Origin of the sequence: Flavobacterium sp. (assembly GCF_017744675.1) — a bacterium.
Classification (GTDB): Bacteria; Bacteroidota; Bacteroidia; order Flavobacteriales; family Flavobacteriaceae; genus Flavobacterium.
In genome coordinates, this window is record NZ_JAGIAV010000009.1 from 1 (window position 1) to 57,671 (window position 57,671).

48 protein-coding genes and 4 tRNA genes (1 of these 52 running past the window's edge) are annotated in these 57,671 nt (G+C 34.4%); 38 read left to right on the forward strand and 14 right to left on the reverse strand.

Annotated features, from left to right (window positions below):
- Nucleotides 1-136: 136 nt before the first annotated feature.
- From J7574_RS22490 to J7574_RS22500, 3 genes are all read right to left on the reverse strand, one after another.
- Complete coding sequence (locus J7574_RS22490; RefSeq protein WP_290974299.1) at nucleotides 137-1,906, reverse strand: aromatic amino acid hydroxylase; 1,770 nt, start codon at nucleotides 1,904-1,906, stop codon at nucleotides 137-139.
- A gap of 136 nt (nucleotides 1,907-2,042) precedes the next feature.
- Nucleotides 2,043-2,489 (reverse strand): hypothetical protein, encoded by a 447-nt coding sequence (locus J7574_RS22495; protein ID WP_290974301.1) that lies wholly within the window; start codon nucleotides 2,487-2,489, stop codon nucleotides 2,043-2,045.
- A 72-nt stretch (nucleotides 2,490-2,561) separates the two neighbouring features.
- Nucleotides 2,562-2,975: a group III truncated hemoglobin gene (locus J7574_RS22500; RefSeq protein ID WP_290974303.1), complete on the reverse strand. Its 414-nt coding sequence runs from the start codon at nucleotides 2,973-2,975 to the stop codon at nucleotides 2,562-2,564.
- 377 nt (nucleotides 2,976-3,352) lie between these two features.
- On the opposite strand from J7574_RS22500, the gene J7574_RS22505 reads away from it, so the two are divergent.
- Nucleotides 3,353-5,515, forward strand: a complete 2,163-nt coding sequence (locus J7574_RS22505) for an RICIN domain-containing protein (RefSeq protein ID WP_290974305.1) — start codon at nucleotides 3,353-3,355, stop codon at nucleotides 5,513-5,515.
- Between the two features lie 77 nt (nucleotides 5,516-5,592).
- Here the strand turns inward: J7574_RS22505 and ilvA are convergent, their stop codons facing one another.
- The 4 genes from ilvA to J7574_RS22525 all read right to left on the reverse strand — a co-directional run bounded on the left by ilvA (nucleotide 5,593) and on the right by J7574_RS22525 (nucleotide 10,423).
- Nucleotides 5,593-6,837, reverse strand: a complete 1,245-nt coding sequence (gene ilvA / locus J7574_RS22510) for a threonine ammonia-lyase IlvA (protein ID WP_290974307.1) — start codon at nucleotides 6,835-6,837, stop codon at nucleotides 5,593-5,595.
- A gap of 276 nt (nucleotides 6,838-7,113) precedes the next feature.
- Nucleotides 7,114-7,656, reverse strand: a complete 543-nt coding sequence (locus tag J7574_RS22515; RefSeq protein WP_290974310.1) for a DUF4136 domain-containing protein — start codon at nucleotides 7,654-7,656, stop codon at nucleotides 7,114-7,116.
- Nucleotides 7,657-7,704: 48 nt separating this feature from the next.
- Nucleotides 7,705-9,681, reverse strand: a complete 1,977-nt coding sequence (locus J7574_RS22520) for a urocanate hydratase (protein ID WP_290974313.1) — start codon at nucleotides 9,679-9,681, stop codon at nucleotides 7,705-7,707.
- Nucleotides 9,682-10,240: 559 nt separating this feature from the next.
- On the reverse strand, nucleotides 10,241-10,423 hold the full coding sequence (locus J7574_RS22525; RefSeq protein WP_290974316.1) for a DUF5522 domain-containing protein: 183 nt from the start codon (nucleotides 10,421-10,423) through the stop codon (nucleotides 10,241-10,243).
- A 114-nt stretch (nucleotides 10,424-10,537) separates the two neighbouring features.
- On the opposite strand from J7574_RS22525, the gene J7574_RS22530 reads away from it, so the two are divergent.
- From J7574_RS22530 to hemL, 4 genes are all read left to right on the forward strand, one after another.
- Entirely contained in the window at nucleotides 10,538-10,873 is a 336-nt protein-coding gene (locus J7574_RS22530) for a hypothetical protein (RefSeq protein WP_290974319.1), read from the forward strand.
- Nucleotides 10,870-11,775, forward strand: coding sequence for a 1-aminocyclopropane-1-carboxylate deaminase/D-cysteine desulfhydrase (locus J7574_RS22535; protein ID WP_290974322.1), 906 nt, complete (start codon nucleotides 10,870-10,872; stop codon nucleotides 11,773-11,775). Before J7574_RS22530 ends, J7574_RS22535 begins: the two co-directional genes overlap by 4 nt.
- On the forward strand, nucleotides 11,768-12,673 hold the full coding sequence (locus J7574_RS22540) for a glucosaminidase domain-containing protein (RefSeq protein ID WP_290974325.1): 906 nt from the start codon (nucleotides 11,768-11,770) through the stop codon (nucleotides 12,671-12,673). The genes J7574_RS22535 and J7574_RS22540 overlap by 8 nt, the downstream gene beginning before the upstream one ends.
- 71 nt (nucleotides 12,674-12,744) lie before the next feature.
- A complete protein-coding gene (gene hemL / locus J7574_RS22545) occupies nucleotides 12,745-14,031 on the forward strand; it encodes a glutamate-1-semialdehyde 2,1-aminomutase (RefSeq protein WP_290974328.1) in 1,287 nt (428 codons plus the stop codon).
- A gap of 45 nt (nucleotides 14,032-14,076) precedes the next feature.
- Here the strand turns inward: hemL and J7574_RS22550 are convergent, their stop codons facing one another.
- Nucleotides 14,077-14,808, reverse strand: coding sequence for a DUF4890 domain-containing protein (locus J7574_RS22550; protein WP_290974331.1), 732 nt, complete (start codon nucleotides 14,806-14,808; stop codon nucleotides 14,077-14,079).
- 154 nt (nucleotides 14,809-14,962) lie between these two features.
- Nucleotides 14,963-15,379, reverse strand: a complete 417-nt coding sequence (locus tag J7574_RS22555) for a hypothetical protein (RefSeq protein ID WP_290974334.1) — start codon at nucleotides 15,377-15,379, stop codon at nucleotides 14,963-14,965.
- A 193-nt stretch (nucleotides 15,380-15,572) separates the two neighbouring features.
- On the opposite strand from J7574_RS22555, the gene J7574_RS22560 reads away from it, so the two are divergent.
- Both J7574_RS22560 and J7574_RS22565 read left to right on the forward strand, forming a co-directional pair.
- Complete coding sequence (locus tag J7574_RS22560; RefSeq protein WP_290974337.1) at nucleotides 15,573-16,595, forward strand: 2-hydroxyacid dehydrogenase; 1,023 nt, start codon at nucleotides 15,573-15,575, stop codon at nucleotides 16,593-16,595.
- Between the two features lie 54 nt (nucleotides 16,596-16,649).
- Entirely contained in the window at nucleotides 16,650-17,246 is a 597-nt protein-coding gene (locus J7574_RS22565) for a hypothetical protein (RefSeq protein ID WP_290974340.1), read from the forward strand.
- A 263-nt stretch (nucleotides 17,247-17,509) separates the two neighbouring features.
- On the opposite strand, the gene lysS is transcribed toward J7574_RS22565, so the two are convergent.
- Entirely contained in the window at nucleotides 17,510-19,210 is a 1,701-nt protein-coding gene (gene lysS, locus J7574_RS22570) for a lysine--tRNA ligase (protein WP_290974344.1), read from the reverse strand.
- Nucleotides 19,211-19,565: 355 nt separating this feature from the next.
- Between lysS and J7574_RS22575 the strand changes: the two genes are divergently transcribed.
- The 4 genes from J7574_RS22575 (at nucleotide 19,566) to J7574_RS22590 (ending at nucleotide 22,931) form a co-directional block, all read left to right on the forward strand.
- Nucleotides 19,566-20,291 (forward strand): hypothetical protein, encoded by a 726-nt coding sequence (locus J7574_RS22575; RefSeq protein ID WP_290974347.1) that lies wholly within the window; start codon nucleotides 19,566-19,568, stop codon nucleotides 20,289-20,291.
- A gap of 96 nt (nucleotides 20,292-20,387) precedes the next feature.
- Entirely contained in the window at nucleotides 20,388-21,131 is a 744-nt protein-coding gene (locus J7574_RS22580; RefSeq protein ID WP_290974350.1) for a hypothetical protein, read from the forward strand.
- 5 nt (nucleotides 21,132-21,136) lie between these two features.
- Nucleotides 21,137-21,835, forward strand: coding sequence for a lipoyl(octanoyl) transferase LipB (lipB, locus tag J7574_RS22585; RefSeq protein WP_290974353.1), 699 nt, complete (start codon nucleotides 21,137-21,139; stop codon nucleotides 21,833-21,835).
- Between the two features lie 244 nt (nucleotides 21,836-22,079).
- On the forward strand, nucleotides 22,080-22,931 hold the full coding sequence (locus tag J7574_RS22590) for a nuclear transport factor 2 family protein (RefSeq protein WP_290974356.1): 852 nt from the start codon (nucleotides 22,080-22,082) through the stop codon (nucleotides 22,929-22,931).
- Between the two features lie 30 nt (nucleotides 22,932-22,961).
- On the opposite strand, the gene J7574_RS22595 is transcribed toward J7574_RS22590, so the two are convergent.
- Complete coding sequence (locus J7574_RS22595) at nucleotides 22,962-23,627, reverse strand: ribonuclease HII (RefSeq protein WP_290974359.1); 666 nt, start codon at nucleotides 23,625-23,627, stop codon at nucleotides 22,962-22,964.
- A gap of 663 nt (nucleotides 23,628-24,290) precedes the next feature.
- Between J7574_RS22595 and J7574_RS22600 the strand changes: the two genes are divergently transcribed.
- From J7574_RS22600 to J7574_RS22630, 7 genes are all read left to right on the forward strand, one after another.
- On the forward strand, nucleotides 24,291-27,578 hold the full coding sequence (locus tag J7574_RS22600; protein WP_290974362.1) for a SusC/RagA family TonB-linked outer membrane protein: 3,288 nt from the start codon (nucleotides 24,291-24,293) through the stop codon (nucleotides 27,576-27,578).
- A gap of 3 nt (nucleotides 27,579-27,581) precedes the next feature.
- The gene (locus J7574_RS22605) at nucleotides 27,582-29,096 is read left to right on the forward strand and encodes a SusD/RagB family nutrient-binding outer membrane lipoprotein (protein ID WP_290974365.1); all 1,515 of its coding nucleotides are present in this window, start codon (nucleotides 27,582-27,584) and stop codon (nucleotides 29,094-29,096) included.
- A 340-nt stretch (nucleotides 29,097-29,436) separates the two neighbouring features.
- On the forward strand, nucleotides 29,437-31,332 hold the full coding sequence (locus J7574_RS22610) for a putative porin (protein WP_290974368.1): 1,896 nt from the start codon (nucleotides 29,437-29,439) through the stop codon (nucleotides 31,330-31,332).
- Between the two features lie 47 nt (nucleotides 31,333-31,379).
- Complete coding sequence (locus tag J7574_RS22615) at nucleotides 31,380-32,741, forward strand: pyridoxal-phosphate dependent enzyme (RefSeq protein WP_290974371.1); 1,362 nt, start codon at nucleotides 31,380-31,382, stop codon at nucleotides 32,739-32,741.
- Nucleotides 32,742-32,819: 78 nt separating this feature from the next.
- Nucleotides 32,820-33,302: a 3'-5' exonuclease gene (locus J7574_RS22620; RefSeq protein ID WP_290974374.1), complete on the forward strand. Its 483-nt coding sequence runs from the start codon at nucleotides 32,820-32,822 to the stop codon at nucleotides 33,300-33,302.
- A 74-nt stretch (nucleotides 33,303-33,376) separates the two neighbouring features.
- The gene (locus J7574_RS22625) at nucleotides 33,377-34,648 is read left to right on the forward strand and encodes a DUF2851 family protein (protein ID WP_290974377.1); all 1,272 of its coding nucleotides are present in this window, start codon (nucleotides 33,377-33,379) and stop codon (nucleotides 34,646-34,648) included.
- A 69-nt stretch (nucleotides 34,649-34,717) separates the two neighbouring features.
- The gene (locus J7574_RS22630; RefSeq protein WP_008466940.1) at nucleotides 34,718-34,945 is read left to right on the forward strand and encodes a PspC family transcriptional regulator; all 228 of its coding nucleotides are present in this window, start codon (nucleotides 34,718-34,720) and stop codon (nucleotides 34,943-34,945) included.
- Nucleotides 34,946-34,995: 50 nt separating this feature from the next.
- On the opposite strand, the gene J7574_RS22635 is transcribed toward J7574_RS22630, so the two are convergent.
- Nucleotides 34,996-36,468 (reverse strand): APC family permease, encoded by a 1,473-nt coding sequence (locus J7574_RS22635; protein WP_290974390.1) that lies wholly within the window; start codon nucleotides 36,466-36,468, stop codon nucleotides 34,996-34,998.
- Nucleotides 36,469-36,718: 250 nt separating this feature from the next.
- Between J7574_RS22635 and J7574_RS22640 the strand changes: the two genes are divergently transcribed.
- The 20 genes from J7574_RS22640 (at nucleotide 36,719) to J7574_RS22735 (ending at nucleotide 55,380) form a co-directional block, all read left to right on the forward strand.
- Complete coding sequence (locus J7574_RS22640; protein ID WP_290974393.1) at nucleotides 36,719-37,606, forward strand: helix-hairpin-helix domain-containing protein; 888 nt, start codon at nucleotides 36,719-36,721, stop codon at nucleotides 37,604-37,606.
- A 13-nt stretch (nucleotides 37,607-37,619) separates the two neighbouring features.
- A complete protein-coding gene (locus tag J7574_RS22645; protein WP_290974396.1) occupies nucleotides 37,620-38,759 on the forward strand; it encodes an acyl-CoA dehydrogenase family protein in 1,140 nt (379 codons plus the stop codon).
- A 248-nt stretch (nucleotides 38,760-39,007) separates the two neighbouring features.
- Complete coding sequence (rpsU, locus tag J7574_RS22650) at nucleotides 39,008-39,202, forward strand: 30S ribosomal protein S21 (RefSeq protein WP_026730435.1); 195 nt, start codon at nucleotides 39,008-39,010, stop codon at nucleotides 39,200-39,202.
- Between the two features lie 91 nt (nucleotides 39,203-39,293).
- Nucleotides 39,294-40,187, forward strand: a complete 894-nt coding sequence (locus J7574_RS22655; protein WP_290974404.1) for a tyrosine-type recombinase/integrase — start codon at nucleotides 39,294-39,296, stop codon at nucleotides 40,185-40,187.
- A gap of 32 nt (nucleotides 40,188-40,219) precedes the next feature.
- Nucleotides 40,220-40,522 carry a ribosome-associated translation inhibitor RaiA gene (gene raiA / locus J7574_RS22660; protein ID WP_008466930.1) on the forward strand — a complete coding sequence of 101 codons (303 nt, stop codon included), beginning with the start codon at nucleotides 40,220-40,222 and terminating at the stop codon, nucleotides 40,520-40,522.
- A gap of 90 nt (nucleotides 40,523-40,612) precedes the next feature.
- Nucleotides 40,613-40,686: transfer RNA gene (locus tag J7574_RS22665), tRNA-Thr, on the forward strand.
- A 58-nt stretch (nucleotides 40,687-40,744) separates the two neighbouring features.
- Nucleotides 40,745-40,825: transfer RNA gene (locus J7574_RS22670), tRNA-Tyr, on the forward strand.
- An 87-nt stretch (nucleotides 40,826-40,912) separates the two neighbouring features.
- Nucleotides 40,913-40,984 (forward strand) — tRNA-Thr (locus J7574_RS22675).
- Between the two features lie 55 nt (nucleotides 40,985-41,039).
- The gene (gene tuf / locus J7574_RS22680) at nucleotides 41,040-42,227 is read left to right on the forward strand and encodes an elongation factor Tu (protein WP_012024011.1); all 1,188 of its coding nucleotides are present in this window, start codon (nucleotides 41,040-41,042) and stop codon (nucleotides 42,225-42,227) included.
- A 55-nt stretch (nucleotides 42,228-42,282) separates the two neighbouring features.
- Nucleotides 42,283-42,353, forward strand: a tRNA-Trp gene (locus J7574_RS22685).
- Between the two features lie 18 nt (nucleotides 42,354-42,371).
- Nucleotides 42,372-42,569 (forward strand): preprotein translocase subunit SecE, encoded by a 198-nt coding sequence (secE, locus tag J7574_RS22690; RefSeq protein WP_008466927.1) that lies wholly within the window; start codon nucleotides 42,372-42,374, stop codon nucleotides 42,567-42,569.
- 11 nt (nucleotides 42,570-42,580) lie between these two features.
- On the forward strand, nucleotides 42,581-43,132 hold the full coding sequence (gene nusG, locus J7574_RS22695) for a transcription termination/antitermination protein NusG (RefSeq protein ID WP_008466925.1): 552 nt from the start codon (nucleotides 42,581-42,583) through the stop codon (nucleotides 43,130-43,132).
- A gap of 67 nt (nucleotides 43,133-43,199) precedes the next feature.
- Nucleotides 43,200-43,637 (forward strand): 50S ribosomal protein L11, encoded by a 438-nt coding sequence (rplK, locus tag J7574_RS22700; protein ID WP_008466923.1) that lies wholly within the window; start codon nucleotides 43,200-43,202, stop codon nucleotides 43,635-43,637.
- Between the two features lie 13 nt (nucleotides 43,638-43,650).
- A complete protein-coding gene (gene rplA / locus J7574_RS22705) occupies nucleotides 43,651-44,340 on the forward strand; it encodes a 50S ribosomal protein L1 (RefSeq protein WP_008466920.1) in 690 nt (229 codons plus the stop codon).
- Between the two features lie 22 nt (nucleotides 44,341-44,362).
- Nucleotides 44,363-44,866, forward strand: coding sequence for a 50S ribosomal protein L10 (gene rplJ / locus J7574_RS22710; RefSeq protein ID WP_290974443.1), 504 nt, complete (start codon nucleotides 44,363-44,365; stop codon nucleotides 44,864-44,866).
- A 91-nt stretch (nucleotides 44,867-44,957) separates the two neighbouring features.
- Nucleotides 44,958-45,329, forward strand: a complete 372-nt coding sequence (gene rplL, locus J7574_RS22715) for a 50S ribosomal protein L7/L12 (RefSeq protein WP_008466917.1) — start codon at nucleotides 44,958-44,960, stop codon at nucleotides 45,327-45,329.
- 266 nt (nucleotides 45,330-45,595) lie between these two features.
- Complete coding sequence (gene rpoB, locus J7574_RS22720) at nucleotides 45,596-49,408, forward strand: DNA-directed RNA polymerase subunit beta (protein ID WP_290974446.1); 3,813 nt, start codon at nucleotides 45,596-45,598, stop codon at nucleotides 49,406-49,408.
- 259 nt (nucleotides 49,409-49,667) lie between these two features.
- Nucleotides 49,668-53,975, forward strand: a complete 4,308-nt coding sequence (rpoC, locus tag J7574_RS22725) for a DNA-directed RNA polymerase subunit beta' (RefSeq protein WP_290974449.1) — start codon at nucleotides 49,668-49,670, stop codon at nucleotides 53,973-53,975.
- A gap of 10 nt (nucleotides 53,976-53,985) precedes the next feature.
- Nucleotides 53,986-54,297 (forward strand): DUF3467 domain-containing protein, encoded by a 312-nt coding sequence (locus tag J7574_RS22730; RefSeq protein WP_290974452.1) that lies wholly within the window; start codon nucleotides 53,986-53,988, stop codon nucleotides 54,295-54,297.
- 330 nt (nucleotides 54,298-54,627) lie between these two features.
- Nucleotides 54,628-55,380: a hypothetical protein gene (locus J7574_RS22735; RefSeq protein WP_290974455.1), complete on the forward strand. Its 753-nt coding sequence runs from the start codon at nucleotides 54,628-54,630 to the stop codon at nucleotides 55,378-55,380.
- A gap of 59 nt (nucleotides 55,381-55,439) precedes the next feature.
- Here J7574_RS22735 and J7574_RS22740 read toward each other — a convergent pair whose 3' ends face one another.
- Complete coding sequence (locus J7574_RS22740; protein WP_132989548.1) at nucleotides 55,440-57,032, reverse strand: peptide chain release factor 3; 1,593 nt, start codon at nucleotides 57,030-57,032, stop codon at nucleotides 55,440-55,442.
- A gap of 222 nt (nucleotides 57,033-57,254) precedes the next feature.
- Nucleotides 57,255-57,671 carry the 3' portion of an alpha-amylase gene (locus J7574_RS22745; protein ID WP_290974460.1) on the reverse strand. It continues 1,023 nt past the right edge of the window, so the window shows 417 of its 1,440 coding nt (coding positions 1,024-1,440); the start codon falls outside the window, past its right edge; the stop codon is at nucleotides 57,255-57,257.

The following is a 57,671-nucleotide window of genomic DNA, read 5'->3' on the forward strand; positions in this document are numbered from 1 at the left end:
AGTGTGATTTCTCCTTCGTCGAAATGACAAAACAAACAAAATAACTTTGCGACTTAGCGCCTTTGCGAGATTAAAAAAAATCAGCAGAATCAGCTTAAATCAACAAAAATCTGCGTAAAATAAAAAACTTCGCGTCTTAGTGACTTTGTGGCAAATGCGAACTATTAAAAATCAAATCCAATCCACCAGAAATTAAATGGGCAATTTCAGGACGTCTTTCTTTCAATTGATCCAGATAAACCAACACTTCTTGCAAAAGTTGTTTTTCATTTGAATCTTTTAAAACCTCAGCAATTTCAACAGCTAAAAGCCAATCGTTTGCGTGATTGTTTTTTAGTTTTTCAAAAACAGATTGCAATTCAGTTTGCGAATTTTTATTGTTTCGAATGTCGCGGACAGTTGCATATAAATGCTCTAATTCGTCGCGTTCCTCTGTATGTTTTGCTTTAATCGTTTTAGTGGAAGGAACAATATTGATCAAATCAAAACTATTGACATCTGCAGGACCAGAAAAAGCAGAAATTACTTTTTTGCCAATTGCCATATCGTAATTGCCCCATTCAGGCTGAAACAAAATCGTTTCTCCATGTGTTACAGTACAATTTTTAAAACTAATTAAAATGATTTCTCCGTGTAAGTTTCTAGAACCTGTAATAATTTCACCCTCAACTATAATATTGCCTTCAAACTCCAATTTTACCGTTTCATTTTCTACAATTCGGTACGCTTGCAAATCCTTCGGACTCATATCTTCAATAGCAAGATTAAAGCCTTTCAGTTTTCCAATTGGACTTCCAAATCCGTGTGGATGTGTAAGAGTTCCGTGACCTACTAATTCTTTTTCGCGGTAAGAAAGAGCCGTTTTTCCTGTAGTTTGAATATAAACCGGTTTTCCTTCTTCTTCAATTACATTAGTAAAAACTCCTGAGATTTGTAAGCCTGTACTCAATTCAATTGTTCCTAAAGCATTCGATTGAATCAGTTTCTTAATTCCGGATAAACCTCCAGTTCGTAAAGCCATTTTGTTAGCAAACTCTTCCAGAATCAAACTCAAATGAGAGAAAGTTGGCGTTACATAAAGTTGCGGTTGCAGCTGCGTAATATCAAAATTCTGATTGGCTGCAGAAATATCATAAGGGATTTTCTTCACATTATCAGTCATGCAGTGAGCGCTTTCGCCAATAGAAGAAAGTAATCCGGCACCATAAATTTTCGGGTTTTCAACCGTTCCAATCAAACCGTATTCTACTGTCCACCAATGCAGATTTCTAATTTGAGCCATTTCAGACAATTCGCCCATATCATTTTGCAAATCAGCAACTACTTTTTCAGCGGCATCAATTTTTTCTTGTGGCGTATCTTCAGCTTCCTTCAAAATCGAAAGCAAACGAATCGCTTCGTACATCTGATAATCTTTATGAGAAGAAATCGCTTTGCATCCAATTTCACCAAAACGTCTTAAATATTCAGCATATTCTGGATTGGCAATAATAGGAGCGTGGCCAGCACCTTCGTGAATGATGTCTGGAGCAGGAGTATATTCAATGTGTTCTAATTGTCTAATATCTGAAGCAATAACCAAAACGTTATAAGCCTGGAATTCCATAAAAGCATTTGGCGGAATAAATCCGTCAACGGCAACTGCAGCCCAACCAATTTCGCTTAGAATTCGATTCATGCCATACATACTCGGAATAGAATCGACTTCAATTCCTGTTTTGCGTAAACCTTCCAAATAAGAATGATGTGCGACTTTAGAAAGATAATCAACATTTTTGCGCATAACATATCTCCAAACCGCTTGATTGATAGGAGTGTAATCGCTATAATCTTGAGGTTTAATAAATTGCTGTAAATGCTTAGGCAATCGATCTAATAAAGGGTTGGTTTCAATATTTGGATTCATTTCGAAAACGATGTAGATTAGATTGTAAAATTACGAATTTACAGCTCGATTTTTTATCATCCATCACAAAATTTTTATTCGAAAGTGTATTTTATTGCGTTTTATTGATTTTATAGCCTGAGAAGAAAAGTGTTTTTTAGCAGTCGTGATTTTCGTAATTCACTTTTTCCATTGTGCTTTCGTGGCTTTCAATTTCCTTTTTAGTCATTGTAGCTTCTTTCAGCTCAACTTTCAGCTGTTTTTTAGTGTCTGGACTAATCCATAAACCTGAAAAAGTATTTCCTGTTTTTTGCAAAATGAAAACACCGCTAAATCCATGCTCCACCATTATAAACTCATTTTCTTTTTTCTTGTTTTGAGTAATATCAAGCTGGATCCAATTTTTAGATTTATTTAAACGATACATCGAAGTATACATCAAATCGGCAGTACAGGGATTTTCTTCTGTTTTAATGTAAATCGTTACAGGAGTTTTTCCATCGACAGTTCCTTTGTACAAATTAGAAACCGAAGTCTGAGATTGTGCCGATAACTGATTTAAGAATGAGCAACAGATTGCAATAAAGAAAATTACTTTTTTCATAATTAAAAGAATATAGATTTGGGTTTAATTCATTTAATCAAATATATAGTTCTGTTTTTTATTTGGAAGAAATTATTTAAGATTTTTTGATGCGTTTCTCATTTCATTCTCGGCGTTTCTAAAATATTCAATTTTGTGGCTGAACATGAAGGCCATATTGGTAGCGCGCATTTTGGCTTCTTCGGTTATAGGGCCAGCAAATTGAGCATCGATTGTGGAATTGAAAATGGCAATCCAGCGGTCAAAATGCGTTTTGTCTACAGGTAGTTGTTTATGCGGAGGAAATGGAGTTCCAGAATAAGCTCGAACGTCAAACAAAATGGTCTGCCAAAAATTGTACATTTTTTGCAAATGTGGTTCCCAACGATCTTGCAGTTTATCATTAAAAATAGGACCAATTAAATCATCTTTTCGAACATTCGCATAAAAGCTGTTTACCATTTGCTGAATGTCTTCTATTGTAGATATATCTTTTAAAGCTGTCATTTTTTATTGCATTTTATAGTAAATGCAAAAATACAATATATCTTTCTTTTGCTTCCCTGATAATTGTCATATGTCCTTTGAATGCTAGTAAAATGACAATTTGTAAGGATTTGTATAGATTTTACAATTTATGATGAGTTATTCTGTTTTTTGCGGGTAAGTTTTTTATGGTTTATTGTTTTTTAAAATATTGTATTTCAGTATTTTGAAAAACAATAAGATGAGTTTTTGTTATATCGTTTTTTTTAATTTGATGTGTATTTGTAAAGTTGGTTAATTGAGAATATTGTAAAAATACTCATAATATTGTGATGTTTTAGTAAAATAAAACTGAATAAATAAGAAAAACTAATTATCAAACCAAAAACCACAAAAGAATGCACAAAACTACTCAAACACCTACAAATCGGGTATGTAAAGCGGTTAAATTGCTATGTTGCAGTTCGCTTTTATTTATGAACAGCTTAAATGCTCAGACGGTAACTTCTTGGATAACTTCAGGAGATCAGACGAAACTTCTTCAACAGCAAGCTACAGTAAGCTTCGGAACCAATTCTGGAACGAATCCATCGACAGTAACAGTAAATGCAGGAACTACTTATCAAACCATGGATGGGTTTGGTTACACACTTACCGAAGGAAGCTGTGAAGTCATTTCTGGAATGGCAGCCACGCAGCAAAATCAATTGTTGAATGATTTATACAATCCAACAACAGGATTAAATGCAAGTGTGGTTCGTATCAGTATTGGAGCTTCAGATTTAAGCAGTTCTTCTTACAGCTATAACGAAACTTCAGGAGATACGAATATGAATAATTTCAGTTTGAACGGACCTGATTTAACGTATTTGGTTCCAATCATTAAAAAAATCTTACTGATTAATCCAAACATCAAAATCTTGGCAACACCTTGGTCTCCGCCAAGATGGATGAAAACCAATGGCTCTTGGGTTGGAGGTTCACTGCAAACGCAGTATTATGCGGCTTATGCGAAATATTTCGTAAAATATTTTGATGCTATGAAAGCACAAGGTATTAATATTTGGGCAATTACACCACAGAATGAACCAGAAAATCCAAACAACGAGCCAAGTATGCTGATGAATTCTACAGAACAGAAGAATTTTATTAATCAACAGCTTGGGCCACAGATGGCTGCTGCAGGTTATGGCAATATAAAAATCATTGCTTTTGATCATAATTGCGATAATACGGCTTATCCAATTGATGTTTTAAACAACAGTTCGTATGTTGATGGAGCAGCATTCCATTTGTATTTAGGAAATATCTCTGCGATGTCAACTGTAAAAACACAGACCAATAAAAATGTTTATTTTACAGAACAATATACCGGATCAGGAGGAAGTTTTAGCGGAGATTTTGGCTGGCACATGCAAAATGTTGTTATTGGAAGCACAACAAATTGGTCAAAAACAGTTTTAGAATGGAACGCGGCCAACAATTCAAGCTATGGTCCGCGCACTCCGGGCGGATGTACTACCTGCTTGGGCGCAATTACGGTTAATAATAGTACAAGTTATACCAAAAATGTGGCGTACTACATTATCGGGCAGATTTCAAAATTTGTAAAACCAGGCGCGGTGCGAATTGGAGCTTCAAGTTCAAGCGGAAGTATTCAGTCGGTTGCTTTCAAAAATACTGACGGAACAACGGCGCTTGTAGTGTACAATTCAGGCGGATCATCTAATACAATTAAAGTCGTTTCTGGATCATCAGCATTTGATTATGCTGTTCCAGCTTCATCTGCGGTTACCTTTACTTGGGGTACTGCAACGCCACCAGTTACAGAATTTCCGGGTTATTACAACATTATTTCAAGAAACAGCAATAAAGGTTTAGACGTTGCTGATAACGCTACTACAAGCGGAGCGCGCATTCAGCAGTATGATGTTACAAACGGAGGAGGAAGCAATCAGCGTTGGAAATTTGTGTCTGATGGAAGCGGTAATTACTACATTATCGTAAAATCTACAGGAATGTATCTGGCTGTTGAAAATAACGGAACAGCGGATGGTTTAAAAGTGCAACAGAAAACATTCTCATCTTCAAACGAATTTAAATGGACGGTAACAAGTCTTGGATCAGGATATTATAAAATTATAAATGTAAACAGCGGTAAATCTCTAGATGTTGAAAATGTTTCTACGGCAAATGGTGCCAATATTCAAGTTTGGGCTTACACAGGAGGCTTAAACCAGCAATGGCAGTTTGTTCAGGTTGAAACAACGGCAAAAAGTGCACTAGCTGTTGAAAATGTTGCTGTTGAAAATACAAGTCCGAATGATATGATGATTTTTGTTGATGAAACAGACGATGCTTTAAAAATTGACACCAATCATGAAGGAGCTGGAGAGGTACAGGTATTCAATATTACTGGACAGCCTGTTTTAAAGAAGAATGTAAATTTTGTAAAAGGAAATCAAGCTAAAATAGAAATTTCTCGATTGCCAAAAGGCGTTTATGTTGTAAAAGTAAGCGACAGTAAAGGTTCGTATTCGAAAAAAATCTTGAAGCAATAATTACATCCACAATTCAATTAGTAATTTGTATTGAATTTGAAAAGGCTGTCATCCCATCTGACAGCCTTTGTTTTTTATTATCCAATTAACTGAGTAAACAAATCTTGATTGTCATTTAAGTATTGAAATTCAAAACCATTTTCGGTCATTTTTAATTTAATCGGCATAATATCGTTTTTGTTTTTCAATTCTAAACCAACTACAACAGAACCCACTTCACGACTGTTTTTCTTAGCAAATTGAAAATAAGTGATGTCGTCATCAGGTCCTAGAATATTATTTACGAATTCTTTTAAAGCTCCTGGGCGTTGCGGAAACTGAATCATAAAATAATGCATCAAACCTTCATAAAGCAATGAGCGTTCTTTTATTTCGGCTGTTCTTTCTATATCATTATTGCTTCCGCTTACGATGCAAACGACATTTTTTCCTTTAATTTTTTCTTTATAAAAGTCCAAAGCGGCAATTGTCAAAGCGCCAGCAGGTTCTACAACCATGGCTTCTTCATTGTACAATCTTAAAATGGTGGTGCAGACTTTTCCTTCTGGAACTAGAATAATATCTTCTAAATTATAACGACAGATTTCGAAAGTTTTGTCTCCAACTTGTTTCACAGCCGCACCGTCTACAAACTTATCGATTGATTTTAGCGGTGTATTTTTATTTTCCTCGATCGAAGTTTTCATTGAAGGTGCACCTTTTGGTTCAACTCCAATGATTTTGGTATGCGGACTCAAATGTTTAAAGACTTCAGATAGCCCAGATGCCAGTCCGCCGCCACCAATTGGAACAAAAACATAATCGATTGGTTCTTTAAAACTTTCCAAGATTTCTAATCCGACAGTTCCTTGCCCAGCGATTACTTTTTCATCGTCAAAAGGGTGAATGAATGTTTTGTGGTTTTTGATGGCATCGGCAGTTGCAGAGGCGTACGCGTCATCAAAAGTATCTCCAGTTAGAACAATTTCTACAAACGATTTTCCGAATAATTGGACTTGTTTTACTTTCTGTTTTGGAGTGGTTTTTGGCATGTAGATTTTGCCATGAATTTTCAGAAGATTACACGAATAAGCTACACCTTGCGCATGATTTCCTGCACTGGCGCAAACAATTCCGTTTGCTTTTTCTTTTTCGTTTAACGAAGAAATTTTATTGTATGCGCCCCGAATTTTGTACGAACGAACAATTTGCAAATCTTCTCTTTTTAATAAAATAGTAGATTCAAATTCGTCTGAAAGGTTCAAGTTTTGTGTAAGCGGAGTAGCAGCAACTACATTTTCGAGATGCTTTTGGGCATTAAGTACTTCTTCAAATAAACTCATGATGTTTTGTTTTTTGCCACGAATTACACAGATCCACACAAATTTTTATTTACAATTTGAAAAAGCAATTCGTGCTAATTTGTGTAATTCGTGGCGACTTTTTAATTATCCTTAAAATAAAAAACCTCCCAATTGGGAGGTTTCTATACATTATATTTTTACATACTTATATAACACCTCGCCACTACTGCTGAATTGCAATAATGCTAATAATAGCGATAATAATGTTATTAAAGTTTTTCATTTTTTAGCTGATTGAATAGCAAATGTAAATAATTATTTTTTTACTGGCGGATATTGAGCTAAAATTTTGGTAACAAATTCAGTAATTCTAGCATCTTTTTTATCTATTCCATTGTACAAAGTACCAATTCCTTGGCCTTGCCAGATCATTTCTTTTTTCTTAGCGTCAATTAAATCAATAAACAAAGTTCCTTCGGTGTATCTAGAAACAGATGTTCCTCCGTACATGTAAGGATTCCATCCATAGCCCCATCCGTAGCCATAACCATAACCCCATCCAGCATAATATTGATTAACATCAACTTGTTCTTTAGATTTGGTAAAAATGTTTATTAGCAAATCTGGGTTTTCACTTTTAGTAAAACCTTTGGCCTCCATTTGCACATCGATTGCTTTTAAGATTCGTTTTTTATCCAAATCAGAAATTTCGACCTTATCAATTCCGGGCTTAAAAAAAGCGTACGTTTTATAAGGTGTAAAATCTACCGTTTTGTCATAATCAGAATAAGCACTTACCGAATCGCATGAGGCAAGTAATAAAAGTAAAAGAATCGGAATAAATTTTAATGCTTTCATATGTTTAATATTTAATGTTCTCATTTTGCTGAATAAGAATGCTTTGGTTTAAAGTAGGCTTTCGTCAACTAAATTTGGCAAAGTCACTTTTAATAAAGGCTCAACTTCCATGGCTCTTTTGATAGCAAAAACAGCACCTTCATTTCGAGCCCAACTTCTTCTTGAAATTCCGTTGTTAACATCCCAGAAAAGCATTGAAGCTAAACGCTTTGAAGCCTCTGTAGAACCATCAAGAACCATACCAAATCCGCCGTTTATAACCTCTCCCCAGCCAACTCCACCACCATTATGAATAGAAACCCAAGTTGCTCCTCTAAAGCTGTCTCCAATCACATTATGAATCGCCATATCGGCTGTAAAACGTGATCCGTCATAGATGTTTGAAGTTTCTCTATAAGGCGAGTCAGTTCCAGAAACGTCATGATGATCGCGCCCTAAAACCACAGCACCAATTTCGCCTTTTGCAATGGCTTGATTAAATGCTTCAGCAATCTTGATTCTTCCTTCTGCATCAGCATACAAAATACGAGCTTGAGAACCTACAACCAGTTTATTTTCTTGCGCGCCTTTAATCCACTTAATGTTATCCTGCATTTGCTGCTGAATTTCATTAGGAGCAGTCTCAGCCATTTTTTCTAAAACTTCACACGCAATCGCATCTGTTTTTAATAGATCTTCTGGTTTACCCGAAGTACAAACCCAGCGGAAAGGCCCAAATCCATAATCGAAACACATTGGTCCCATAATATCCTGAACGTAACTCGGATATTTAAAATCGATATTATTTTCTGCCATTACATCTGCCCCTGCACGAGAAGCTTCTAATAAAAAGGCATTTCCATAATCAAAAAAGTAGGTTCCTTTTGTAGTGTGCTTGTTGATGGCATCGGCATGGCGACGCAAACTTTCTTGAACTTTTTCTTTGAATAAATCTGGATTTTCAGCCATCAATTTGTTAGCCTCTTCAAACGAAATTCCAACTGGATAATAGCCTCCAGCCCAAGGATTATGAAGCGAAGTTTGGTCTGAACCTAAATCAATTTTGATGTTTTCCTGATCAAAACGTTCCCAAACATCAACCACATTTCCTAAATAAGCAATTGAAACGGTTTCTTTTTTAGCTTTCGCCAACGCCACTCTGGCAACCAATTCGTCTGTAGAAGTTACCACTTCGTTAATCCAGCCTTGGTCGTGACGGATTTTAGTAATCTTTGGATTCACCTCAGCACAAACCGTAATACAGCCTGCAATATTTCCTGCTTTTGGCTGCGCGCCCGACATTCCGCCAAGACCGGAAGTTACAAATAAATTTCCTTCTGGATTTTGTTTTATTTTTCTGAAACCATTCAAAACCGTAATCGTAGTTCCGTGAACAATTCCTTGTGGTCCAATATACATATAACTTCCCGCAGTCATTTGCCCATATTGCGAAACTCCCAAAGCATTCATTCTTTCCCAATCGTCAGGTTTAGAATAATTTGGGATAACCATTCCGTTTGTAACCACAACTCTTGGTGCTTCTTTATGCGAAGGGAATAATCCCATCGGATGTCCAGAATACATCGTTAACGTCTGCTCATCTGTCATTTCAGACAAATATTGCATCGTCAGTAAATATTGTGCCCAGTTTTGGAAAACAGCTCCGTTTCCTCCGTAGGTAATCAATTCATGCGGATGCTGAGCCACAGCGTAATCCAGATTGTTCTGGATCATGTGCATAATGGCTTTTGCCTGCAAAGATTTTCCTGGATATTCGTCAATTGGTCGTGCGTACATTTTGTAATCTGGTCGAAGACGATACATGTAAATACGCCCGTAAGTTTCTAATTCTTCCGAAAATTCAGGAAGTAATTCAGCGTGATGTTTTGGATCAAAATAACGCAAAGCATTTTTTAGCGCCAGCTTTTTTTCTTCTGCCGAAAGGATTTCTTTTCGTTTCGGAGCATGATTAATAGCCGGATCGTAAGCCTGCTTTGGAGGTAATATAGAAGGTATTCCTTGTTGTATTTGTTCTTTGAAAGTCATTTTTTAAGATGCTGAGTTGCTAAGAATCTAAGCTACTAAGTCGCTAAGGTAGCTTTGTTAGATTAACAACAGATTAATTTTTTGTTTTTTTAATTATGTCGCCCGCTGGGGCTTTAATGTGACAGACTGCTAATTGATGCTATAAATATGTCGCTCCTAACGGAGTTTATAAAAAATATCCAATCCAAATTTAAAGCCTTGGAAAGACGAAATATTTATAGAAATCATAATCACCCATAAGAAGCTCCAGCGGAGCGAAATATTGATTAGGAAAATTAAATTCTCAATTGGAATTTGGACCCGAGCGACAGCAAACAGGCGAATCAATTTAAAAAATGAAATTTATTTTTAATTATCTAATTTTCAAATCGCCACATTTTCTAATTTAAAAAAACTAGGGATAACGGATATCCGACCTGTGATAGGATTTGTGGATTTTAATCCTGAATTTTTGTGAATGGATATCCATTTTATGATTTTAGATTGTTGGTTTTAGATTGGAATTTGGAATTTTCAAATTTGGAATTTAATTTTCAAAATTATCAAATTGTCATATTTTCTAATTGCGTTTGCGAATTTCTCCTGTTCTTTTGTCAAATCCGTAAGGACAATGGCGACAGCCACTCTTGCAGCAGTAACCCCGTTTTAAATGATATTTTTCGGTAAAGCATTTATAACCTTCGGGTGTATAATAAAAATCTTCGCCTTCGATTAATTTATTTTCATTACTTTGCTCTTTCATAAATCTGCTTCGTGTTCTTTTCTGATAAATTAAAATCAAAAATAAAAATATTTGATTATGATTTTATTGAAATCGAACAATTTTATAGCTACAAATTTATAAATTTTACAGCCAATGTTTCTGATTGTTGCTAAATATTTAATTCCGAAAGGATATCGAGGAATGGCTGTATTTCCTTTTGTTTTGATGAAATATGATTTTGATAAAGCAAATGGAGTTTTTGTCAATCACGAAAAAATACATTTGAGACAACAGTTAGAAATGCTAATTCTTCCATTCTTTATTTGGTACATTTTGGAATTCTTTATTCGGCTAATTCAATATAAAAACAAAGATTTGGCTTATCGAAATATTAGTTTTGAAAGAGAAGCTTACGCCAAAGAAACCGATTTGAATTATCTGAAAAAGCGATCATTTTTTCAGTTTCTGAATTACATTAAATTAAAATGAAGGTTTTCAATCAATTCATAAATATTAGTTTTCCGAATGATATTTCGCTGACAATAAAGCGTGAAGATCTCATTCATCCTTTTGTTTCGGGAAATAAATTCAGAAAACTAAAATACAATCTGCTTCAGGCGAAAGCCGAAAATAAAACCACTTTATTAACTTTCGGTGGAGCATTTTCCAACCATATTGCAGCGGTGGCTTATGCAGGAAAAGAGCAAGGATTTAAAACTATAGGCATCATTCGCGGAGATGAACTTTTGGATAAAATTGAAGAAAATCCAACCTTAAAATTCGCTCAAGAAAACGGAATGCAATTTGAGTTTGTTTCAAGAGAAGAATATCGTTTAAAAAGTGAAGCCTCTTTTATAGAAAAGCTAGCTGTCAAATTTGGAGATTTTTATCTGGTTCCTGAAGGTGGCACAAACGAATTGGCTGTAAAAGGCTGTGAAGAGATTTTGACAAACGAAGATTCGGTTTTTAATTACGTTTGCTGTGCTGTAGGAACAGGCGGGACAATTTCGGGACTAATTAATAGTTCGCTGCAAAATCAGAAAATTTTGGGCTTTCCAGCGTTAAAAGGTGACTTTTTAAACGATGAAATTCGTATTTTTGCAAAAAAAGATAACTGGAATTTAATTTCTGACTATCATTTTGGAGGTTATGGCAAGATAAATTTAGAACTAATTCAATTTATTAATGCTTTTTTTGAAAAAACAAAAGTGCCCTTAGATCCAATTTATACAGGAAAGATGGTTTTTGGCGTTATAGATTTAATCAGCAAAAATTATTTTCCTGCACATTCAAAAATTTTACTCATTCATACAGGCGGATTGCAGGGAATTGACGGAATGAATATAAAGTTGAAGCAGAAGAAATTACCAATACTCAAAACCAATGATTAAAAAAATTGTATTACTTCTCGTAATATTAGCTTTAGCAAGCTGCTCTTCTAGTAAGCCTGCCATCGCGACGACTAAAAAAGCGGCCGCAGTTCAAACCCGAACGGCATCGGCAAAAAGAAGTACTCCTGTTAAGCCAATTGGCAAAAATTACCCTTCTACAAATAACACAACTGAGGTTATTCAATCTACTTCGAAAACAGTTGTTACCAGCGATTTAATTAATAATTATGTGTTGCAATACAAAGATATTGCAATGGGAAACATGAAAACGTACGGAATTCCAGCAAGTATTATTCTAGCTCAGGGAATTTTGGAATCTGGTGCGGGTCGAGGAGATTTAGCCGTAGATGCGAATAATCATTTTGGAATAAAATGTCATAATGACTGGTTGGGAGAAAGTGTTCGTCACGACGATGATTCGGCTCAAGAATGCTTTAGAAAATATCCTCAGGCTTCAGAATCATATAGAGATCACGCACTATTTTTGGTTGGGAAAAAGCGATATGCAAGTTTATTTACTTACGAAAAAGACGATTATAAAGCTTGGGCAAAAGGGCTTAGAGTTTGCGGCTATGCAACAGATCCGAAATATCCAGATAAGCTGATTAGTTATATTGAGCGTTACAATCTGCATCAATATGATTGTCAAGTTACAGGAAGAAATTATGTGCCTATAAATACTTCAACTTCGGCTCCAGCAAAAAAATCATCTTATGATGTAGCTTCTGATCCGAAAATCAATATGGCTCCATACGATCCGAATTTATATGAAGTTCAAAAAGGAGATACTTTGTATTCCATTTCAAAGAAATTCAATTTATTGGTTGAGGATTTAAAAAAGAAAAATAATCTGACTGATAATGCCATTTCGATAGGGCAAAGACTGAAAGTGAAGTGATTTTTTAGTCTCAGTGACAGTTTACAGCCAATCTAAAATCTAAAGTCTAAAATCAGAAATCTAAAATTATAATGTTATATAAAAGAAGTAGTCAGCTTTTTGCTGAAGCAGAAAAAGTAATTCCGGGAGGAGTAAATTCACCAGTAAGAGCATTTAAAGCCGTTGGCGGAACTCCGATTTTTGTAAAAAGTGCTAAAGGTGCTTATTTATATGATGAAGACGGAAATAAATTAATCGATTATATTAACTCTTGGGGGCCAATGGTTTTAGGCCACGCTTATGAGCCGGTTGTTGATGCTGTAATCGAAAAAGCAAAGCTAGGAACTTCATTTGGTATGCCAACAGAATTGGAAACAGAGATTGCAGCTTTGGCTGTTTCTATGGTTCCAAATATTGATAAAATTCGTTTTGTGAATTCGGGTACAGAGGCTTGTATGAGTGCAATTCGTCTGGCTCGCGGATTTACAAAAAGAGATAAAATTGTAAAATTTGCAGGCTGTTACCACGGACATTCAGATTCATTTTTGATTCAAGCAGGAAGTGGAGCGGTTACTTTTGGTTCTCCAAATAGTCCTGGAGTTACACAAGGAACGGCAAAAGATACTTTATTGGCAAAATACAATGATTTAGAGAATGTAAAAACTCTAGTAGAGGCTAATAAAGGAGAAATTGCGGCGATTATTATTGAAGCAGTTGCAGGAAATATGGGCTGTATTCCGCCTCAGGAAGGTTTCTTGCAAGGTTTAAGAGATTTGTGTACTGCAAACGGAATCTTATTGATTTTTGACGAAGTAATGACAGGTTTCCGTTTAGCTCGTGGTGGAGTTCAGGAATTATATGGCATTGATGCTGATATCGTAACTTTTGGAAAAGTTATTGGTGGAGGATTGCCAGTTGGAGCTTTTGCGGCACGTGAAGAAATTATGAATCATTTAGCGCCTCTTGGGCCAGTTTACCAAGCAGGAACATTATCTGGAAATCCATTAGCAATGGCTGCTGGATTGGCAATGTTGAAAGCACTTGATTCTGACAGAGAAATTTTTACTCGTTTAGAAGAAAAAACAGCTTACTTAGAAGCAGGAATCGATAGAGTTTTAAAAGCAAATAACGTTGTTTTCACCATCAATAGAGTAGGTTCCATGATTTCGGTTCACTTTGATGCAAATCCAGTTACCGATTTTCAAACTGCAGCAAAAGGAGATAACGAAACGTTCAAGAAATTCTTCCACGGATTATTGCAAGAAGGAGTTTATATCGCGCCATCTGCATACGAAACATGGTTTATTACAGATGCATTGACATATGAAGATTTAGATTTTACAATCAATGCGATTGATAAAGTATCAAAAACATTTTAATACAAAAAGGAGGCTTTAAGCCTCCTTTTCTTTTTTAGAACCAGATTATTTTTTGTTTGTTCTGTATTCTTTCATTTTGTCTTGATGCTCTTTTTGAATTGCAGTCCATTTTTGGTATTGGTCTGTAGTCAAAATAGATTTCATTTTAGCATCATACGCTTTATGATCTGCTTCCATTTGTTTTTTCATGGCTTTTTTTTCAGCGTCGGTTGGCTGAGCCGTAGAATCTCTTCTGCTTTTTCTAAGCATCGCCATTTTTGTGCTTCTGTCAGATAAAAGTTCACTCACTTGTTTTTGCTGTTCTGCATTTAAGTTTAAATCTGTTGTCAGTTTTTGCAAATGTGCTTGATCGCGTTCTTGAGGCGATTTGTGATCTTTACCTCTGTGATGGCCCTTATGTTCTTTTTTCAGTGCCGTCCATTTAGTATATTGGTCAGCAGTTAAAATCGATTTCATTTTAGCATCAGTAGCTGCTTTTTCTGCATCCATTTGTTTTCTGAAAGCCGCTTTTTCTTCAGCAGTTGGAGGCGTTTTGCTATCTTTTCTACTTTCTTTAAATTTCTCCGCTTTGGCACTTTTTTCTGCGATGAGCTGTTTGACTTGCTCTTGCTGTTTTTTATCTAAATTTAAATCAGAAGTCAATTTTTGCAAACGTTTTTCGTTACGCTGCTCTGGAGTTAATTTTTCTTGTTGATCTTGTGCCGGCTTCTGATTGATGTCTTGCGCAAAACTTACCATTCCAACGAATAATAAAGCTGCAATAAATAATTTTTTCATTTTTCGTCTATTTAAAGGTTTATAGCAATTAGACTTTGATCAAATTATTAAGTTTAATGGCGTTTTGAGGTTTATCTTTTATTTAACAGAAACTATTAAGGAAAGTTTAAAGAATGTTTAGAAACAAAAAAGAGGCTTAATCTGCCTCTTTTTATTAGTTACTGTCTTTTCTATATTCCTTCATTTTCTCTCTTGCCTTGTCTTTGTTTTCTTCCTGGATAGCTTTCCATTTGGTATATTGGTCGGCATTCAAAATCGCTTTCATTTTGGCATCATTTGCATCTCTTTCAGCCAGTAATTCATTTTTAAAAGCTTCTCTTTCTGCAGCAGTTGGTTTAGTGCCACTTTCTTTTTGTTCTTGGCGTGCTGCTCTTAATTTTTCAGCTTTTGCACTTCTGTCTGCCAAAAGCTGTTTTACCTGTGCTTGCTGATTAGCATCAAGATTTAATTCGGTGGTTATTTTTTGAAGTTGTTTTTCGTTGCGCTGTTCTGGCGTCAATCTTTCTTTTTGTGTTTGTGCAAAACTTGCTATTCCAACAAATAGCATAGCTGCGATAAATAATTTTTTCATGTTAAGTTTTTTAATTGTTATACGAGTTAGACTTTTTTTGATGAAACAAGTTTAATTTGAATTTTAAAAATTATATTTTATTTAACAAATTGATTTGTAATGTCTTAAAACGTCTCTTATAAGAGTAATAGTATAGAAATAATTGCTTATTTTTAAGGAACGAACAATTTTACAAATTATAGAATAAAAGATTATGGCCATAAATGCATCATTACAGAACAAAATCGCTTTTTTCTCGACTCAGCCGTACGACAAAACGTTTTTCAATAAGTACAATGAAGACTTTGGTTTTCAATTAGATTTTTTTGAGACGCAACTTAATCCGCAAACAGTTGCTTTAATTGAAGAATGTGAGATTGTTTGTGTTTTTGTAAATGATATTGTAAATGAAATAGTTATCAAACAATTGGCAGAAAAGAAGGTGAAAATAATTGCTTTGCGCTGTGCCGGATTTAATAATGTTGATTTAGAAGCTGCCAAAAAACAGAATATAAAAGTATGCCGAGTTCCTGCGTATTCGCCACAAGCAGTTGCAGAACACGCTATGGCTATGATTTTGACTTTAAACAGAAAAACACATAAAGCTTACAATAGAGTTCGCGAGCAGAATTTCTCTTTAAACGGACTATTAGGTTTCGATTTGTTTGGAAAGACGGTTGGAATTATTGGAACAGGAAATATTGGAAAAGCATTTTCTAAAATCGTATTGGGTTTTGGCTGTAAGGTTTTAGCGTATGATATTGTGGAAAGCGAAGAAATGAAAAATGATGGCGTTTCTTTTGTAGGCTTAGAAGAAATTTTCAAATCAAGTGATATTATTTCGTTGCATTGTCCGTTAAACGATCAGACAAAACATGTAATCAATAAAACTTCGCTTACTTTTATGAAAGACAGTGTAATGATTATTAATACAAGTCGTGGTGGATTAATAGAAACATCGTCTGTAATAGAAGGATTAAAAGAAGGCAAAATTGGTTATTTAGGAATTGATGTATACGAGCAAGAAGAAAAACTATTCTTTAGAGATCTTTCTGCCGATATTATTCAAGACGATGCTATTCAACGATTAATGAGTTTTCCGAATGTTTTGGTAACCGCGCATCAGGCATTTTTTACTAACGAAGCTCTAACTCAGATTGCATTGGTGACTTTTAATAATATAAAATCATTATTGGTGCAGAATGATATTGAGAATAAGGCTGCGTTATTGGTGTAATTCAACAAAGAAACCCGACAGGTTTTAAACATAAAAGAATTTAAATATCTGATCATGAAAAATAAAATTTTAATTCTAATCGGAATTCTGGTTTTGTCTTCTTGCCAAAACAAAGACAATTCAAAAAATATTGTCAAAACTATTGTTCAAGATACGTTGTCTAAAACTCTGGGAGGAACTGCAGATTTAAGTGAAGTTTCTGAAAAAGATAATAAAGCAGTAGCATTAATTCGTAAACAATTGCAGGTTTTATTGAAGAAAGATTTACCCGTAATGTCCAAAGGTCAAAGATTCTTCTATTATGATGCTTTCGATTTAAATAACGATCAGCAAAATGAATATTTTGTTGGTTTCTCCAATTCGTATTTCTGCGGAAGTGGAGGCTGTTCAGGTTATATTCTAAACAATAATGGAAAGGTGATCAATTCGTTTACTGTAACCGATTTTCCAATTTTAGTTACAACCAATTCTTCAGAGAAATTTTATAATCTGCTAATGCAAAGCAGAGGAACATTCTATCTCGTAAAAATGAAAAACGGAAAATATCCATCCAATCCTTCAGTACAAGAAAAATGGAAAGGTCAAGTCCCAAAAGAAACTACTTCTGTTTTAGATATTCAAGGAAAAAAATTGGAGAGGTATTCGTTTTAAATAACAATTTTTAATGTTCCGTAGGAATATCGAGTTGGTAAAAAAAACGGAATATCACTGTTTTGTGTCCTGTAGGGACACCTCTTACTTCGGAATAACTTTGCGAATCAAACGTTCCTACGGAACGTATTACCCTAATGTAAACTTGATTCTACCGACGAGACATTCCTACGGAATGAGGAATTTTTTAAATAAAAAACCCGACAGGTTTTAAAAACCTGTCGGGTTTGAAATATAATTAAAGTCCAGTTAAGCTTTAAAATTTACCCCACCAATTCAACAAATTTAAACTCACCATCAACAACAACTTTAGTCAAACCGTGTTTCGATAAGTTTTTCATAGACGCATCCCATTTTTTACCGCTTAAATTAGCTGTAATTTTAAGCTGTCCTAAATCCATTTTGTTTTCGTTTCCTTTCAATAAATCAACAATAAATTTCTCTTCATCAGAAAGTTCAACTGTTTGTTTTTTCTCAGGACGCATTTGTGGGAACAATAAAACTTCTTGAATAGAAGCATTATTTGTTAAATACATAATCAAACGGTCCATTCCAATTCCCATTCCAGAAGTTGGAGGCATACCGTACTCAAGAGCTCTTAAGAAATCTTCGTCGATAATTCCGTTTGCTTCATCATCACCTTTTGCAGCCAAACGCATTTGATCTTCAAAACGCTCTCTTTGGTCAATTGGATCATTCAGCTCAGAATACGCATTTGCGATTTCTTTTCCACAAACCATTAATTCAAAACGCTCTGTCAAATCTGGATTATCACGGTGCTCTTTACAAAGCGGCGACATTTCTTTTGGATAATCTGTAATGAAAGTCGGCTGAATATAATTTCCTTCACATTTTGCTCCAAAAATCTCATCAATTAATTTTCCTTTACCCATTGTCTCGTCAACCTCAATTCCCATTCCGCGAGCTGCTTCAAACAACTCTTGTTCTGTTTTTCCAGAGATATCAAAACCAGTAAAATGTTTGATAGAATCGGTCATCGTAACACGAGCATAAGGCGCTTTAAAGTTGATTTTGTGCTCGCCAAAAGTAACTTCGCTAGTTCCGTTAACAGCAATTGCGCAATGCTCCAATAAACCTTCAGCAAATTCCATCATCCAGTTGTAGTCTTTGTAAGCTACATATATTTCCATTGCAGTAAACTCAGGATTATGTGTTCTGTCCATACCTTCATTACGGAAGTTTCTAGAGAACTCATAAACACCTTCAAATCCACCAACAATTAATCTTTTCAAATATAACTCATTCGCAATACGCATGTAAAGCGGAATATCAAGCGAGTTGTGGTGCGTAATAAATGGTCTTGCCGAAGCTCCACCAGGAATTGACTGTAAAACAGGAGTGTCAACTTCCAGATATCCTGCATCGTTAAAATAACCACGCATTGCAGTAAATAACTTGGTACGTTTGATAAAAGTTTCTTTAACCTGCGGATTTACAGTTAAATCTACATAACGCATTCTGTAACGCAATTCAGCGTCGTTAAAAGCATCATGTACATTTCCTTCCTCATCAACCTTTGGCAATGGTAACGGACGTAACGTTTTGCTCAAGAAAGTAAAACCAGTTACGCGAATACATTTTGCACCAACTTGTGTAGTAAACAATTCACCTTCAATACCAATAAAATCTCCTAAATCAGTTAATTTTTTGAATACTTGGTTGTACAAAGTTTTATCGTCACCTTCACACAAAACATCGCGATTTACGTACAATTGAATACGTCCTTCGCTGTCTTGTAATTCAGCAAAACAAGCTTTACCTTGATCACGAACACTCATCAAACGACCAGCAACGATAACCTTCTTACCCTCTTCAAACGTTTCCTTTATCTGCTTCGAAGTGTGATTTACAGGAAAAAGATTAGCCGGATAAGGATTGATTCCTAAGTTGCGTAAGTTTTGAAGTTTTTCTCTTCTGATGATTTCTTGTTCTGATAATGCCATTTTGTGCTATTTTTTTTCGTGTGCAAAGATAGTTTTTAAGTCGCAAAGTTGCAAAGTCATAAAGTCTAAAGTTTTAGAAAAGAGTAATGTTTTTTATTAGGAGCAGAAAAAGACGTTTTTTCAGGAACATTTTGTCCCGCTATCCGCTATATCTTTTTCTTGCTAAAGAAGCAAGAAAAAGGATACCGCTTCTATCGGGGCTAGTTTAGAGGTTTTGTTTTTTATAAGAAGCCTGAGTTGGAGTCTTTATAAGAAGCGAAATAGTACCATCATGCTAATCAATTTTTATTTACTTTAAAATGTAAGAAATAAGCTAAAAAAATATTATATCTTTACTTCTCATAATCTTTAAAAAATGAAGTACATATCTTTTTTTCTACTGCTAATTTCTTTTGGAAGCTGTCAAATTACAGAAAACCTTACAATTAATTCAGATGGAGGCGGTACATTAGAAATGGAGCAGCTTAGAGAAGAAAACAGTTATATGCAATTGGCTGGAGAAGCGTATTCTAAAGAAAACGTTTTTAAAGACATCACTTATATTTTTAAAGATTACATCAGCAAATATAGTGAGAACTTCGTCAAGTACAAGCCAGAAGAGCAACAGTTGTTTCAAAAATATGCCGACGTAAAAGTGAACATCAAAAGGAGTTCTTTTGAGAAAGAATTTAGAACCGTTTTTACTCTTCATTTTAATAAAGTTTCAGAAATTCCAGATTTATTTAAAACGGAAGATTATGTTTCGGATATTGAGCATAATTATGCTTTAACGGCAGAAAACCATTATTTCAGAATCGGATATGATTTTGATGGGAAAGTATTCAAACGTTCTGTTTCGATTATAAACATAGCCGAATTCGAAAAAGCAAAAGGAGAATCAGAAAACTTCAAAGCCAAATATGGAGCTTCAAAATTGACACAATCTTATGTTTTAAAATATCATTTTCCAAAAAATATTCACTCGGTCTCAAATTCAAGAGCAGTTATCAGTTCAGACAAAAAAACAGTAACGTTAGAATTTCAACTTTCCGATTTTGTTCAAAATCCTGAAAGCACCAATCTTGAAGTTGTATTACAGTAAAAAGGTTTGTTGGTTTTAAAATAAACTTAGCAACTTAGAATCTCAAACTTTAGTGCCTTAAAAAAGTTCGTATATTTGATAAAAAATTGTACAACGATGAAATTATACCAATTACTTAGTTTTTCTTTTTTAATAGCGACTTTAACAAGTTGTACTTTTACTGAAAACATTACTATTAACGATAACGGAAGTGGAAAATTCTCTGTAGATATGGATGGTTCTCCTATAATGGAGATGGCAGGTGATCAGATTGCGGGGCAAATGGGAGAAAATAAAAAAGATATAGATACTACTTTTACGTTCAAACAAGTATTTGAAGAAAAAAAAGACAGTATTGCTAAGTTGTCACCAGAGACACAAAAAGAACTTAAAAAATTGGAAAATTTTGTGGTATCAACAAAATTGAGCTCTGAGAAAAAACAGTTTTTAATGAACATGGGAACTGATTTTAAAAACGTAAACGAGCTTCAGGATATTTTACAAACATTAGGCACGCTTCAAAAATTAGAAGGAGGTTCAAACCCTATGGGAAGTGGTTTTGGAGATAATGGCAGTAAGCTAAGTTATACTTATGACGGAAAGAAATTTACAAGAAAAGCGGTTGTCGATATGCAAAAAAAAGCTGCAAAAGCAAAAGACACCACTGCAGATATGTCAAAAATGATGTTTGCTTCGTCGAGCTATATTGTAAAATATCACTTCCCAAAAAAGATCAAGAAAGTTTCTAATCCAAGTGCTTTGTTTAGCGACGATCGAAAATCAATTATAATTCAATACTCTTTTACGGATTATATGGAGAATCCCGACAAACTTAACTTTGATGTTGAGTTTGAAAAATAATTAAAATGAACAAAAAAATCCAACTTCAGGATCTGGGCAAAAAAGACTATAAATCGACTTGGGAATATCAAGAAGAAATCTTTAAAGATATAGTCGATTTAAAAATCAAGAATAGAAGAGAAGAACTAGATCTGCCAACGCCAAATTACTTATTGTTTGTTGAGCATCCTCATGTTTATACTTTAGGGAAAAGCGGTGATCTAGAAAACTTATTATTAAACGAAAAACAGCTCGAAGCCAAAGGGGCGACTTTTTACAAAATTAATCGTGGAGGCGATATCACTTATCATGGACCAGGACAGATTGTAGGTTATCCGATTCTTGACTTAGAAAATTTCTTTACCGATATTCATAAATACTTGCGTTTGCTAGAAGAATCAATTATTCTAACATTAGCCGAATACGGATTAGAATCGGGAAGAAGCGACGGAGAAACTGGAGTCTGGCTTGGAGTAGGAACTCCGTTTGCACGTAAAATTTGTGCAATGGGCGTTCGCGCTTCACGTTGGGTTACCATGCATGGTTTTGCTTTAAACGTCAATGTCGATTTAGGATATTTTGATAATATCATTCCATGTGGAATTCGTGGGAAGGGCGTTACTTCATTAAATGTAGAACTTGGTGTAGAAAAAGTGGACGAAGAAGAAGTAAAAGCTAAAATCATAAAACATTTTACAGCGCTCTTCGAAGCTGAATTTGTTTAAAACATATCTAAAAAAGTAAACCGTTTCAAATATACATTTGAAACGGTTTTTTATTTGACCTCATTTTTTTAGACAGAAAGCGTTTTTTTACTAAAAATATATTCGAAAAATCGAAAAACTATTTCGCAAAAGTTAAGATTTTGAAGGAAACACAAATTATAGAAGATATGTAGTTTTCTTAGGTATTTGTGCTAAATTTGAGTACTTAGTATTAAATTTAAATCTTATTCATTTCTGATTGCTTATGAGAAAAATCTACTTATTCTGTTTCCTTTTTGTGCTTAATGGTCTTTTTGCGCAAAAGAAAGATAAATTATATCCCGTTGCAGTTTATGAAAAAGTGTGGCAGGAGAAAAATAGCGATACCAGATTAAAGATGATTAAATCGATTTGGTTAGAAGACAGCACTTTTGAAGATCCTTCTGCTTCTATAAAAGGAATTGTGGCATTTAATAATGTGATCAACGAATTTTACAAGAAAAATCCAGATGCGGTTTTAATATCAGGGGCAAAAATCGTAAAAGACAATTATGTAACCTGGGAATGGAAAGCTCTTGATTCTAAAAACAATCTTATTATTGCAGGGCGCGAATTTGCACGTTTAAATGGAAAAGGACAGGTGAGTAAAATTATTAGTTTTTGGGATAAAGGAGCAACCTTGTCTGAAGCTGATATCTTGAAGAACTTGGAAGCTGATAATCTAAAATTAGCTGTAAAATATTACGAAAGCCTTTTTAAAACAAAAGATTTTGATGCTTTGGCTACTGTAGTAGCTGATGGAGCAGTTTACAATCAAGCTGCAGGTTTACCTTATGGCGGAGCTTATGTTGGTTTAAGCGAATGGACTAAAATGTTTGCAAAATCGACTGAGTTTTTTGATTTTCAAATAGAAAAGGAACCAGTATATTTTAGCGATGCTTCTAAAAATGAAGTGATCATTTATTTTACTTTAAACTGCAAATCTAAAAAATCAGGGAAAACAATGTCAGTTCCCATTTCGGAACATTTAGATTTGAAAGACGGTAAAATTACAGCTGTCAGATCTTTTTATTCCGACACCAAAACATTTGCAGAATTTTTAAAAAGTAAAAAATAAAAGAAACGACCTAAATTATTGGTCGTTTTTTTATTGAAAGAAATCGAGTTCTAATTGTTCTGGCAAGAGCCTAAAACTCATCCTGTGATATTTTGTAGTTCCAAATTCTTTAATGGCTTCACGATGCTCCTTGGTTGGATATCCTTTATTTTGTTTCCAGTTATACATTGGGAACTCTTCATGAATTTTGTCCATATATTCATCACGATACGTCTTTGCTAAAACAGATGCAGCTGCAATGCTTAAGTATTTCCCATCACCTTTTATAATGCTTTGATTTGGAATCGATTTTAAAAGTGTAATTTCTTCTTGAGAAAACTGTTTTCCAAAAGTATTTTTTAGTCCGAGTTTTGCATTCAAAGAACGATTTCCGTCAACAATAATATATTCCGGAATATGTTTTAGCTTCAAAATACATTCCTGCATTCCTTTCATCGAAGCATTTAAAATGTTTATTTCATCAATTTCGTCTGGAAACAAATGCGTCACGGCAAAACAAACAGCTTCTTTTTCAAGAACTGGCCTTAAAAGCGTTCTTGTTTTTTCAGATAGCTGTTTACTGTCATTTAGAATTTTATTTTCAAAATGTTCGGGTAAAATTATAGCAGCGGCAGTAACTGGCCCCGCAAGGCATCCTCTTCCCGCCTCATCGGTTCCTGTTTCTAAAACAAATCCTGAGAAATTTTTTTCGAGCATTTTTTAGGGTTTAAAAAAAGCAAAGATGGTACTTTTTTTCTAAAAATCATTAATACGTACAAATTGGAACAGTAGGATATTTTGTGTTTTTGCACAATCATATCAAGAGCCAAAATTGATAGAAATTTATGAGTTATTCAAAAATGAGATTAAATCAGTAATATTTTTTAAAAACAAGAGAAAATATTTGAGTTTTATGATTTTTTTTGAAAAATGTTTAATTGAGAATTTTTAAAGAAATTCAAGAAAAAGGATAAAAATCGGATATTTATAAAACATAGAAGAATTGATTTACAATTTTTTATGTTAAAATAAGTGAATATGAGTGAAAAAAATGCAGGAATAAAACATTCTCAATTCAAAATGTTTTATTTTCTTCAGTCTTTTATAGGATATTACTGTTGTTTTTTTAATGTTTTTGCCCTGTTTTTTTGAGGTTATTCCTGTTTTAAATGTTAAATATATGTTAATATTTTTAGTGATAAAATCGCAGTATTTTACGAATAATATATTGTATTGTATTATTAATCAGATGATTGTGTATTTCAAAACGAACACATGTTAAAGAAATATTAAAAAACAGTAAAGCGTTATATAAAAACTGGGTTGTTGTTTTAAGAAAATATTATGATGTTTGCGACTTACTAATTCAAAATTTATAAAATGAAACTAAAGTTTAATGGATTCTTAGTACTATTCTTAGTACTTGTAGCGCAACTTACTTTTGCGCAAGAAAGAGCTGTTTCAGGAATTGTTTCCGATAATGCAGGAATGCCTTTACCAGGTGTTGGTGTATTAGTTAAAGGAACTAAAAACGGAACGCAAACAGATTTCGATGGAAAATTCTCTATCAAAGCAACGTCAAGCGAAGTCTTGATTTTTACTTACATCGGAATGAAAACACAAGAAGTTGCAGCTAGTTCTACATCGTTAAATGTAAAATTAATTAGCAATACTACAGAGTTAGAAAGTGTTGTTGTTACAGCCTTAGGTATTAAGAGAGAGAAAAAAGCTCTTGGATATACAACTCAGGAAATAAAAGGAGAAGATTTAGTTGGTGGAACTTCAAGCGCAAATTTCATTAATGATCTTGCTGGTAAATCTGCAGGGGTATATGTTAGAAAAAATACAAACTTTGGAGGATCTACAAACGTAGTTTCAAGAGGTGTTAAAAACCTTACTGGAAATAACCAAATGCTTATTGTTATTGATGGTATGCCTATTAATAACTCGAATATAAATTCTAGCAGTGGATCACAAACAGCTGGGGCTCGTAATACCTATGATTACGGTAATGCTGGTATGGATATTAATCCTGATGATATCGAATCATTAAATATATTGAAAGGTGCAGCTGCATCTGCTTTATACGGTTTCCAAGCTGGTAATGGTGTAATTATGATTACTACTAAAAAAGGAAAAGCTCAAAAAGGTATGGGAATTACTATATCTAGTGAGTTTGGAGTTGGTTCAGTTGATAAAAAGACTTTTCCTGTTTATCAAGACAAATACGGACAAGGTTATGGACCAACTTATGATGCCAATGGTAATCCAAAAGGTACTCCGGTTGGGCCAACAGGTGCATTTTTTGTTATAGATAAAAATGGTAATCAAGTAGTAAGTACTACAGATGATGCTTCTTATGGTGTTGCATTTGATCCAAATCTTTCTGTTTATACTTGGGAATCTTATTCTCCATATTCTTCAAAATACGGACAAAAATCTCCATGGTTAGCTGCTAAAAATGGTCCGATTACATTTTTTCAAACAGCTCAGACATTCAATAACTCAATCTCTTTTGAAGGTGCTACAGATAAAAACAGCTTTGTTGTTAATTACAACAACTATAAAGAGACTGGTATTTTGCCAAATAGTGAATTGAAGAAAAATAATGCAAGTATTAAATTCAATCACAAAATGACAGATAAATTATCTGTAAGTATTTTTGCAAATTATTTAGCACAAAGTACTACAGGTAGAAATACTACTGGTTACGGTGGTGACAACGTTGCAGGTCTATTCCGTCAATGGTGGGGAACAAACGTTGATATTCAATCTCAAAAAGAAGTTTTTAACAATTCAGGAGGACAAAATATTTCATGGAATATGGCAGATCCTGCTAATGGAAATACAAATCCTAAATATTGGGATAACCCATATTTTACAAGATATAAAAATTACCAAACAGACGAAAGAAATCGTTTCATCGGTTATGGTCAGTTAGATTATAAACTTACAGATTGGTTAAACGCGACAGGGAAAATAAGTACGGATTCTTATTCAGAATTACGTGAAGAGAGAAAAGCGGTAGGATCTTTAGCTTCAACATTTGGAATTAACCGTTTAGCTGTTGGTTCAGGATATCAAAAATATACAGGTATGTTTTCTGAGCAAAACTATCAGGTAACATTAAACTTCAATAAAAAAATTACTGAAGATTTCACAGTTACAGGTTTAGTTGGTTATAATGCTTTAAGAACAAGACGTACCTCTACATTAGCTTCTACAGATGGAGGACTTATTATTCCAGGAATCTATGCATTGTCAAATTCAGTGAATCCTTCTCCATTCCCAGTTGAGACTGAAGATAATTCAGCAGTAAACAGTGTTTATGCGTCTGCTTCATTAGGATTCAGAGATTTTCTTTATCTAGAAGGAACGGTACGTAATGATGCATTCTCTATGTTACCAAAAAACAATAACGATGTTAATACATACTCGGTTTCTGGAAGTTATGTTTTTACAAAACATATTAATGCACCATGGTTAACTTTCGGTAAATTAAGAGCAAGTTATGCTGAGAATCCACAAGGAAGTGTTGATCTTTATGCATTACAAGATGTATTTACTAAATTTAACCCATTTGGTTCAAACCAACTTTATTCAAGACCTAACACGGCTAATAATCCAGATTTACATCCTGTAAAAACTACATCTAAAGAACTTGGTTTAGAGATGCAATTCTTTAACAGAAGAGTAGGTTTCGACGTAAGTGTTTATAAAAGTTTAAGTGAAGATCAAATTTTCCCAGTAGATTATTCTACTGCAACTGGTAACTCTGCTAGATACGTAAATGCTGGATCGGTTGAAAATAAAGGTATTGAGGTAGTATTAAACTTAACTCCTGTAAAAGCAAAAGATTTTCAGTGGGATATTAACCTAAACTGGTCTAAAAATGAGAATACAGTTGTGGCTTTAGCTCCAGGTGTTGATGTTTTAACAATTGGTACGTTCCAAGGAGGAGTTAGTATTGTTGGTACAAAAGGACATGCTTATGGAGATATCCTTGGAAAAGATTATATCTACAATGCAAACGGACAAAAAGTAACTAAAAATGGAGTGTATTTACAAACTGCAACTACTAATAATGTAATTGGTAACGTTACTCCAGATTGGATCGGTGGTATCCGTAACAAATTTACTTACAAACAAGTGTCTTTAGGTTTCTTAATTGATGTTCAAAAAGGAGGAGATATTTTCTCTCTTGATCAATATTATGGACAAAGCTCTGGTTTGTATACTTCTACAGCAGGAAACAACGAGCTAGGAAATCCTGTAAGAAATACACTTGCTAATGGTGGAGGTGTTATTTTGCCTGGAGTAAATGAAGATGGAACTCCTAATACTACAAGAACACCAAGTCCTGAAGTAGCTGGAAGTATCTACGGTTACAATAATAATCCACAAAAAGCATTTGTTTACGATGCAAGTTATGTTAAATTAAGAGAGTTAAGCATTACTTATAGCTTCCCTAAACAATTTATAACTAAAGCAGGTTTGAATGATTTACGTCTTTCTTTAGTAGGTTCTAACTTATGGATCATCAGTAAAAATCTTCCAGATGCAGATCCAGAAAGTGGTCTAAGTTCAGGTAACTTATCATCAGGTTATTCAGGAGGTTCACTTCCGACAACAAGAAACATTGGTTGTAACCTAACATTAAAATTTTAAATCATGAAAAAAGTACTTTTATTAATGTCGGTGGTAGGTATGATGGTTTCGTGCAGCCAAGACATTACAGATATGAATGTTGATCCTAAAAGACCAACAACTACCAGATCAGAATATTTGTTTACAAATGCTGAGAAAAAATTAGTCGATCAAATGGTTAGTACTAGTGTGAATAATAATGTTTTTAGATTATTTGCACAACAATGGACAGAGACCACTTATCCTGACGAAAGCCAGTACAACATTACAAACAGAAAAATTCCTGATACACACTTTTTGGTATTGTATAGAGATGTTCTAGCTGATTTTCATGACTCGAGAGTTATGATTTCGGCAACAACTACTGCAACTCCTGCAGATGAGGCAGTTAAGCAAAACAAATTAGCGCTTATAGATATTTTAGAAGCGTATGCTTATAGTGTATTAGTAGATACTTTTGGAAACGTTCCTTACTCGCAAGCAATTGATATTAACAAATATCCTTTACCAGCTTATGATGACGCAAAAACAATCTACCAAGATCTTATTAAAAGATTAAGCGCAGATGTTGCAGTTTTAAAAGCAAATAGCACAGCTGCTAACTTTGGTGCTGCAGATATTATCTATTCAGGTAACGCAGCAAGTACTGTAAAATGGGCAAAATTTGCTAATTCATTAATAATTAGAATGGCTGTTAATATGTCTGACATTGATCCAGCTTATGCAACTACTCAAGTTCAGGCAGCGCTTGCTTCTGGTGCTTTGGCTAGTAATGCTGATAATACAAAATTGACTTATTTAACTACATCAGGAAATCAAAATCCATTGTATGCTGATTTAGTAACAAGCCAGAGATTTGATTTTATTCCTGCTGAGCCTTTTGTTTCTGCTATGGACGCTATTGTTCCAGGTGGTGACCCAAGGATGCCTAAATATTTCACTAACTTAACTTCTCCAGCTCCAGTTATTCCTGTAGGAAGAACATTTGTTGGTGGAACGTATGGTGCAGGAAACGTTTATACATCGTATTCACAAATAACGTCGACATTAAACAATCCAGTTTTCCCAGGAACAATCTTTGATTTCGCTGAATTGAATTTCTTATTAGCAGAAGCGGCTGAGAAAAATTTAATTCCAGGTGGTTCTACTCAGGCCAAAGCATATTACGATGCTGGTATTAAGGCATCTATGGCAGACTGGGGAGTAACTGATGCTACTGCTATTGCAGCTTATATTGCAAGTCCAAAAGTAGATTATAACAATCCGTTAAGTGGAGCAACATATAAAGAAAAAATCGGTACTCAAGCATGGTTTGCTCTTTATAATAGAGGATTTGAAGCATGGACTTCTTACAGAAGATTAGATTTCCCTGTATTAAAAGCACCTCAAGCAGCTATAAACAAACTTATTTTTAATGTGCCAGTTAGATATACTTATCCAGGTGTAGAAGCAACTATTAATAAGGCAAATTATACTAAAGCTTCTGCTGATATTGGTGGAGATTTATTAAATACTAAATTGTTCTGGGATAAATTCTAATTTTTAGAATATAATCTATATCAATTAAGTTAATAAGTCAAATTGAATTATACCCGGTTAGGGAATAAGAATAATAAATATTTTGATTTTTTTTGAGAGCCCCGTATACTTTTGTATACGGGGTTTTCGTTTGCAAAAGGCTGAAACCATTCTAGTTTCATATTATATAGTATGTTTTTTTCGTTTATACGTTTTTATCTTACCTTTGCTTCGCAAATTTTGTCAAAATAAATTTATACAAAGCCATCAAATGAGAATATTCATTTTTCTATATCTATTAGTTGTTCCAACTTTATTGTTTTCGCAAGAAAAAAAAACTGCCCCTAAAAGTAATTTAGATATGAATACGGAATATTCTAGTATTACGGATACCGTTAAAAAGAAAAAACAAAAAATAGCTACAATAGATCAGTATAAAATTGTGACCTTAGAGCATGATACTATTTATGCCGATACATCGCTAACGATTAAAAGTGCATACAAACAAAATCATCTTAGAAAGGATCTTTTTGGGCGTCAGGAATTTTCTAATATCGGACAGCCTTTAAATACACTTCAATATAGCTTGACTAGTTTTTCTCCGTATCCTGAAATTGGTTTTAGCGGGAAACATTCTCTTTATATGCAGGCCGATCAAATTAGATATTATTCTGTTGCAACCCCTTTTACGGAGCTGTTTTTTAATACTACTATAAAGAAAGGACAGAATGTAGATTCTTTTATAACATTAAATGCTTCTAAAAATCTTAATTTCTCTATTGCGTATAAAGGACTAAGATCTGAGGGAGATTATAACAATCAATTGGTTAGTGCTGGTAATTTAAGAATTACTACTAGTTATGCGACAACCGATAAACGATATGCATTAAATGTGCACTTTACAAATCAGGATATTTTAAATGAGGAAAATGGCGGTATAACAAACGATGCTGATTTTGAAAGCGATAATAAAGATTATAAAAATCGACAAAGACTACAGGTTTATTTGACAGACGCAGAATCATTTTTAAAAGGCAGACGATTGTTTTTTGATCATGCTTTTAGAGTAAACCCAAATGACGGAAGCAATAATCTATATATAACGCACCAGTTTAATTACGAATACAAAGATTATGAATATAAACAGCCGACTGTAATTTCGACTATTACTGCCAATGATGGTTCAACTACTCGTATACAGCGATTTGGAGAATCGTATGCAGCAAGTAACATTAACGATCAGACTAAATATGAAAGATTATATAATAAGGTAGGAGCAGCTTATGAGAATTCTCTTTTAGGTAAGTTTATATTTTTTATAGACGATTATAGATCCAATTATAAATACAACAGAATTATTGTTAATGCTGATGGAAGTGCGGTTCCAGATAATTTATATTTGCAGTTTAATAATTTTGGTGCTCAATATGAATATCAGAAAAACAAATGGAATGGTAGATTTTTATATTCAAGATCAATTACTAATCAATCGCTTTCAGATTTAGATGCCAAGCTTCGATATGATATGAGCGAAAAAATCAAATTTGATTTTAGATATCGAAACATCAACAAACTGCCAAACAATAATTATAACTTGTATCAAAGCAGTTGGATTTCGTACAATTGGTCAAATAATTTCAAAAACGAAAAAATAAATTCATTAAGTGCAGAGATTACAACTCCTTGGCTTACAGGGCAAGTTCAGTATACGGTATTGAAAGATCATCTGTATTTTACAGATATGGCCACAGATGTTCAAAAAGCAGCTAGTGAGCAGATTGTAAAACCAATGCAATACGGAAATGTGATTAATTATTTAGAAATAAAAGCAAGCAGAGAGTTTAAATTTGGACCTTTTGCATTAGATAATACGCTTTTGTATCAGAAAGTAGATCAGTCGGACTTAATTTTAAATGTACCTGATTTTGTTACTAGAAATACGTTCTATTATTCAAACCATTTCTTCAAAAAAGCATTATTCATGCAAACAGGGATTGTGTTTAATTATATGACGAAATATTACGGAGATGATTATAACCCTGTTATCGCAGAGTTTTTTGTACAACAGGAGAAAAAAACGGGTGGTTTTGCAACATTCGATTTATTTGTAAATGCTAGAATACGCCAAACTCGCTTTTATTTAAAAGCAGAGCATTTTAATGCTCTATTTTCGCAAAGTAACTATTACGCTGCACCTCATAATCCGTATCGAGATTTTGTATTGCGTTTTGGTCTGGTTTGGAATTTCTTCCAATAAAACAGACTTGTTTTTTATTTAGAACCACTTAATAAAACTTAAATAAAATGGACTTTTCAAATAATATTTTAGAAACAATTGGTAATACACCATTGGTAAAACTCAACAAAATTGTTGCTGAAATTGATGCGTTAGTATTGGCAAAAGTCGAAACCTTTAATCCTGGAAATTCTGTAAAAGACAGAATGGCTGTGAAAATGATTGAAGATGCAGAGGCAGATGGCCGACTAAAACCAGGAGGTACAATTATCGAAGGAACTTCTGGAAATACAGGAATGGGACTTGCTCTTGTGGCAATCGTAAAAGGCTACAAATTAATTTGTGTGATCTCAGACAAACAGTCTAAAGAAAAAATGGATATTCTTCGTGCTGTTGGTGCAAAAGTTGTGGTTTGCCCTACAGATGTTGAGCCTACAGATCCACGTTCTTATTACTCGGTTTCAAAGCGTTTGGCAGAAGAAACACCAAATTCTTGGTATGTAAATCAGTACGATAATATGTCAAATTCGTTGGCGCATTATGAGCAAACAGGACCAGAAATCTGGAAACAGACAGATGGGAAAATTACACATTTTGTAGTGGGAGTTGGAACTGGAGGAACTATTTCTGGAGTTGGAAAATACTTGAAAGAACAAAATCCAAATATTAAAATCTGGGGAATCGATACGTATGGTTCGGTTTTCAAAAAATACCACGAAACAGGAATCTTCGATGAAAACGAAATCTACTCGTATATAACAGAAGGTATTGGAGAAGATATTCTACCAAAGAATGTTGACTTCTCTCTAATTGATGGTTTTACAAAAGTAACCGATAAAGATGCCGCTGTCTACACTAGAAAGATTGCACTTGAAGAAGGTATTTTTGTTGGAAACTCTGCAGGAGCTTGTATAAAAGGTCTGTTGCAGTTGAAAGAGCATTTTAAACCAGATGATGTTGTTGTGGTATTATTTCATGATTCTGGGAGCCGTTATGTTGGGAAAATGTTCAATGACGATTGGATGCGCGAGCGTGGATTCTTAGAAGAAAACATAACAAAAGCAGAAGACGTTATTAAAGATCACATTGACAAAGAATTGATCGTTGTACGTACAGAAGAATTGGTTTCTCATGCTATTGAGCGTATGCGTAAGTATAAGATCTCGCAAATTCCAGTTGTAGACATCAACGGATTTGTTGGTTCTGTAGACGAAACAGATTTGTTTAGAAGTTACGTTGCCGATAAGAATGTTGCTGAAAAACCAATTAAAGAGGTAATGGGCAAACCTTTCCCAATTGTAAAATTAGGAACGCCAATTGAAGAAGTTTCAAAACTTTTCACCAAAGAAAATGATGCTGTTTTGGTCGATTTAGGAAATGGACATCATCACATTATTACCAAATATGACATTATTGGTGCAATAAAATAAGCCTTTATAAATAGTAAAAATCCATAAATCTAATTTTAAAACAATTGGGTTTATGGATTTGTCTTTTAAAAATATAAAATGAATTTTACAGCTATTGATTTTGAAACTGCGACAGGATATCATCCGTGTTCGGTGGGTATTGTAACAGTCGAAAACGGTATTATCGTTGACGAATATGTGACTTTAATTAAACCGCCAAACAACGAATATAATCCTTTTACGATTCGTGTCCATGGAATTTACCCCAAAGATACGGTCAATGCAAAATCTTTCTTTCAAATCTTTCCAGAGATTGAAAAGAGGTTAAAAAATAGAGTTGTAGTAGCACATAACGAAAGTTTTGACCGTAATGTTTTGATGAAAACAATGCTGCTTCATGGCTTAAATTATGATGATCTAAATATTGCTACAAAATGGGAATGCACAGTTAAAATTTATAAAGCAAAAGGTATTAAACCAACAAAATTGAGTGACTGCTGTCGCGAAATGAACATTCAGCTGAATCACCACGAGGCGTTATCAGATGCTAGAGCTTGTGCAAAATTATACATGCTTAGTTAAATATTTTAAATTTGTAAGAATAATATTAAAAATTAATTACTTTTAGATTTTTTAATTACACTATAAAATCTAAAATGAAAGAAGATTTTCTGCATTATCTATGGAAATTCAAGAAATTTGATTCCTTGAATTTGAAATCTGCTCAAGGCGAATTAATTACGATTCTTAAAACAGGGGATTATCTGGAACTTGCAGGCCCTGACTTTTTTAATGCTCATATAGAAATCGGAAACCAAAAGTGGGCTGGAAATGTGGAGATTCATTTAAAATCTTCAGATTGGTATTTGCACAATCATGAGAATGACCCAGCCTACAAAAATGTTATACTACATGTCGTTTGGGAAAACGATACGGCAATTTTTAGAGAAAATAATACTGAAATTCCTGTTTTAGTGCTTAAAGATTATGTCCAAAAAGAAATAATCGAAAATTATAATGCCTTACTTTCTCCAAAAACATGGATTTCTTGCGAAAGACAATTAAAAGATGTAGATGGTTTTGTTTTTAAAAACTGGCAAGAAAGATTGTTTTTTGAACGATTAGAACGAAAATCAAAGTTTATTTATCAATTATTAGAAGAAACCAACCAAGATTGGGAAGCGGTCTTATTTTGTCTTCTAGCGAAGAATTTTGGTTTAAATACTAATGGAAATTCCTTCCTTCAAATCTCAAAGGCAATTCCTTTTTCCATAATCAGAAAAGAAAGTTTTGAAGTCGAAAATTTAGAAGCTTTGCTTTTTGGAACTTCAAACTTATTAGAAGCAGAAAAGGAAGATGTCTATTATAAAGACCTCAAGTTTCGCTATTTTTATTTATTGCACAAATACCAAATAGAAAAAGCCTATACAGAACCTCTTCAGTTTTTTAAACTCCGACCAGATAATTTTCCAACAATTAGGCTTTCACAATTAGCTGCGTTATACCATAAGCACCAAAATTTATTTTCCAAAATAATTACGTTAAAATCTGCTGATGCTGTTTATCGTTTACTGAATGTCTCCGCAAGTCTGTATTGGCAGAATCATTATCAGTTTGACAAAGAGAGTCCGAAGAAATCTAAAATGCTCTCTAAATCGTTTGTAGATCTATTAATTATAAATACAATCATCCCGCTTCAATTTGCATATTCAAACATTATGGGCGAATCAATGGCCGAAAATTTAATTGATTTTATGAATGAGGTCGCTTCAGAAAAAAACGTCATTGTAGACAAGTTTAATTCGTTTGGAATTAAGGCAAAATCTGCATTTGAAAGTCAGACATTATTAGAACTTAAAAATGAATATTGCGAACGTAAAGCTTGCCTAAAATGCGCAATAGGAATAGAATTGCTTAAAAATAATTAGATAATTTGTACTTTTGTAATTCTGAGCAATCAGGTATCTAAAATCTAAAGTCATAAATCTAAAATATTCATGTCAGCAATTTTAAAACTTAAATTCTTTTTTGAAAAATATGGTTTTCATGTTTCTTCAAGACTAGCAGATAAACTAGGAATGCGCGTAACAAGTGTGCGATTGTTTTTTATTTATATCTCTTTTGTTACAGCCGGTTTAGGGTTTGGAGTTTATCTCACTCTTGCTTTCTGGATTAGGCTGAAAGATTTAATTCGCTCAAAAAGAACCTCAGTATTTGATTTATAAAAAAAGCTCCAAATGTAAATTTGGAGCTTTTTTATAACTAGAATTGAAAATTATTCAACATCTGCATCTGTATTGTTAAGTCTAGATCTTTTCTTGCTATATCCAAAGTATACAACGATACCAAGAATAAGCCATCCAAAAGATAACAACTGTGCATCTTTACTTAAATTAAAAATTAAATAAGAATTAATTGCGATTCCTAATACCGCAATAACTGGTAAAGCAGGAACTTTAAATGTTCTGGTTAATCCAGGTTGTTTTACTCTTAAAATCCAAACAGCGATACAAACCATTGTAAAGGCAAACAAAGTACCAAAACTTGTCATATCGGCCAATTTGTTAATTGGCGTAAAAGCCGCAACAGTTGCAATGATAGCTCCAAGAATCATTAAGTTCGTTTTTGGAGTTCCAGAAATTGGGTTTACTTTAGAGAAAACAGAAGGAATTAAACCATCTTTAGACATTCCAAGGAAAATTCTAGATTGTCCCATAATCATAACCATTAATACAGAAACCAAACCAATAGTCGCAGCAACAGTAATAATAAAGCCTGCCCAACCTTGTCCAGCAATATCAAATGCATAAGCAACAGGAGCTTTAATAGCTTCAGGATATTTTCCTAGTGGGTTAAAATCTTGGTAATTCATCATTCCTGTTAATACTAAAGAAACAAGAATATATAAAGTAGTACAGATTAATAAAGAAGCAATGATCGCAAACGGAACATCTTTTTTAGGATTAATAGCTTCTCCAGCTTGTGTAGAAACAGCGTCAAAACCAACATAAGCAAAGAAGATTGCAGCAGCTCCAGAGATAATACCGCTAATTCCGTAAGCATTGTGAGTAGTTTCTTTTTCAACAATTTGAGTTGCTGCAGGAATAAATGGGCTCCAGTTTGCTGTATTAATGAAGAAAAGACCAGCAATAATCACAAAGATTACCGCAGATACTTTAAGAATTACAATAGCATTATTTGCTTTTGCAGCACTTTTTGTTCCTTTAATAAGCAATGAAATAACTAAAATAACGATCAAGAAAGCAGGAAGATTCATAGAGAAACCCTCTCCAGTATAACTTGCAGGATCTGTTGTAAGCCAATCAGGTAGTTTTATATGAAATAATTTAAGCAATTTATTAAAGTATCCGGACCAGGAAACCGCTACAGTCATAGAGCCCATAGCATACTCGAGAATTAGTCCCCATCCGATAATCCAGGCAAAAACTTCTCCAATCGTACCATAGGCATAGGCATAAGCAGATCCTTCAACAGGTAAGATAGAAGCAAATTCAGAATAGCAAAGAGCCGCAAAAACACACGCAATACCTGCGATGATAAACGAAATTGCTAATGCTGGACCAGCATGATAATAAGCCCCAGTACCTGTAAGTACAAAAATTCCCCCACCGATAATGGCACCAACACCAATGGCAGTAAGACTCCATTTTCCTAGGACTCTTTTTAAATCACTTTTTTTCATATCGGCCTCAAAGGCAGATATAGGTTTAACTCTCCAAATTGACATATTATTTTATTGGTTTATTTGTTATTAAGTGCCAAATGTATTGTTTTTTGTAAAAAATAAAAACAATTATTATCTTTTAAGTTATAAAATCTTTGTTTTTTTTACAGTACTCGTAAGAAAGATTCTCTAAGTATTGACATTCATTAAATTAATTGGACTTTTGTAATGGATTCGACAATTTTTTGAAAACTACTTTTCTTACTAATTTTCTTAATAAATTTGAAGGATTTTTCTTCTAAGTGTTTTTGTTATGAATTTTAAATCTTTACAGCAATATCTGCGCTTTACTAAACAGCAGCGAATAGGCATTTTTATGCTTTTCCTTATAATGATTGGATTACAGCTGTTTTATTTTTTATCCGATTTTAATGTCTCAGAAACAAAAAGTCCAGAAAAGGAACAATGGCTTGCTCTTCAATCGGAAATTGATCAAGACAAATTGATTGATAAAAGTTTAAAGCAGGTCAATTATCTTTTTAACCCTAATTTCATTTCTGATTATAAAGGATACAAACTCGGAATGTCGGTAGAAGAAATAGATCGTTTAACGGCATTTCGTAAAGAAAATAAATATTTAAACTCGGCAGAAGAGTTTCAAAAAGTTACTGGAATTTCAGATTCGTTATTAAATAAGATTTCTCCATTATTTAAATTTCCAGATTGGAAACAGAACAAAACGAATCATCCTACTGAGAAAAAAGATTTCAGTATAAAAAGTTTTCCGAAAAAAGAAAAGCCCGCAGTATTAAATATTAATGAGGCAACACAAGAAGACTTAATGAAAATTTATGGAATAGGAGAAGGGCTATCTACGAGAATTCTAAAACAAAAAGAAATCCTAGGTTCGTTTGTGTCAATGGACCAAATGAAAGAGATCTGGGGACTTTCACCAGAAGTTATAAATGAATTAAATGCTCATTTTAAAGTGGTAATTCCTTCAAGTCTGAAGAAAATAAATGTTAATGAGGCGTCATTAAAAGAACTGGCTCAATTTTCATACTTTAAATATGGTATTGCAAAACAAATAGTAACCTACAGAAGTATGAATGGAAATTTTAATAATATTGAGGATTTAGCAAAAATTAAAGATTTTCCTGTTGAAAAAGCAAAAATAATTAGTTTATATTTGGAGTTCTAAAACAAACCAACGAATGAACTTTGATTACAACGAAACACAACTAATGATTGCACAGTCTATTAAAGATTTTGCAGAAAAAAATATTAGACCTTATATAATGGAATGGGACGAAGCGCAAATTTTTCCACTTCCGTTGTTTAAGCAACTTGGCGAGATGGGCTTTATGGGAGTTTTAGTTCCAGAAGAATATGGAGGTTCAGGTTTAGGTTACCACGAATATATTACAGTAATAGAAGAAATTTCAAAAGTAGATCCTTCAATCGGATTATCTGTTGCGGCGCATAATTCCTTATGCACTAATCACATTTTAACCTTTGGAAACGAAGAGCAAAAGAAAAAATGGCTTCCAAAATTAGCTACAGCTGAATTTATTGGTGCTTGGGGACTGACAGAACATAATACAGGTTCTGATGCTGGCGGGATGAATACCACCGCCGTTAAAGACGGAGACCATTGGGTCGTAAACGGCGCCAAAAACTTTATTACGCACGGAATTTCTGGAGATGTTGCGGTTGTAGTAGTGCGCACTGGCGAAAAAGGCGATTCTAAAGGAATGACCGCTTTTGTTTTTGAAAAAGGAATGAAAGGCTTTACGTCGGGTAAAAAGGAAAATAAATTAGGAATGAGAGCAAGCGAAACAGCAGAACTGGTTTTTGATAATTGCCGAATTCCTGATGAAAATAGATTAGGAGAGGTTGGAGAAGGTTTTGTTCAGGCCATGAAAATTTTAGACGGCGGAAGAATCTCTATTGGCGCCCTGTCATTAGGAATTGCAAAAGGAGCCTATGAAGCCGCATTAAAATACTCAAAAGAAAGACATCAGTTCGGACAGCCAATTAGTAATTTTCAAGGCATTTCCTTTAAATTGGCAGATATGGCAACAGAAATTGAGGCTTCAGAATTATTGCTCCATAAAGCAGCTTTCTTAAAACAACAGCATAAGCCAGTTACAACATCAGGCGCTATGGCCAAAATGTACGCTTCTGAAGCCTGTGTAAAAATCGCAAACGATGCTGTTCAAATTCATGGCGGATATGGATATACTAAGGATTTTCCGGTAGAAAAATTCTATAGAGACTCTAAATTATGTACCATTGGAGAAGGAACAACTGAAATTCAAAAGCTTGTTATTTCTAGAAATTTATTAAAATAGTAATATTGCTTTGGGCGTACCCCTAAAAACAAAAGCCATTCAGCAAACGCAGAGTGGCTTTTGTTTCTAGGGTCGGGCTTTTCACTGCAATCTTTTTGTTTTTAAAGAAAAAACAAAAAGGATTTCCGTTGCAATCCCTCACGCATACGGTAGAAATGGTGGTTTTTGAAAATAATTTGAAATTTATCATTCATAATTCATAATTAATATATACATTTGCAGCCTTAACGAGAGGAGGTGTCTATATTATGTTAATTATACCAATTAAAGACGGAGAAAATATCGATAGAGCATTAAAGCGCTATAAAAGAAAATTTGATAAAACAGGAACTGTTCGTCAATTAAGAGCACGTACTGCTTTTATTAAGCCTTCTGTTATCAAAAGAGCACAAATCCAAAAAGCGGCTTACATTCAAGGCTTGAAAGATAGCTTAGAAAGTTAATATCAGCTTTTCGAAAATAATTACCGTTAGTGGTCAAAATGTTTTAATTTTGATGCTAACGGTTTTTTTTATGCTTAATTTTTTTGATTTTATGAAAACGAATAAAGAAGCTTTTTCGGATTATCTTTTATTGGAGAAAAAATATTCCACACATACGGTTGGGGCATACTTGAATGATGTAGTTTCTTTTGAGTCTTTTCTAAAAGAATCTTTTGATCAGGAAAGTGTGGATCTGGTGAATTATGGTCAAGTAAGAAGCTGGATTGTTTCTTTGGTTGATCAAGGTATTTCGAATGTTTCTATTAATCGAAAGATGGCTTCTTTGAAGGCGTTTTATAAATTTCTTCTAAAGATAAAGCAGATAGAGATAAATCCGATGCTGAAACATAAGTCTTTGAAAACTCCGAAAGTGGTTCAGATTCCTTTTTCGGAAAAGGAATTGAAAGATTTGCTTACTACTATAGATGCTCCTGTTGGCTTTGAAGAAATTCGAGACAAGCTTATAGTAGAAATGTTTTATGTAACAGGAATGCGCCGTGCAGAACTGATTCATTTATTGATTAAAAATGTCGATTGCTCTAATAATGTGATTAAAGTCTTAGGAAAAAGGAATAAAGAACGCATAATTCCAATTTTGCCAATTATTGCAAATCAAATCGGCTCCTATATAAAGGAGCGGGATGATTTGGAAAGCCTCATTGATTCCGACTATTTTTTTGTTTCGAAAAAAGGGTTAAAATTGAGCGAATCTTTTGTTTATCGTTTGATAAATTCATACTTTAGTAGGGTCTCAGAAAAGGTAAAAAAAAGTCCGCATGTGCTTCGTCATACTTTTGCAACACACCTTTTAAATAATGGGGCAGATTTAAATTCAGTTAAAGAATTGCTAGGGCATTCTAGTTTGGCTTCTACACAAGTTTATACTCATAATAGTTTGGCGGAACTTAAAAAAGTATATAAAGATGCGCATCCAAGAAATAAATAGCGGTTCTAAATGTTAACCCTAAAATTTTTATTATGAAGGTAGATGTTCATGCAGTTAATTTTACTGTCGACAGAAAATTGGTCGATTTTATCCAAGAAAGAATGGGTAAGCTAGAGAAATACTACGATCGAGTGGTTTCATCAGATGTTTTTTTAAAGGTTGAAAGAACGAGTGATAAAGAGAATAAAGTGGTGGAGATAAAGATTAATGTTCCTGGTGATGATTTTTTGGTAAAAAAACAGTGTAAAACATTTGAAGAGGCGGTTGAGCTTTCGGCAGAATCGTTAGAACGTTTGCTTGTAAAAAGGAAGGAAAAAATTAGAGCACACATTTAATTGAAATTTTTTTGAAAAAATGTTTTGATTAAAAGATAAAATAGCTACATTTGCAGTCCGTTAGAAATAGCGGACTTTTTTAATGTATTCGCCGATGTAGCTCAGCTGGCTAGAGCAGCTGATTTGTAATCAGCAGGTCGTGGGTTCGAGTCCCTCTATCGGCTCAGAAAATTTCAAATGCGATTTGAAATTAGTTCTTTAAATAATGGACTTTTAAAACTAGGGGAGATACTCAAGCGGCCAACGAGGGCAGACTGTAAATCTGCTGTGTGAACTTCGCAGGTTCGAATCCTGCTCTCCCCACAAATTTTAATTTCAGATTGAAAAATTTTAGATTTTAGATTTGCGTTAATCTAAAATCAGAAATCAGAAATCTAAAATTGAAGCTCTGCCGGTGTAGCTCAGGGGTAGAGTGCTTCCTTGGTAAGGAAGAGGTCTCGGGTTCAAATCCCGACATTGGCTCAAGTAAGTAGGAAATTGAAAATTAATATATAACTAAGATTAAAAATTAAGTAAAATGGCAAAGGAGAATTTTAATCGTTCCAAACCGCACTTAAACATAGGTACAATTGGACACGTAGATCACGGAAAAACTACATTAACTGCTGCAATTACAAAAGTATTGTCAGATGCTGGTTACTGTCAAGCAAAATCGTTTGATCAAATCGATAACGCTCCAGAGGAGAAAGAAAGAGGTATTACTATTAATACATCACACGTAGAGTACGAAACTGCTAACCGTCACTACGCTCACGTTGACTGTCCAGGTCACGCGGATTACGTAAAGAACATGGTTACTGGTGCTGCTCAAATGGACGGAGCTATCTTAGTAGTTGCTGCTACAGATGGTCCAATGCCACAAACTCGTGAGCACATCCTTTTAGGACGTCAGGTAGGTATTCCAAGAATCGTTGTTTTCATGAACAAAGTGGATATGGTTGATGATGCTGAGTTATTAGAGCTTGTTGAAATGGAAATTAGAGATTTATTATCTTTCTACGAGTACGATGGAGATAATGGTCCTGTGGTTCAAGGTTCTGCTTTAGGAGGATTAAACAATGATCCAAACTGGGTACCTAAAATTATCGAATTAATGGAAGCTGTTGACAACTGGATCGAAGAGCCAGTACGTGACGTTGCTAAACCATTCTTGATGCCAGTTGAGGACGTATTTACAATTACAGGTCGTGGAACTGTTGCTACAGGTCGTATCGAAACTGGAGTTGCTAACACTGGAGATCCTGTTGAAATCATTGGTATGGGAGCTGAAAAATTAACTTCTACTATTACAGGAGTTGAGATGTTCCGTAAAATCCTTGATAGAGGTGAAGCTGGAGATAACGTAGGTTTATTGTTAAGAGGTATTGATAAAGCTGATATCAAAAGAGGTATGGTTATTATTAAGCCAGGTTCAGTAAAACCACACGCTAAATTCAAAGCTGAGGTTTATATCTTGAAAAAAGAAGAAGGTGGACGTCACACTCCATTCCACAATAACTACCGTCCACAGTTCTACGTACGTACAACTGACGTAACAGGAGTTATTTCTTTACCAGCAGGTGTAGAGATGGTAATGCCAGGTGATAACTTAACTATTGAGGTTGCTTTATTAAGCCCAATCGCTATGAACGTAGGTTTACGTTTCGCTATCCGTGAAGGTGGTAGAACAGTTGGTGCTGGACAAGTTACTGAAATCGTAGAGTAATTCTATTAAAATAAAAAGAAAGCCAGTGATTATTTTTTAATCACTGGCTTTAATTACGGGCGTAGTTCAAGGGTAGAATAGCGGTCTCCAAAACCGTTGATGGGGGTTCGAATCCCTCCGCCCGTGCAATAAAAAATATATCAAATGACAAAAGTTACTAATTATTTATCAGAGGCTTTCGAAGAGTTAAAGTCAAATGTTACTTGGCCAGCTTGGGCTGAAGTACAAAAATTGACAATTGTTGTGGCTGTATTTTCGATTTTATTCGCTTTGGCAACTTGGGGAGTAGACGAATTTTTTGCAAAAGCTTTGGCTGGATTTTTTAACTGGTTAAAAGGATAATTTTTTTTGTGATGGCAGATAATAATGTGAAAAAATGGTACGTAGTTAGAGCGGTTAGTGGTCAAGAAAATAAAGTGAAAGCTTATATCGAGACTGAGATTGCGAGATTAGGTATGGAGGACTATGTTTCTCAGGTTTTAGTACCTACTGAAAAAGTAGTTACTGTAAAAGATGGGAAAAAATCATCTAAGGATAAAGTTTACTTTCCTGGATATGTTATGATCGAAGCTAACTTGGTTGGTGAGATTCCTCATATTATTAAGTCAATCACTAGTGTTATTGGATTTTTAGGAGAGACTAAAGGCGGGGAACCAGTTCCTTTGAGACTTTCTGAAGTAAACCGTATGTTAGGTAAAGTGGATGAATTGGCTGTTAATACAGACACTCGTTCTATTCCATTTAGTGTTGGTGAAACGGTTAAGGTTATTGATGGACCTTTCAATGGATTCAATGGTTCTGTTGAGAAAATCAATGAAGAGAAGCGTAAACTTGAGGTAATGGTTAAGATTTTCGGAAGAAAGACTCCATTAGAATTGAGTTTTATGCAAGTAGAAAAAGTATAATTTTTTGTTACACTATAATAAACCATTGTAATCGCTTCCATTGATTGCAATGTTAAATTTTTTAAAAATGGCTAAAGAAATTAGTAAGGTAGTTAAACTACAAGTTAAGGGAGGTGCTGCGAACCCGTCGCCACCGGTTGGACCTGCTTTAGGAGCTGCTGGGGTTAACATCATGGAGTTTTGTAAGCAATTTAATGCTAGAACTCAAGATAAACCTGGCAAAATTTGTCCAGTGCAAATCACTGTGTACAAAGACAAATCATTTGATTTTGTTGTTAAGACTCCTCCAGCAGCAGTTCAGTTAATGGAAGCTGCAAAGCTAAAATCTGGTTCTGGTGAGCCTAATCGTAAAAAAGTAGCTAGCGTTACTTGGGAACAAATTAGAACTATTGCTGAAGACAAAATGCCAGACTTAAACGCTTTCACAATTGAGAAAGCTATGAGTATGGTTGCTGGAACAGCTAGATCTATGGGTATAACTGTATCAGGAGATGCTCCTTTTTAATTAAGAAAAAGAAATGGCAAAATTAACAAAAAAGCAAAAAGAGGCTGCTTCAAAAATTGAAAAGAACAAATTATACTCTTTAAAAGATGCTGCTGCATTAATTAAAGTTGTTGCTTCTGCAAAATTTGATGAGTCTGTTGATATCGCAGTTCGTTTGGGTGTTGATCCAAGAAAAGCGAATCAAATGGTTAGAGGTGTAGTTACTTTACCTCACGGAACAGGAAAAGACGTTAAAGTATTAGCGTTGGTTACTCCAGATAAAGAGGCTGAAGCAAGAGAGGCTGGAGCAGATCACGTAGGTCTTGACGATTACTTACAAAAAATTAAAGACGGTTGGACAGATGTTGATGTGATCATTACAATGCCTGCTGTTATGGGGAAATTAGGTCCATTAGGTCGTATTTTAGGACCTAGAGGTTTAATGCCAAACCCTAAAACAGGTACTGTAACTATGGATGTTGCTAAAGCTGTTCAAGAAGTTAAAGCTGGTAAAATTGACTTTAAAGTTGATAAAACTGGTATCGTTCACGCTGGTATTGGTAAAGTTTCTTTCGGAGCTGAGCAAATCGTTGAGAACGCACACGAAATTATTCAAACATTAATAAAACTTAAACCAACTGCTGCTAAAGGTACATACATCAAAGGTATTCACCTTACAAGCACAATGAGTCCTGCTATTGCATTAGACCCAAAAGCAGTATAATTGGTAGTTAAAAATTTTTAGTATGACTAGAGAAGAAAAATCAATCGCGATTGAAAATTTAACTGCGCAGTTAGCTGGTACAAATATCATTTATATTTCTGATATTTCTGGTTTAAACGCAGAGACAACTTCAAACTTGCGTAGAGCTTGTTTTAAAGCAGGTATCAAATTAGAGGTTGTAAAGAACACTTTGCTTGCAAAAGCAATGGAAGCTTCTTCTAATGATTATGGTGATTTACCTACAGTTTTATCAGGTAACAGTGCTATTTTTATTTCTGATGTTGCTAACGCACCTGGAAAAATTATCAAAGATTTCCGTAAGAAATCTGATAAACCACTTTTAAAAGGAGCTTACATCAATTCTGAAGTATATATTGGAGATAACCAATTAGATGCATTAGCTACTATTAAATCTAAAGAAGAGCTTATCGGAGAAATCATTGGATTATTACAATCTCCAGCTCAAAGAATTATTTCTGCTTTACAAAACAAATTCGCTGGAAGCGAAGAAGAAGGAGCAGAGTAATTATCGTAAGGGAGCTTGCTTCCTTGCTGCTTAATTAGCGCACAATAATTAAATTATATTTTTACACAAATCATTTTAAACGATAGAAAAAATGGCAGATTTGAAACAATTCGCAGAACAATTAGTTAACTTAACAGTTAAAGAAGTTAACGAATTAGCAACAATATTAAAAGATGAGTACGGAATCGAGCCTGCTGCTGCTGCTGTAGTAGTTGCTGCTGGTGGAGGAGACGGTGCTGCTGAAGAAGCACAAACTGAATTTACAGTTGTATTGAAAGATGCAGGAGCTTCTAAATTAGCTGTTGTAAAATTAGTTAAAGAATTAACTGGTTTAGGTCTTAAAGAAGCTAAAGACGTAGTTGACGGTGCTCCTTCTAATGTTAAAGAAGGTGTTTCTAAAGAAGAGGCTGAAGGTCTTAAAAAATCTTTAGAAGAGGCTGGAGCTACTGTTGAGCTTAAATAATTAAACTCAGTTTAAGAACTAGGTTTAGGTCTTGAGTTAACACTCAAAGGCCTAAACCATTTTTCGTATAATAAAATATATCAAGTTTTATTATCCCATAGTTTAAAATACGAAAAAGTTTTTGATCAATACGAAGAAAGAAAATTAGACTTGTTTTATAGATTTAATTTTTAAAGATGTATTGATTATAATAAGAAAGTATAGATTAAACAGTGTGTTTTTACACAAAACAAATTACTTTTTTTTAATCAAAATTTTGTCCATTGATGATAACAAATCAGACTGAAAGATTGAATTTTGCCTCTACAAAAAATATCCCTGACTATCCGGACTTCTTGGATGTACAGGTTAAATCTTTTAAAGATTTCTTTCAATTAGAAACGAAATCTGACGAAAGAGGCAACGAAGGATTATACAATACCTTCATGGAAAACTTTCCAATTACAGATACGAGAAATAACTTCGTATTGGAATTCCTAGATTATTTTGTTGATCCACCGCGTTATACAATTCAAGAATGTATAGAGAGAGGTCTTACTTATAGTGTGCCTTTAAAAGCTAGGTTGAAACTATACTGTACAGATCCAGAACACGAAGATTTTGAAACAATTGTACAAGATGTTTATCTTGGAACAATTCCTTACATGACTCCTAGTGGTACTTTTGTTATTAATGGTGCCGAGCGTGTTGTAGTATCTCAATTACACCGTTCTCCAGGGGTTTTCTTTGGACAGTCATTCCACGCAAATGGAACTAAACTTTATTCTGCAAGAGTAATTCCTTTTAAAGGTTCTTGGATAGAGTTTTCTACAGATATCAACAGCGTAATGTACGCATATATCGATAGAAAGAAAAAATTACCTGTAACAACTTTATTCCGTGCTATCGGATTCGAAAGAGATAAAGATATCTTAGAGATTTTTGACTTAGCGGAAGAAATTAAAGTTTCTAAAACAGGAATTAAAAAATATATTGGAAGAAGACTTGCTGCGCGTGTTTTGAATACATGGCACGAGGATTTCGTTGATGAAGATACTGGAGAGGTAGTTTCTATCGAACGTAACGAAATCATCCTTGATCGTGATACCATTATCGACAAAGATAATGTTGAAGAGATCATCGATTCTAACGTTAAATCTATTTTGTTACACAAAGAGGATAATAACCAAGCAGATTATGCTATTATCCACAACACGTTACAAAAAGATCCAACTAACTCTGAAAAAGAAGCTGTAGAGCACATTTACCGTCAGTTGCGTAACGCTGAACCACCTGATGAGGAAACTGCTCGTGGTATTATAGATAAATTGTTCTTCTCTGACCAACGTTACAACTTAGGTGAAGTAGGTCGTTACAGAATGAACAAAAAATTAGATTTAGATATCCCTATGGATAAGCAAGTGCTTACTAAAGAGGATATCATTACAATCGTAAAATATTTGATCGAATTAATTAACTCTAAAGCAGAGATTGATGATATCGATCACTTATCAAACCGTCGTGTTAGAACAGTTGGTGAACAATTGTCTCAACAATTCGGTGTTGGTTTAGCACGTATGGCTAGAACTATTCGTGAGAGAATGAACGTTAGAGATAACGAGGTGTTTACACCAATTGATTTGATTAATGCTAAAACATTGTCATCAGTTATCAACTCTTTCTTTGGTACTAACCAGTTATCTCAATTTATGGATCAAACGAATCCATTAGCTGAGATTACACACAAAAGAAGACTTTCTGCACTTGGACCAGGTGGACTTTCGAGAGAGAGAGCTGGTTTCGAGGTTCGTGACGTTCACTATACTCACTATGGTCGTTTATGTCCGATTGAAACTCCTGAGGGACCAAACATTGGTTTGATTTCATCTCTTGGTGTTTATGCAAAAGTAAACGGAATGGGATTCATTGAAACTCCATACCGTAAAGTAACAGATGGTGTTGTTGATTTAGAAAGCGCACCAATCTATTTAAGTGCTGAAGAAGAAGAAGGAAAAATGATTGCTCAGGCAAACATTGAGATGGACGCTTCAGGTAAAATTACAGCTAGTAACGTTATTGCTCGTGAAGAGGGTGACTTCCCAGTTGTTGAGCCAAGTTCAGTACATTATACAGACGTTGCTCCTAACCAGATCGCTTCGATTTCTGCATCTTTGATTCCTTTCTTGGAGCATGATGATGCGAACCGTGCGTTGATGGGATCAAACATGATGCGTCAGGCAGTTCCTTTGATCCGTCCTGAAGCACCGATTGTTGGTACAGGTTTAGAGCGTCAGGTAGCTTCAGATTCTAGAGTATTAATCAATGCTGAAGGGCATGGAACTGTAGAATACGTAGATGCTAACATTATTACTATCAAATACGATCGTACAGAAGACGAGAGAATGGTAAGTTTTGATGCTGATGAGAAAACGTACAACTTAATTAAATTTAGAAAAACCAATCAAGGTACAAGTATCAACTTGAAACCAATCGTAAGAAGAGGTGATAGAGTTGTTCCTGGCCAAGTATTGTCTGAAGGATATGCTACTCAAAATGGAGAATTAGCTTTAGGTAGAAACTTAAAAGTTGCGTTCATGCCATGGAAAGGGTATAACTTCGAGGATGCGATTGTAATTTCTGAGAAAGTAGTTCGCGATGATATTTTTACATCTATCCACGTTGATGATTATTCATTAGAGGTTAGAGATACTAAGTTAGGAAACGAAGAGTTAACAAACGATATTCCTAACGTTTCTGAAGAAGCTACTAAAGATTTAGATGAAAACGGTATGATCAGAATTGGAGCAGAGGTTAAGCCTGGCGACATTTTGATCGGAAAAATTACACCAAAAGGAGAATCAGATCCAACTCCAGAGGAGAAATTGCTTCGTGCAATCTTTGGAGATAAAGCTGGTGACGTAAAAGATGCTTCATTAAAAGCTTCTCCATCTTTACATGGTGTAGTTCTTGACAAAAAATTATTTGCAAGAGCCGTAAAAGATAAACGTAAACGTACTCAAGATAAAGATGCTTTAGGCGCTTTAGAAATGGAGTTTGAAACTAAATTTGTTGAATTAAAAGACAGATTGGTTGAAAAATTATTCTTGATCGTTAACGGAAAAACATCTCAAGGTGTAATGAATGATTTGGGTGAAGAAGTTTTACCAAAAGGTAAAAAATATACTCAAAAAATGCTTTACGCAGTAGAAGATTTCGCTCACTTAAGTAAAGGTCAATGGGTTGCTGATGATGCTACTAATAAAATGGTTAATGATTTAATTCATAACTATAAAATTAAGCTGAACGACTTACAAGGATCTTTAAGAAGAGAGAAATTCACTATTACAGTTGGAGATGAATTACCATCTGGAATCTTGAAATTGGCTAAGATTTATATTGCTAAGAAACGTAAGTTGAAAGTAGGGGATAAAATGGCGGGTCGTCACGGTAACAAAGGTATTGTTGCTAGAATCGTTCGTCACGAAGATATGCCTTTCCTTGAAGACGGAACACCAGTTGATATCGTGTTGAACCCACTTGGGGTACCTTCACGTATGAACATCGGTCAGATTTATGAGACTGTATTAGGTTGGGCTGGTATGAACTTGGGTAGAAAATTTGCTACTCCAATTTTTGACGGTGCTTCTCTAGACGAGATCAATGCTTTGACTGATGAAGCTGGAGTACCACGTTTCGGACATACTTACCTATATGATGGTGGTACAGGAGAGCGTTTTGCACAAAAAGCGACTGTGGGTGTAATTTACATGCTTAAATTAGGACACATGGTTGATGATAAGATGCACGCACGTTCTATCGGACCATACTCATTGATTACGCAACAGCCACTTGGAGGTAAAGCTCAATTTGGAGGTCAGCGTTTTGGAGAGATGGAGGTTTGGGCACTTGAGGCTTATGGAGCTTCTAGTACACTACGTGAGATCTTAACTGTTAAGTCTGATGACGTTATTGGTAGAGCTAAAACTTACGAAGCTATCGTTAAGGGTGAAACTATGCCAGAACCAGGTTTACCAGAATCATTCAATGTATTAATGCACGAATTGAAAGGTCTAGGATTAGATCTTCGTTTGGAAGAATAAATAAAAGTTTGGTAGTCAGTCTCATTTTTTAATGGGACTGATTACTCATTTATATCAGTTTTTAAAGATTTATACCCGTAACCCGTTCCGATTTTTTATAACAATGCGATGCATTTTATAACTAGCACTTCAAATAAGAGTTTGAGGTTTAGAGAAGTAACCCGAGGTAGTAGCGAATGATTAACTCTTTATTTTTTGAAGAGTAGATTATAAATCTAAAATCAATTTTTTAATTGCAAATAAATCAATAGTAAAAACTATGATGAATAATAGAAACAATAAAGATAAGAATCCAGTAAAAAGATTTAACAAAATCTCTATTGGATTGGCTTCACCAGAATCTATCTTGAAAGAATCAAGAGGAGAGGTTTTAAAGCCAGAAACAATCAACTATAGAACGCACAAGCCAGAGCGTGATGGACTTTTCTGCGAAAGAATCTTCGGACCAGTAAAAGATTTTGAATGTGCTTGTGGTAAGTATAAAAGAATTCGTTACAAAGGTATTATCTGTGACCGTTGTGGTGTTGAAGTTACAGAGAAAAAAGTACGTCGTGATAGAGTAGGACACATCAACCTTGTTGTGCCAATTGCTCACATCTGGTACTTCAGATCTCTTCCAAACAAAATTGGTTATATCCTTGGTCTTCCATCTAAGAAATTAGATATGATCATTTACTACGAAAGATACGTAGTAATTCAGCCAGGTATCGCTAAAAATGCAGATGGAGAATCATTACAAAGATTAGATTTCTTAACTGAAGAAGAGTACTTGAATATTTTAGATACCCTTCCACAAGAAAATCAATATTTAGACGATTTAGATCCAAATAAATTTGTTGCCAAAATGGGAGCAGAGTGTATTATGGATTTATTAGCTCGTATTGACTTAGATGCTTTATCTTATGAATTAAGACACAGCGCTAACAACGAGACTTCTAAACAAAGAAAAACTGAGGCTTTAAAAAGATTACAAGTTGTTGAGTCTTTCCGTGAGTCTAATGAAAACCGCGAAAACCGTCCTGAGTGGATGATTATGAAAGTGGTTCCAGTTATTCCACCAGAATTACGTCCGCTTGTGCCGCTTGATGGAGGTCGTTTTGCAACTTCAGATTTGAACGATTTATATCGTCGTGTAATCATCCGTAACAACCGTTTGAAAAGATTAATGGAGATTAAAGCTCCAGAAGTTATCTTGAGAAACGAGAAACGTATGTTGCAAGAATCTGTAGATTCATTATTCGATAACACACGTAAAGCTTCTGCTGTTAAAACAGAATCAAACAGACCATTAAAATCATTATCAGACTCTTTAAAAGGTAAACAAGGTCGTTTCCGTCAAAACCTTTTAGGAAAACGTGTAGATTATTCTGCTCGTTCGGTAATTGTCGTTGGTCCAGAGTTGAAATTATATGAGTGCGGATTGCCAAAAGATATGGCGTCTGAGTTATACAAACCATTCGTTATTCGTAAGTTGATCGAAAGAGGTATTGTAAAAACAGTAAAATCTGCTAAGAAAATCATTGACAAAAAAGAGCCTGTAGTTTGGGATATCCTTGAAAACGTAATTAAAGGACACCCAGTATTACTTAACCGTGCTCCTACTTTGCACAGACTTGGTATTCAAGCATTCCAACCAAAATTAATTGAAGGAAAAGCGATCCAGTTACACCCATTAGTATGTACGGCATTCAACGCCGATTTCGATGGTGACCAGATGGCGGTTCACTTACCATTAGGGCCAGAAGCTATTTTAGAGGCACAATTATTAATGTTGGCTTCTCACAATATCTTGAACCCTGCAAATGGTGCTCCAATTACTGTACCTTCTCAGGACATGGTCTTGGGTCTATACTATATGACCAAAGAGCGTATTTCTACAGAAGATCACAAAATTATTGGTCAGGATTTGACTTTCTATTCTGCTGAAGAAGTAAACATTGCATTAAACGAAGGAAGATTAGAATTGAATGCTCGTGTGAAAATTAGAGCAAAAGATTTTAATGACGCTGGAGAATTGGTGTACAAAATCATCCAGACAACTGCAGGACGTGTATTATTTAACGAAGTAGTACCGGAAGCAGCTGGATATATCAACGACGTATTGACTAAGAAAAACCTTAGAGATATTATCGGACACATTTTAAGTGTGACTGATGTACCTACAACGGCAGCTTTCTTGGATAATATGAAAGATATGGGGTATAAATTCGCATTTAGAGGAGGTTTATCATTCTCTTTAGGTGATATTAGAATTCCAGAACAAAAAACGAAGTTAATTGCAGATGCTAGAGAGCAAGTTGAAGGTATCTCAACTAACTATAACATGGGTCTTATCACAAATAACGAGCGTTACAACCAAGTTATTGACGTATGGACTTCAGCAAATGCTCAGTTGACAGAATTAGCAATGAAAAATATTAGAGAAGACCAACAAGGTTTCAACTCTGTATATATGATGCTTGATTCTGGAGCGAGAGGTTCTAAGGAGCAGATTCGTCAGTTAACTGGTATGCGTGGTTTGATGGCTAAGCCTAAAAAATCTACTGCTGGTGGTGGTGAGATTATTGAAAACCCGATTCTTTCTAACTTTAAGGAAGGTCTTTCGATCCTTGAGTACTTCATTTCTACTCACGGTGCTCGTAAAGGTCTTGCGGATACGGCTCTTAAAACAGCCGATGCTGGTTACTTGACAAGAAGGCTTCATGACGTTTCTCAAGATGTTATTGTTAACATCGAAGATTGTGGAACTTTAAGAGGTGTTGAAGTTGCTGCATTGAAGAAAAATGAGGAAATCGTTGAATCTTTAGGAGAGAGAATTTTAGGACGTGTTGCATTACAAGACGTTATTAATCCTCTTACTAACGAGGTAATGGTTAAATCTGGAGAGCAAATCACTGAATCAATCATGAGAACTATCGAAGCTTCTCCAATTGAGAAAGTAGAAGTTAGATCTCCATTAACTTGTGAAGCTTTAAAAGGTATTTGTGCTAAATGTTACGGTAGAAACTTAGCTACTGGTAAGATGACACAAAGAGGTGAAGCTGTCGGAGTTATTGCAGCTCAGTCTATTGGAGAGCCAGGTACACAGTTAACACTTCGTACGTTCCACGTTGGAGGGGTTGCTGGAGGTATCTCTGAAGAGTCTAGTATTATTACAAGATTCGCTGGTAGACTTGAAATTGAAGATTTAAAAACAGTTAAAGGTGAAGACGGAGAAGGAAACTCTGTTGATATCGTAGTTTCTCGTTCAACTGAGTTGAAATTAGTTGACGAAAAAACTGGAATTGTTTTAAATACACATAACATTCCTTACGGATCTAGTATTTTTGTTAATGATGGAGATACTGTTGCTAAAGGAACTGTAATCTGTAAATGGGATCCATATAACGGTGTAATTGTTTCTGAGTTTACTGGTAAGATTGCTTACGAAGATTTAGAGCAAGGACAATCGTTCATGGTGGAGATCGATGAGCAGACTGGTTTCCAAGAAAAAGTAATTTCTGAGGCTAGAAACAAAAAATTAATCCCAACTTTATTAGTTTATGGTAAAGAAGGTGAATTGATTCGTTCTTACAACTTACCAGTAGGTGCACACTTAATGGTTGAGAATGGAGAGAAAATTAAAGCAGGTAAAGTATTAGTTAAGATTCCACGTCGTTCTTCTAAAGCGGGCGATATCACGGGAGGTCTTCCTAGAATTACAGAGTTGCTTGAGGCTCGTAACCCTTCTAACCCAGCTGTTGTATCTGAAATTGATGGTGTTGTATCTTTTGGAAAAATTAAGAGAGGTAACCGTGAGATCGTTATCGAGTCTAAATTTGGAGAGATTAAAAAGTATTTAGTTAAACTTTCTAGCCAAATCTTAGTACAAGAAAATGACTTCGTAAGAGCGGGAGTTCCATTGTCTGATGGTGCAATTACACCAGATGACATCTTAAGAATTCAAGGTCCAGCTGCTGTACAACAGTACTTGGTAAATGAAATTCAAGAGGTTTACCGTTTACAAGGGGTAAAAATTAATGACAAACACTTCGAGGTAGTTATTCGTCAGATGATGCGTAAAGTACGAGTTGAAGATCCAGGAGATACTCTATTCTTAGAAGATCAATTGATCCACACTAAAGACTTTATCATTCAAAATGATAAATTATATGGTATGAAAGTGGTTGAAGATGCTGGAGATTCTTCAGTATTGAAACCAGGTCAGATCATTACTCCTCGTGAGTTACGTGATGAGAATTCATTATTGAAACGTACAGATAAAAATCTTGTTGTAGCAAGAGACGTAATCACTGCAACTGCAACGCCAGTTTTACAAGGTATTACAAGAGCTTCGTTACAAACTAAATCATTCATTTCTGCGGCTTCATTCCAGGAGACAACGAAAGTACTTAACGAGGCTGCTGTAGCTGGTAAAGTAGATGATCTAGAAGGATTAAAAGAAAATGTAATTGTTGGACACAGAATTCCTGCAGGAACTGGTATGAGAGAGTACGATAACACTATCGTAGGATCTAAAGATGATTACAACGAAATGATGGCTAATAAAGAAGAATACATTTATTAATTAGGAAACTATGAGTAATCCGAAACAACAACAAGAGCAAATTAATATCGAGTTAGATGAAAACATCGCAGAAGGAATTTATTCTAATCTTGCGATAATTAATCACTCCTCATCAGAGTTTGTTTTAGATTTTGTGAGCATTATGCCAGGTATTCCTAAAGCCAAGGTAAAGTCAAGAATTGTCTTGACACCGCAACATGCTAAAAGATTATTGCGTGCTATAGGTGAAAATATCCATAGATTTGAGGCTGCTCATGGCGAAATCAAAGAAACGGAGCAAGCACCAATTCCGCTTAATTTTGGTCCAACTGGACAAGCATAAATTTTAAAGCCCCTTTTTAAGGGGCTTTTTTATTGGAAGAAGAATGCAGTTAATCTGATTTAATTTACTTTGGTCGACAAAATTTCTTTCTAATCCAATATTCTTTTAATTTGGTGTTGCCTAAAAAAGATTGAATTTTGAAATATAATGACTTAGTAAAGGTTGATTTAATTCAAATTATAAAAAAGCGCTAATTTAATATTAGCGCTTTTTTTATGCTGAAAATTTTGGAATGAAATTTTTTAAAACTGTTTCCCAACCTTTTTATGTAAAATGTACTCTATATAAGTAAAATGATCTGCGAAAGATTCTAACTTAAAAAGATACATTATGAAAAAGAAATTCACCTTAGAAATAGCAAGCCCTTGTTCTGAAAATTTTGATAAAATGATTCCTAATGCAAATGGTTCATTTTGCAATTCGTGCATGAAAAATGTAATTGATTTAAGTAGAAAAACGAATTCTGAAGTGGCTAAATTCATTGCAGAAAACAAAGACAGCAATATTTGCGCAAGACTGAAAGCAACCCAGCTAGAAGAAGAATTTCAATATAGTGAAACATCTAAAATCAATAATTTAAAGTATGCCGCCGTTGCAGCTTCTATTTTATTGGTGTCAAATGTAAGCGGACAAGAAAAAGCTAATGTCGAAACAGAAATTAGAGTTCCACAGCCAGTTCATTACACCGTTGGTAAAGTTGCTTATGTTCAAAGTACAGAAGAACAATCAATCTTTGTAAAAGGAAAATTATTGGAAGCCAAAACGAAGAAACCTTTCGATAAAAAAACATATAGAAATCTTGAGATAACTATTAATGGTTCAAAAAGTAATGTGAAAATGAATTCGAAAACAGGTGAGTTTTTAATTCCAATAGTTGTCTCAAAAGATGCTAAGACATTTCAGATAACTATTACAGCAGATGATTACTATCTTTCTAAAGCAGTTAATTTTGATGTGAATTTAGTGAAAGATAATGTTTTGAATCAAAATATAATTATCTCAGCAGAAGAACTCTCTAGGATTTATATTGCGGGCGGATTAGGAATTAATTATATTTCTGAGAAAAGAACAAAGGAAATTTAGATACAAAAAAGGCTGTTTAGAATTTAAACAGCCTTTTATATTTCAAATAAATGAGATTTTTAATCAAATTCTGATGTAAAGTATAATTTTACAGAAGGATATTTGCTTTGCGTCATTTGAATGGTAAAATCAGAATCGGCTAAGAATACTAATTGACCGTATTTATCATGGGCAAGGAATTTTTGTTTGATACGTTTAAATTCTTTGAACTCTTCATTTTTAGCATCGTCTGGTTTTACCCAGCAAGCTTTATGAACAGGGAAGTTTTCATAAGTACATTTTGCTCCATATTCGTGCTCTAAACGATATTGAATTACTTCATATTGAAGCGCTCCAACCGTTCCGATAACTTTACGATTATTCATTTCAAGTGTAAATAGCTGTGCCACACCTTCATCCATTAACTGATCAACTCCTTTTTCTAATTGCTTAGCTTTCATTGGGTCAGCATTGTTGATATATCTAAAGTGCTCTGGAGAGAAACTCGGAATTCCTTTAAAACTCATGATTTCGCCTTCTGTTAAAGTATCACCAATTTTAAAGTTTCCTGTATCATGCAAACCTACAATGTCACCAGGATAAGAAATGTCTACGATCTCTTTTTTCTCAGCGAAAAAGGCATTCGGACTTGAGAATTTTAAGTTTTTCTTCTGACGAACGTGGTAATAAGGTTTATTTCTTTCAAAAGTTCCCGAAACGATTTTGATAAATGCTAAACGGTCACGGTGTTTTGGATCCATGTTGGCGTGGATTTTGAAAACAAATCCAGACATTTTTTCTTCTGTCGGCTCAACTGTACGAGTTTCAGAATCTTTTGCTCTTGGAGAAGGAGCGATTGTAATGAAACAATCTAACAACTCACGAACTCCAAAATTATTTAAAGCAGAACCAAAGAATACAGGTTGAATCTTTCCGTCCAAATAATCTTGACGCTCAAATTTTGGATAAACCTCATCAATTAATTCTAATTCTTCACGAAGTTTATTCGCTGCTTTTTCACCCACAATTTTGTCTAATTCTGGATTATTCTGAACATCAGAAAAAGCAATTGTTTCTTCGATATTTTTACGGCTGTCTCCACTGAAAAGATTAATGTTTTCTTCCCATAAGTTGTAAATTCCTTGGAAATCATAACCCATTCCGATAGGGAAACTCAAAGGCGTAACTTTTAATCCTAATTTTTGTTCTACTTCATCCATTAGATCGAAAGCATCTTTACCTTCACGGTCTAATTTGTTGATGAAAACAATCATCGGAATGTTACGCATTCTACAAACGGCAACCAATTTTTCAGTTTGTTCCTCAACCCCTTTTGCAACGTCAATTACAACAATTACGCTATCAACAGCAGTTAAAGTTCTAAATGTATCTTCAGCAAAATCCTTGTGTCCAGGAGTATCAAGGATGTTGATTTTTTTATCTTTATAATTAAAAGCAAGCACAGAAGTCGAAACCGAGATACCTCTTTGGCGTTCGATTTCCATAAAGTCACTCGTTGCTCCTTTTTTAATTTTGTTATTCTTTACAGCTCCTGCTTCTTGAATTGCACCTCCAAATAAAAGTAATTTCTCTGTTAATGTCGTTTTACCGGCATCGGGATGCGATATAATTCCAAATGTTCTTCTGCGTTGTATTTCTTTTAAAAAGCTCATATTTCGTATAAATAGGTTGCAAAAGTACTATTAATTACGGCTTAATAAAAATATTAGGTTCTTAAATAAGGAGCTTTAATTCACAAGATTCATTTCGACGTAGTTTTTTTGCCACGAATTACACAAATTAGCACAAATTAATTAGTGTAAATTTGTGTAATTCGTGGCAAAATATAAAAAAGGCTGCTCATTTTGAGCAGCCTTAGAATAGTCATTTTAAAATTACTGATTAATTGACCAAATTGAATATCCCTTTGGAGGACATTGTATTTTTACCCATTTGTCTGCCTGAGTAGTTGGATACCAAGTTGAGTTTCCTGTGAAATCTTTAATTTGAGTATTAGCCCAATTCGTCTGAACCCATCTTTCTTGCCAAACGTCTGAATTATTAATGTAAACTACCAATCCTGGATTTCCGTTATATCCGTTTCTTCTTGCAACATATTCGTCATTATCAGAATATAAAATAGAAGTCGTTCCCGTTGCTTTATTATTGTGAATCCAGATTAGATTGTTTAGTTTGTTTTTGTCTAGCCATTCTTCATAATCTCTGTAGAAAATTGTTGGATAACCTTCGTGAGTTAATATATATGAATACGCCAACATTTTACTCCAAATTTCATCTGTATCGTGATTAGT

Coding starts and splice junctions, on each gene's coding strand:
- J7574_RS22490 (WP_290974299.1), bottom strand. CDS start 1,906: ATGAATCCAAATATTGAAACCAACCCTTTATTAGATCGATTGCCTAAG.
- J7574_RS22495 (WP_290974301.1), bottom strand. CDS start 2,489: ATGAAAAAAGTAATTTTCTTTATTGCAATCTGTTGCTCATTCTTAAAT.
- J7574_RS22500 (WP_290974303.1), bottom strand. CDS start 2,975: ATGACAGCTTTAAAAGATATATCTACAATAGAAGACATTCAGCAAATG.
- J7574_RS22505 (WP_290974305.1), top strand. CDS start 3,353: ATGCACAAAACTACTCAAACACCTACAAATCGGGTATGTAAAGCGGTT.
- ilvA (WP_290974307.1), bottom strand. CDS start 6,837: ATGAGTTTATTTGAAGAAGTACTTAATGCCCAAAAGCATCTCGAAAAT.
- J7574_RS22515 (WP_290974310.1), bottom strand. CDS start 7,656: ATGAAAGCATTAAAATTTATTCCGATTCTTTTACTTTTATTACTTGCC.
- J7574_RS22520 (WP_290974313.1), bottom strand. CDS start 9,681: ATGACTTTCAAAGAACAAATACAACAAGGAATACCTTCTATATTACCT.
- J7574_RS22525 (WP_290974316.1), bottom strand. CDS start 10,423: ATGAAAGAGCAAAGTAATGAAAATAAATTAATCGAAGGCGAAGATTTT.
- J7574_RS22530 (WP_290974319.1), top strand. CDS start 10,538: ATGTTTCTGATTGTTGCTAAATATTTAATTCCGAAAGGATATCGAGGA.
- J7574_RS22535 (WP_290974322.1), top strand. CDS start 10,870: ATGAAGGTTTTCAATCAATTCATAAATATTAGTTTTCCGAATGATATT.
- J7574_RS22540 (WP_290974325.1), top strand. CDS start 11,768: ATGATTAAAAAAATTGTATTACTTCTCGTAATATTAGCTTTAGCAAGC.
- hemL (WP_290974328.1), top strand. CDS start 12,745: ATGTTATATAAAAGAAGTAGTCAGCTTTTTGCTGAAGCAGAAAAAGTA.
- J7574_RS22550 (WP_290974331.1), bottom strand. CDS start 14,808: ATGAAAAAATTATTTATTGCAGCTTTATTATTCGTTGGAATGGTAAGT.
- J7574_RS22555 (WP_290974334.1), bottom strand. CDS start 15,379: ATGAAAAAATTATTTATCGCAGCTATGCTATTTGTTGGAATAGCAAGT.
- J7574_RS22560 (WP_290974337.1), top strand. CDS start 15,573: ATGGCCATAAATGCATCATTACAGAACAAAATCGCTTTTTTCTCGACT.
- J7574_RS22565 (WP_290974340.1), top strand. CDS start 16,650: ATGAAAAATAAAATTTTAATTCTAATCGGAATTCTGGTTTTGTCTTCT.
- lysS (WP_290974344.1), bottom strand. CDS start 19,210: ATGGCATTATCAGAACAAGAAATCATCAGAAGAGAAAAACTTCAAAAC.
- J7574_RS22575 (WP_290974347.1), top strand. CDS start 19,566: ATGAAGTACATATCTTTTTTTCTACTGCTAATTTCTTTTGGAAGCTGT.
- J7574_RS22580 (WP_290974350.1), top strand. CDS start 20,388: ATGAAATTATACCAATTACTTAGTTTTTCTTTTTTAATAGCGACTTTA.
- lipB (WP_290974353.1), top strand. CDS start 21,137: ATGAACAAAAAAATCCAACTTCAGGATCTGGGCAAAAAAGACTATAAA.
- J7574_RS22590 (WP_290974356.1), top strand. CDS start 22,080: ATGAGAAAAATCTACTTATTCTGTTTCCTTTTTGTGCTTAATGGTCTT.
- J7574_RS22595 (WP_290974359.1), bottom strand. CDS start 23,627: ATGCTCGAAAAAAATTTCTCAGGATTTGTTTTAGAAACAGGAACCGAT.
- J7574_RS22600 (WP_290974362.1), top strand. CDS start 24,291: ATGAAACTAAAGTTTAATGGATTCTTAGTACTATTCTTAGTACTTGTA.
- J7574_RS22605 (WP_290974365.1), top strand. CDS start 27,582: ATGAAAAAAGTACTTTTATTAATGTCGGTGGTAGGTATGATGGTTTCG.
- J7574_RS22610 (WP_290974368.1), top strand. CDS start 29,437: ATGAATACGGAATATTCTAGTATTACGGATACCGTTAAAAAGAAAAAA.
- J7574_RS22615 (WP_290974371.1), top strand. CDS start 31,380: ATGGACTTTTCAAATAATATTTTAGAAACAATTGGTAATACACCATTG.
- J7574_RS22620 (WP_290974374.1), top strand. CDS start 32,820: ATGAATTTTACAGCTATTGATTTTGAAACTGCGACAGGATATCATCCG.
- J7574_RS22625 (WP_290974377.1), top strand. CDS start 33,377: ATGAAAGAAGATTTTCTGCATTATCTATGGAAATTCAAGAAATTTGAT.
- J7574_RS22630 (WP_008466940.1), top strand. CDS start 34,718: ATGTCAGCAATTTTAAAACTTAAATTCTTTTTTGAAAAATATGGTTTT.
- J7574_RS22635 (WP_290974390.1), bottom strand. CDS start 36,468: ATGTCAATTTGGAGAGTTAAACCTATATCTGCCTTTGAGGCCGATATG.
- J7574_RS22640 (WP_290974393.1), top strand. CDS start 36,719: ATGAATTTTAAATCTTTACAGCAATATCTGCGCTTTACTAAACAGCAG.
- J7574_RS22645 (WP_290974396.1), top strand. CDS start 37,620: ATGAACTTTGATTACAACGAAACACAACTAATGATTGCACAGTCTATT.
- rpsU (WP_026730435.1), top strand. CDS start 39,008: ATGTTAATTATACCAATTAAAGACGGAGAAAATATCGATAGAGCATTA.
- J7574_RS22655 (WP_290974404.1), top strand. CDS start 39,294: ATGAAAACGAATAAAGAAGCTTTTTCGGATTATCTTTTATTGGAGAAA.
- raiA (WP_008466930.1), top strand. CDS start 40,220: ATGAAGGTAGATGTTCATGCAGTTAATTTTACTGTCGACAGAAAATTG.
- tuf (WP_012024011.1), top strand. CDS start 41,040: ATGGCAAAGGAGAATTTTAATCGTTCCAAACCGCACTTAAACATAGGT.
- secE (WP_008466927.1), top strand. CDS start 42,372: ATGACAAAAGTTACTAATTATTTATCAGAGGCTTTCGAAGAGTTAAAG.
- nusG (WP_008466925.1), top strand. CDS start 42,581: ATGGCAGATAATAATGTGAAAAAATGGTACGTAGTTAGAGCGGTTAGT.
- rplK (WP_008466923.1), top strand. CDS start 43,200: ATGGCTAAAGAAATTAGTAAGGTAGTTAAACTACAAGTTAAGGGAGGT.
- rplA (WP_008466920.1), top strand. CDS start 43,651: ATGGCAAAATTAACAAAAAAGCAAAAAGAGGCTGCTTCAAAAATTGAA.
- rplJ (WP_290974443.1), top strand. CDS start 44,363: ATGACTAGAGAAGAAAAATCAATCGCGATTGAAAATTTAACTGCGCAG.
- rplL (WP_008466917.1), top strand. CDS start 44,958: ATGGCAGATTTGAAACAATTCGCAGAACAATTAGTTAACTTAACAGTT.
- rpoB (WP_290974446.1), top strand. CDS start 45,596: ATGATAACAAATCAGACTGAAAGATTGAATTTTGCCTCTACAAAAAAT.
- rpoC (WP_290974449.1), top strand. CDS start 49,668: ATGATGAATAATAGAAACAATAAAGATAAGAATCCAGTAAAAAGATTT.
- J7574_RS22730 (WP_290974452.1), top strand. CDS start 53,986: ATGAGTAATCCGAAACAACAACAAGAGCAAATTAATATCGAGTTAGAT.
- J7574_RS22735 (WP_290974455.1), top strand. CDS start 54,628: ATGAAAAAGAAATTCACCTTAGAAATAGCAAGCCCTTGTTCTGAAAAT.
- J7574_RS22740 (WP_132989548.1), bottom strand. CDS start 57,032: ATGAGCTTTTTAAAAGAAATACAACGCAGAAGAACATTTGGAATTATA.